Raw genomic sequence first — 51368 nt, forward strand, 5'->3', positions numbered from 1 at the left:
CTGGCTGATCCCAGATCAGCCCAGATTCACGACGGAGGTGTTTGACGTACCTCGAATCTTCGGGGAGCATTCTGATGTGGCTAATGACCCAGCGGTAAGTCATCCCCGACCCTGACCGCCAAAAATCCCTGAGATCGGCTCCGTGATAGAACTGGCAGAAATCTGCCTCGACCATTTCACAGAGCCGATCATCAGAGAGGATATGGGCTAGCCAGGCTATTCCCCCGAGGTCGTACCCAGGGCCTTGAAAGCCTCACCGATGAACTCAATGTGGTCCTTGACCTTCGGCTTCACCGAAGCCTTGTACTCGGCAAACTGGTCCTCGCCCAGCAGGGCCTTCAGAGCGGAGATCGGCTTGTCGTTCTCGTAGTGCTCAAGCACATCGCCATCGGCCTCGTTCAAGTTCGCCGGAAGCTTGTACTTCCGACCCCGGAACTCAAAAACCACAACGGCGTCCTGCGCCTCGTTCTTCACAGCTTCCTGAGCAGACACTTGTTTTCCTTATTCAGTTAGAAGATGGGGGAGTAGTTGAAGATTCGCTTAGCTAAGCAGGTCGGTGTTGTTCGACAACAGAACGGCCGAATAGCCGTCAGGACCAGCCAGAGCGGAGAAGGTAATGCCGAGCGCAACAGCGTCACTCCGCTGGAGGGCGATTGCCTCGCGGTCGGTCATGGTGACTCGGGGCAGAATCAGTCGGTTGACGTCGCCTTCGTCATCGGTCCACTCGACAGCCAGCATTACCTCCTGAGAGGCCGGAGCGTTCTTCATCTCAAGCCGAGCGACGCCGGACGAGTTCGTAACGGTGGAGTTCAGGAAGTACAGACCCAGGGTGTCCTTGTTGTGGCTACCAAGAGCCATCGAGACCTCAAGGCCCATGCCGGTCAGCGGACGCTTGACCGGGGTGATCGCCTGCCACATATTGACGTCGTTAGTGTCAACAGACGGAGTGACGGAGACACCATCCTCGGTGACCCACCCCAGCTCCTTGAAGGCAACCCCAAAGGGGGCAGTGACATCGGCCGGCTCAGTGGTCCCCAGCGGGGCAACCAGGACTCGACCGTCCGGGGCAAGACGAACCTGCCTCGGGTCGTAAGAAGTTGCAGCCATATTCAGTTCTCCTATTTAGTTATTTGCCGTGCTCTCGAAGGTATGACGCAGCACGGTCGAGCAACTTAGGGTTGTCTCGGAATTGGCCGAGCCCTGCGTTGCAGTTCGAGCACAGGAGTTGTCTGGCCTTACCTGTGTCATGATCGTGGTCGATACATGGAGGCTTCATGGCCTCCCGGCAGATTGAGCAGAGTCCAGACTGCCCGACCAGCATTTCCTCGAACTGCTCAGTGGAAATGCCATACTTGCGCTGACGACCTGTATTGATCGTCCTGGCGATTACCCTCTCCGAATTTTCCCGGTAGTATCGCGCGCTTCGCTCGCTCGTACACGACTTGCATTGGGGCCTGGGCGCGCTCTTCCGCTTATCGAAGTAGAATCGGTCTAGTGGCTTCGACTCTTTGCATCCGGTGCATTGCTTCACGGCATGGACTCGAAGTCGGGGGTTGTTGTTAATCTGAGTGAACAAAAATATCGGGGAGACTCTTCGTGCTTGTCGTATGCCTCGACAGGCCCGACTTCCTCAATTACCCTGTGGAGGCGAATTCCCCAGCCTCGGTATTGATATTGGGCTCGGAAGATACTGGCCTCAACGATGTCCATGATGTCCGCGCATTCATTGGAGGTTGGCGCGTACACATCAATGTCAATCCGAGGCTTACTAATCTTCGGCCACACTCTCAGGCCACCTTCGCGGCTGACCTGAATCCATGTCTTCGTTTTGTCCCAGCCGGTCAGATCCCCAGAGATGTTGTCGATGCTGTAGGGAGCCAGCTCGGGAGTTTGGTTGGTAAGTATGTCTATGACGCCTGCCACGGGATCTCCGTGACGGATGAAGGCTGGCATTACTGAAGCCTCTCTTCCGCTTCAAGCCGGTCGAGAGCCGTTCTCATTGGGGCGTACTTCAGAATGGCAACCTTGCCTCCTGCGTGTGCCCCCCACTCAACCCACTGAGCGCCAGGGTCACGGTTGACCAGGCGGTAGTTCATGCCGTATTTGCGGATGACGAACACCTCTACGTACTTCGGGGGAGAGGTATTCGATTTGCGCCAAGGGCCTCCCACTTCACGGTCGTGGTAGATCTCGATGGCAATCTCTCTCAGGCGTCTCAACTGCCCCTTGGCGTACTTCTCGTACTTGCCGGTGGTGTTGATGATCTGAACCATTTTTCGGCCATCGATCTTCGGGGTGCCTACTCGCCAGGCCATTTAGCCTCCCCGGATTCGACAGACGTACGCGATGTGATCCAGGTTCTCTTCGAGGTCCAACCATTCGGCGGCGTACCCGAACAGCTCGTATTCTCGACCTCGATACTCAACGCGGTCGGTAGGCTCAGGAACAACAGAGTCAGCGGAGGCATACACGCGGATGCTCGACCTCGCAAACTCCCTATTGTCGTTCACCTCGTAGTTGAGCTTTTCAGCTAGGGGAAAGGCTTGCACTGAGCAGCCAGGGATTGTGAACCTCTCAGCGTTCGCCCAGTCCCTAATGAACTGCCCCGAGCGAGCATCCTTAACAAGCGGAGCCCGCTTGAGAACGATCGTGGCGTTCCCGGGGTTGCCTACAGACGCCATGTCCTCGCCACCCCCTGATAGGAGCGGAGGACTTCCAGCCCGAAGGCATCGAAGTCAGCCTCGGAGACGCGCCACTTGTAGGTGATGTCGCCTACGGTCTTCTCTTCGAGATCCCCTGGAGTACGGCCGTTGACCTTGCCCAGTACGGCATCCATAGCAACGCCCTTGATGTCCTGGGGAACCTCATCGAGGTCGTAGCCGTAGGTGTAGGTGACATCAACAACCTCGTAGGGAGCCAGCCCCTCGATGTCACTGAGGCCATCCCAGACTGCCGGCATCCAATACCAGCCGTCATAGCGGTAGGTGTAGTTGGACTGAATCAGGGGAGCGATGTTGGCAACCTCAACAACAGGGCCAACCAGCTCAACTATGCCGTGGCCATCGGCTCGATAGCGAACGGTCTCGTTCGTGTGCAGAGTGAAGGCAACCCCGGTGACAGTCTCGATGTACGCGGTAACCTGATCGATCAGGTATTGGTAGTAGGGTTCCTCGGCAGGAAGAATCGACCTCCGAAGTGGGATTTCGAGGTCTGCGATAGTGAACAACTGTTACCTCACGGAGAGATAGTCATAAAGCTCAGCCAGTCCAGCGGACTGAAGAATGTCGAACATCAACCCAAGCTCTTCAAGCTCAGACTGACTCTGCTTCCAGAGGAATTCTGAGCGAGCCTTGACCTGGGGACCGTAGTGCGAATATGTCAGTGCCTCATGAAGGCACTCATTCCACATGTCGTAGTCGCCGTATTCACAGTATTGAACTGAGTCGTCCAAAGCCTCTACGAGGCCAGGGGTGTCGGTGCACACCGAGGGGATTCCAGAGGCAGCAGCCTCTACAGCGACTCGTCCAAAGGACTCATACTTGCTTGGTACAAGCAACACTCTGGTGCGCTTGTACACCTCGCGGATGTCCTCCTGGTGGGGCATGTACGTGACGTTCGGCAGGTCTAGGTGAGCCTGCTCACCGTAGGCACCGTGCACCCCTAGAAAGGGGACGTCAGGGTTCCTCTTGGCCAGCTCGAAGAACGTCTGCCAGCCCTTGTCGTACATCCCGTCTCCACCCTTGGAGAGGTTGATGAGCGTGACGCACTCACCGAGGTTGTCGACGCGGTAGCGCTCAGGCTCGACCGAGGGGTGAAGTACCAGGCCAGGGGTGTACACCCCTTCAGCCTCGAAGGACTTTCGTACCCAGTGGGTGTTGTACAGCCCGATCGAGGCGTACTGCCCCAGGGTCTTCAGGGTTGACCTGTGGTCGTTGTGGGCGTAGTGGATCACTGGCTTCTTGAACATCTGTGCAACCAGCGACCCTCGGTACGAGCATTTCAGTTGGGTCACGATGACGTCGGCCCACGGGAAGGCGCTAAGCGGAGCTGCCTTCGCCTCAGCCTCGGTCTGCACGGTTCGTACCTGCACGCCGTCTATCTCGTACGACGGGACCTGTGTCGGCTCTCCTACCAGTGCCACTACTTCGTGACCTTGACGCACTAGGTACCGCAATGCATCATGTAGCGAGGTTTCGCCGCCAGCCTGATGCCTCATAGGACCGGGGTAAGCGTGGGTGTAAGCTAGCACGCGCACTGGGAAGAAATTCCTTTTCGCTGGGGGCTTTACTGGCAGAGAGAAGTGCCGGTCGTTTGGCGACGGTGCCGGCACGATCCTCGGGAGAGGGGCGGGTATTCCCGCCCCTCTCTTTAGGTTTCTGGCGACGATTGACAGAAGAACTGTCAATCTGTCACTTAGCTAGAGAAGTCAGCGTCCGGACGCAGCACCGAGAACGGGTACTCGCCACCCAGCCGCTTCAGCGGGTTAATGACGTTCGCCGCAACCCGGAAGGTCGCACGAAGAACCTTCGCATCCTGCTGGAAGGTGTTCAGAACGAGCTGACCAGCCTGGTTGAAAATCGGAGCCGAATCGGTCACCGCAAACTCGATGTCCTGGCGGATACCAATCTTCAGGGTGTCCCACTGACCGGCGATCAGAAGAGCGTCATCCTTGTGGGTGTTCCAGATACCCGACCGAACCTCAGCAAGCGTCTGGCCGTAGATACCCTGGCCAGTCGGAGAACTGGTCAGAGCGCCATCGAAGATGGGGTTCTTGTTGGCGTCACGCAGCCGAACGAGCTGCCACTTGAAACCGGGGAAGGTCACAAAACCGCTCGGGTCATAACCGTCCTCAGCCATCGTCTGAGACAGCGCCGCAATAGCGTCCGCCAGGTCAACAAACTGACCAGGACCAGTACCGATGTTTGCAGCGTTCACGGAGTTGCCGTTGGCAATAGCGTCCGGCAGAATGCCGTGGAAACCGTTCGCGGCCCAGGTCGACGGAATCTCCTCACCGAAGAGGATCGCAGCGTCCAGCTTCTTGCTCATCGCCTCAACGAGGTAGGGCTTAATCTCCTCGAAGTTGACGTCCGAGTCAGCGGCCCAGGTGTCCGGCAGCGGCACCAGGACGGCCATCTCCTCTGCCTCCATACGCTTCTGGGTCCACGTCATGCTCGTGGTCTGCTTCATCGCAAGGTCCTTGGCCTCACGAGAACCATCGGTCTGAGTGGAACCCGGACCGAACGAGGGCTTGTCGCTCGCAGCAGTACCCTTGATCCAGTAGGCGTCCGGAAGAGTCTCGGTAAGAGTGAAGATCTTCTCTCGCCGGGTCATCCGGGAAACCGAACCGAGCTGAAGAGCAGCCGAGCCGGTAATGACGTCATCGAGAATGCCAGAGGCAACCTCGGCGGGAAGCTCCCGGACCCGGTTGCCGACACTCTGAATCGACGGGTCCTGCTCGTGACGGTAAAGACCCTTGGTGGTCTGAATAGCCATATTTAGTTGTCCTTTTTAAGTTAGAGAGACTTAGCGGCCGTTGCCCCAGATGAGCTGCGCCATGTAGGCGTTAGCTACGTCATTGGGGTTCTTCGGGCCTTCGTTGGTTGCAGTCCCACGAGTACCGGCGAAAACGTCGGTGGTGTTCGTCGTGGTGTTGGTCTGCCCGGCCTTCACTCGGCCGGCAAGCTTCTCGGCGGAAGCCTTCATGTCCTCCGGAGTCTCACCACTGATGAACTCAACGTCATCCATCGTCAGACCAGCCCCGAGGGCGATAGAGGTCTTCAGCAGACTGAGGTTGTCCTGCTTCAGGGTCGCGTTCTCTTCCTGAGCACGCTCAAGCTCGGTCTTCTGCGAATCCTTCCAAGCCCGGAACTCCTCAAGCTCCTTGTCCTTGAGCTGCTTTGCAGTGCGGTGTGACGCGTTCTCCTTGCGCAGGGTCTTGACGTAATCGATCAGCTCCTCAGGGGTAAGCTGCTCAAGCGTCTTCTTCTGCTCAACGACCTCGGTCTCAGTACCCTCGGTCGTAGTGGTGGTCTCGGTCGCCTCCGGGGCGTTCTCTCCGGACATATTCAGTTATTCCTTATCCCTCTAGGATTGCTTGTTGGTTGGCTGACCACCGGGACCAGCCTTCGCCTTAGCGCCCTCCTTGGTGAGGGCCATGGCGTTCTCGTGCTGTGCCTTCATTTGCTGGTCTTCGCGTGCCTGCTGCTGTGCCTGCCATTCCTCGGCATCGGCAACCAGCCGGTCAATCTGGTCAGGATCGAGGTCCATCATTTCTGCGATAACAGGAACCATGAACGGAGGAGCCTGAGCGAACGCTTGAGCAAACTTGACTGCGGCATCAGCCTTTTCAGCGAGGCTGCGTATCTCCGCATCGCCCCAGATGACCTCGGCATCAAGTTCCTTGGCCTTTTCGAGGTTCCCCTTGTACTTGAAGACCAGGCGCATCGCCTTTTCGAGAGCCCATCCCACAGACCGCTGGCGGGCCTGAGTCCTAAGCTTGTGCCCCGACTCAGCCTGGGTAAGGGTGTCTCCAGAGATGTTCGCCATTCGACCCATGAGGTAGTGCGCAGGAAGCTGCGTAATACCAGCGAAGTCAAGGACGTCATCTCGTACGGAATTCAAGATCTGGGTAATGTCGACCTGATCGAAGTCTCCGAACTTCGCATCAGGAGCGGGAACGTGCCAGAGGGTGTCTGCGCCAGGGTCAAAGGGAGGCTTGGCGTCTACACCCTTCTTCCCCTTCTTCGCCTGAGCGATCTGGCCACCAGTCATCCAGCGCTGGCGGTAAGCCTGGCTCTTGGAGATGATGAGCCGATTGAGGATCGTCAGGTTGATTCGGTCCTGGACCTCGAAGGCATCCTCAGCCTCAGCCTTGCCATCAGGACGCCACTGGCACCGAACGAGAGGTACTTCGTTGATCTCGTTCTGCTGGACCTTGAGCTGAGTGAAGCTGCCATTGATGAACGCCACAGAGGCAGCGATAGTCTCACTGTTCTTCGGGCCTACGTAGGCGATCACTCGACCGTCAGCCAGGTAGACAACCGCTACCATCTGACCAAGGTAGACGTCCTTCCACACCCTGATGCCAGCCAAAGCCCTGGTGGGCTTTACGGGATCGGTGAAGACATGGCAGAGCTTCGGATGCTCCACGGTGATCGTGGGCTCCTCGGTCTCAGGGTCCTCAGGACCCACCAGGAGGTAGCCTTCACCGAAGGTTGCGCAGTAGGTCAAGAAGGTGTCCATCTGGAAGTCCATGTCATTGGCCATCCAGACAAGTCGAGCGTCCCTGTCGGCAAGTCCACGACTGCCTTCAGCAGTACCTTCAGAACGGGCCATTTGAGGCCCCTGAGAGCCATTCTGAGGCGAGTTCCCACCCTGAGGGGTACTAGGAGTGGGGGAGGGCTTAGGACGCTCGGGAGAACCGAATCTAAAGCCCTTTACCCGCATACGCGGAATCATCGCGTTCGTAGCTAGAGCTACGTAGTTCGTAAGGGCCTTCTCTTGGAAATCTCGGAGGGCCTTGACGTACCTCCGGTCACCATTCGGAAGGGGGTGATGCCCAGAGACGTAAGCCTCACGAACGCTGTGAGCGGTTTGCTTCCCCTCGATGGCAAGCATTCCATTGAATAGCCACCACTCAGGAGAGCCGGGAGGGAAATTGGTGGCAGCGCCGTTGAAGATCGACGGATTCCATGAGTACGGCAGTCCTGCTGCCTGATTACCCGGTGGAACCGTGACTTCTGCGGTGTAAGTCCCCAAGCGCCCTCACCTCCTTATTTAGTTGTCTGGCGTGCTCACCAGGCGTACATCGTGCGATCCACCTCCGGGGCGAGAGCGCCGTCTTCAATTGCTTGCATACACGCCGCATGAGCTAGCACCGCTGCTTGTGCAGCGGCGATATACCGCTTACTGTCTGCGGTCTCCTTGCGAAGGATGTCCCCCTGGGGAGTCTCTAGAATGTGGCAAGCGAGAATGTGTCGCTCCAAGTCAGGTTGGTCGTTCCAGACGACTCGCTCTGCTCGGACACCACTCTCAAAGCCCTCGATGGCCTTGGCGTACTTAGCCTTCGAGGTAAGCCAGAACTCCTCAATACCACAGTCTTCGTAGTCAGCGGCCCACTTGCCGATGATGTCCTGGAACTGGTGTGGGTCAGCGAACACGCTGTAGACGTTCCGCTTCTCCAGTTGCTTCCGGACGTACTGGTCGACCTCGTAGTAGGGGACTTCCCAGGACCGATCAGCGTTCTCGGGCTTCTCCCACATCTTCAGGAGCCAGACTGACTGATCGGTTAGCCGCACCGCTACCACAGCAGCGGCACCATTACGCATCGCCCCCTTGAAGCCAAGGGCGATCTTGTCGGTCTTCTTGAGAGGTTTAACGCTGTCCTTCCGAGCCTTCTCGACATCGCCCTTCTTGAGCCACCCGGACTCACCAATGACGATCTCGTTGAAGTAGAACTTCCTCGCTGAACTCTCTCGGGTGTTGCTGTCGCAGATCTCCTCGAAGATACGGTTGATGTTCACCCAAGGAGAGTTGCGATAAATCCAAGCAAGCGCAGGAAGGGCTTGCTCAGGGTCTTTGACGTCCTCGACATGAATACTCTCGGAGTCGAAAAGAACGCCTCCGAGGTGACCGTCAGCGGCTAGCCGGCTGAACTCCCGGTGGGAGGCTTCGGCTACCGAATTCTCGCCTGGGAGAGGAGCGTTCGTAACCTCGACGGATCGACCGTCGAGCTTTCCGAGGTTCCGTCGCAGCACTTCAGCGAACTCAGGGCCTCTTTCCGCAGGTACCCAGTTGTGTGTTTCCTCAAGAACGACGAATGTCGGTCGAGCACCCTCACGGCTTCGTGGACTTGCGGTAACCTTCTCAAGTTTTCCACCATTAGGGACGTAGATCCGGCTCAGAGCGATGTCCAAGCCATATTCGGACTCAGCAGCGCCGTTGGCGAGCATTGAGTTGATCAGGACCATCGTCTGATCGGCTTGAGACTCAGAAACGGCTGCGAGCTGAACTAGGGGGTTTGGATGAGGACGGCCAACGGGATTGCCATAGGCATCCCAGCCGTCGAATTGAACCGGAGCTAGAAGCTCCGTACAAGCCATAGCGCCGACCATCGGGGTCTTACCGACACCCTTGGCGCGCTCTCTATAGGCTCGCCGGAAGAGCCAGCCACCTTGGCTGAACTTGCCAGCGTGGGAATCCCACTTCGTATCGGGGTGGAGGGCATAGAACCAAAGGGTGAACCGAGCCTGGTCATCTGTGTACTGCCAAGTCGTCCCTTTGTTGATACCGTCAGGCTGAGCCAGGTAGGTGGAGGCCCAGTCAAGCAACTCCCAACCAAGCGTCTGGAAGCCATGATCTTCCGGGAGCCCAGGTGGGAGGCCGCCTTGGGCCATGACACCCTCCTGGGGTTTGGATATTGAGTTTTATGCAAGCTGTGTGGTAACGTTCAGGGAACGTCGCCAAACGTGAAGGAGCTAGCCATGAAGGTGCTAGTCGCCATCCAGATCGAGGTAGATCCGGAGAAGTGGAGCCAGAGCAACAACGGGCCTTGGCCCGAGGATGACAAGCGAGCCTTGAGCACCGCCGTTCGGCAGGACGTCAAGAGCTACATTCAGAACCTTCTTGACGGCGCGTACAACTTCGAGTTGACGGATGCGAAGGTGGCTGTTCGATGAACGACTCAAGTCTCCTCAATGACCCGATCAACCCGGACTATGAGCCCCCGAAGGTCGTCTACAGGTACGAGGTGGAAGCTCGGGTTGAAGGGGGCAACTGGACCTCGGTTGACTTCGGAGACCACGGGAAGTCTGCTGGCAAGCTCCTGGACGCGACGGATGTCCGAGACATCCTTGAGGCCCAGGGCTACAAGACCCGGCTCTTCCGGATTGAAACTCTGCGCACGCAGATCGACCCCAAGTAAGAGGCGAAGAAGTGATTCACTTCGAGGGCGGGAACCTCATTCACCTCGTGGAGGAGATCGAGCAGAAGGTTGACTATCTCCTGCGGAGATGCTGGATGCCCTCCTTCAACAACCAGTGGGCAGCGACACAGCTCAGCCTCTACCTTGTGCTCTTGGAAAAGAGCGGCTACGACACTCAGCCTGTCTACGATCTCTGGAAGGAGCGCTACGAGGCTTACAAGGCTCAGGGTGGTCGAGCCCACTGGGTGAGCCTCGGTCACTAATGGACATCAACCCCATCGGGGGTTGGCCTAATCGCCAACCCCCACCCTCCTACGGGGAAACCGTAGGCTGTCTCATAGCCGTCGCCATTACCGTCGCCATCATTTGTCTTTGCTGTGGAGTGTTCGTATGACCGCGCGCCTGAGCAACGTAGGAAGCCACTGGAACAGCGATGACCGCAGTTCCCCTCATCGAGGATGTGACGCACATCCGGAGCCAGCGAGGCCGGCTCTACGACCGAGTAGAAGCGATCATCACAAGGGCTGAGGATCTTCGCCTGTTAGCCGCTTCCGGTAGTCAACCCCCGAGCGAGTAGCCTTCTCGGCTTCCTTGACTACATCAGCACCAGAAGTTTGAATACGCATCCCCAGGGAGCCACGGTCTTTGATCGTGGCTCCCATCTTTTCTAGGCGAATACGAATTTCACCGGCTAGAGACTTGGCGTCCTTCGGGTCACAGGGAACGTCGATAAATCCGCCGCTCTCCTTGTCCACGATCATGTGCCAACCCCACAGGAGATTGTGAAGGAAGGCAGTCTCAAGCATGAACTCCCAGTCGGTGTCAGTCATGAGCATCGCCTGAGGCGACTCCTGCCAGGTCTTCCACCACTTCTTCGTTCGATTGCACCACTTGATATCAGGCTCTTCGTCCTCAAGCTCAGGACCCCGGCGTTCGCCATCCCACTGGAGGGCGCCGATGTTGTGAACGACCGGATTTCGGTTTACCCGAGCGTCATCGGTCTTCTTCTCAGTCATCGGCATCGCCAAGCAAGTTGTATTCCAGCTTCGTCTTGGCGTACTGAGCGAGCCCAAGGCCCCGGTGCGAAGGGATCGACCCGTCTGGAAAAATCAGGGAGTAGGCAGTCTCGGGATTTCCTTCGTCATCCCAGCCGTTATAGCAGGCGACCACTAGGTAGTCAGTGATGATTTTCGGGTCAGGACCGTAGTATGCCTCATCGACAGCCCGAATGGCGTTAGCCAGGTTGTCATCGGCGGCCTTCTGCTCAGCGGTCTTCATCGCTCCTCCACCGAGATAACAGCCGGCTTCGTCGGAGAGATCATGGAATTGATCTGAATGGAGGCGAGCATCTTGCTCGGGCAGCCATCAAGGATGTAGAGGGTGTCACCCTCGCAATACCGCTCACCATCCAGCCGGCTGGAAGCCGTCCGGACCTTCACTCGGTCGTCCAGACCAAATCGGTTGTTCTTGAGGAAGTCCTGAGCCCGAGACTCACTGGGAGCGAACACGAAGTTCATCAGGCACCAGCCTTCTTCGGCGCTGCCTTCTTCGCGGGAGCACGCTTAGCAGGAGCCTTCCTAGGAGCCGGCGTAAGCAGCCCGCTAAGGGCCTTCAGATCATCGCTAAGGCGAGTTTCCTTGTATGTGGTGTACTTCTCTGAATCGGGGCTAACGAGGTCTCTGGTAAGCCTGTAGGTAGCGTCCTCTCGAGACTTCCCCACCGAGCGGTGAAGGTGCTCGATGATGACGTCATCCCGGTAGACGAGCTTGTCAATTCCTCGACCCCAGTCAAGCCACACGAGATCGATGCACATGTGGTCAAGCTCCGAAGGAGCCATATAGCCAAGGGCCTTCGGGATGTCAGAGGTCATCACCACGGCGGTAGCCATAGCCTCGAACTGAAGCAGGTCATTGGGATAGGCGATACCAGTCTTCAGGGCCTTCAGCTCCCCGAGAAGGGCCTCATCCCAGCCACGAGTCTTGGGGAGGTGGTCATCACCCATGAAGCCCACAGCGAGCCCCAGAGAGCCCTTCAGGGCCTCAAAACCAGCATTCAGGGGTGCTACCACCCCCGGCTTGTCGACAGACACCGTGATGGCTCGACCATCGGCCTGGGTAAGGTGCCAATAGTAGAGGTCATGGTCCGGGTCATCGGCTGAGATTACGAAGACCAGCTCCGTATCAGCCGTACAGGTCTCCCGGAATGCCTTCAGGAGCCTCAGCGAGTTGCCGATGCGGCCTCGGGTAGGCACGAGAACGGTTAGATCGGCCATATTCAGTTATTCCTCCTGGGAAGTGGCCTTGGATGGCCATGAAAAAGGCCCCCGAGAGGGGGCCTTGGGAAGTGCGTAAGTCAGAAAGTTATTTCACCGTTGATGACTGCGAGGGTTAAGCCTAGCGCTACCAGTGCCATCGGCAGATAAGCCATCGTGAGGCCCTTTCTGGCCTCGCTGTAGCCAGGTTCGCCGGTACGCCGGATCGTCCTGAGGGCTGAGTGCCCGAAACCGATGGCGATCAGGTTGGGGATGAACAGTGAGCACCACCCAACGATCAGCCCGATTAGGCCCAAGTAGTAGGCAGCCTTGGCGTTCGAGTTGGTCTGAGGGTGCATCGCTGCTCCAAGAGGTCTGAGTTGGGGGCTGGGAGTATCTGGAGAGCACCACCCCGCCATGAGAAGTCTCCCAGCCCCTCCATTGCTCACGATAACTGCGATCCCCGAGAAAGTCTAGTCGTACGCTCGATGAGGTTCTTCGGCAGATAAAAGGCGTACTGGATGTTGTCGGATACTCCGAGGCTTACCGCCTCGTCGTAGCGCTCAGGTCGCTCAAAGCGACCGACAGACACCCAGGGTCCATCGGCAACAGCAGCTTCGATGCGGACTCCTGAGTCCAGGAGAAGCCTCCTACGCCCCTGGGCGTCGCTAGCCTCCCAGATCTCCCTGTAGGTGCTTCCCGTTCCCCGGTACTCAGTCCTACTGGGAGTCTCGGGAAGGGCGCTCAGTTGGTCAATCAGGGCCTCTAGAGAGGCAATCTGGCTGTCATAGATGGCCTTAACAGCCTCAGACTTCCCAGCAGACCTCTCAAGGAGGTCCACAAGGCCATCTTGGGCCTCCTGAAGCTCTTCTTTGTGGGATTCCCCGGGAATGAAGACCTCTTCGAGGACTTCCAGGTCTCCAATGTGGCTCAAAAGCTGCTCTTCGGTGATCTGCGTAAGGATTTTAGCGTTCACTGAAGTCGCTTCGCAGCCCAGTTTCTTAACCTTCCCCCTACACCTGTAGTAGACCCCCCATTTGGGGTCGCCACCACCAAAGATGTAGTGTGGGTGACCAGACTTCAGGCAGAAACTAATCTGCAAAAGAGGTGCAGTGGAGCGAGTTCGAGGCTTCTTGACCGAGTTATCGTCAAGTTTCTGCTGTAGGGCTTCCCAGACGTGCCGCTTCACGATTGGAGTGGACTGCATCACCGGCAGTCCGTTAGGACCCCTGAACACTTTGCCATTGTGAATCTGATATCCCAGCAGCGCTTTGTTCCGCAGAATCCTCCCGAGAACGGTGCTCGACCACCGTTCTCCGTTGGTGGGCTTGCCCTTCTGCTTGCGCTGCTGGTCTCGTGGTGCAAGAGCCTTGTTTCTGTTGAGGTCTTCGGCTATGGCGTTCAGGGAGTCTCCGCTGAGAATCCTCTCGATGGCCTTTCCGACAATCTCAGACGCCTCAGGGTCAGGCTCTAGCTTCCAGCCCTCACCCATTGGTTGTTTGACCGGGCGATAGCCGTAGGGAACAGGACCCCCGTGGTAACGGCCGTCCTCGCGAGCTTTCCTCTGAGAGCCCTGATTCCGATCCTTGATCGCGGCAAGCTCAATTTCTCCGGCGAACGCGAAGAATGTGACCATGAGCTGACTGATTGGGTCCAGAGGTCCTTTCCGGAAGTCCAGATCCATCCGAGGGGAGTTGCCTGGCCCCTTGTGGAAGATGATTACCTTCCGATGCTCAATGGCCCACTTGGACAGCTCGTACATGTCCATCATGCTGCGAATAGCTCGGTCCGCTCTGGCGAAGATCAGACCGTCATACTCGCTGGTACGCTTCGTGAGCCAGGGACCTAGCTTGGGTCGCTGGAAGGGGTTGAACTTCCCAGCCGAGATGTCAAGGTCCCTGGCCCAGTCGACGATGTTCTCCCCACCTGGCTCCACCGCTGGGTCGGCCAGGATGTCTGCCTCCTGGCGCTCAGGGGAGGTAGTCTCGTCGGTCTCCTTGCTGAGCCGGATGCCGGCTAGCAACCTCAGTGAGTTGGTCATCCATCGACTGTAACTCTAGAGCGCTCGAAGGCTCCAGTACGCCACAGTTACAGAGTGTCTGAGCTGGGGCTAGCTGACCGGAAGCGGCTGTTCAATGGGGTTGCCGTGCTCAGGAGGCAACGGCAGGTTCTTCGGAGTTCCCCGGGCGAGCAAGGCCAGGATGGCGACGGTGAGGGTGACTAGCAGGGCGACGGCGATCCTCTTCTCCACGGTCAGGATGCTACGCGATTACGCCTGCATCCTCTTGGCAGCGTCATCGTTGACAGCCTTGGCCAGGCCAGCCAGGAAGGCCGGGTCCTGAAGCAGAGCCGCAAGCTGATCCTTATCGATGGTCACCGGCTGAAGGACCGTCTTCGAGGTCGCACCCTCGAAGGTCTTGTTGAGGACATTCAGGGTCGACAGCCCGGCGGGGATACCACCACCCTCATACTGCCAGGGAAGCCGACGAAGCTCCTTGGCGACATCGGGGTCCTTCAGGGCGTTCTTGAAAAAATCGTTGAATTCAGCCTGGGTGGTCACTAGATCCTCCTCGGGGAACCACGGCTTAGTGCTGTTCTCGTGGGAATCACGAGTACTGAAGTGAACGTGCTTGTCATGGGGGTTCTTGCCAGAGTAGGTACGCCAAACTCCTAGGCCCCAGGACCGAGAGGTAATCCGGCGGTTGTAGATGACGTACTGGATTGCCTCGTGCTTCAGAGCAGCCGCGATAACTGCCTGGACGTCCACTCCATCGACGTCCATATCCCAGGCATCCACCGAGCCGTCAGGATCGGGGTTATGGTCGCTATCCGTCGCCTGGTGAGCGAGGTCTCCCACAGTTCCATCCGAGGTCTTATCCCGATCGGGCCACCTGGCATTCACCTCCTTTCGGAAGTTCGTCAGAGCCGGGTTGAGGTACCAACCGCCCATTACGACGGCTCCACGGGTGACTCTTCATCAGGAATGCACCTGGCGACTGACGCCGCCCGACGCTCCGCATACAGCTCGTACTTCAGGATCAGGAAGTTGACGAGATCCTGAAATACCTCAGGAGGCGTAGGGTCCTCCGGGAAAGGCCCAGGGGTGATCTGGGGCTCCAAGATGATCGTTGAGTTGCCCAGGCTGAGGGAGACTCGGTACGTCTCAAGGTCACCGGAGATTACGGGGGGGTCATAAGGCATCTTCGCAGCTCCTTGCGTGGTTGACAAAGCCCAGAGAATGTGCTTCCCTTGGCTCTCTATATGCGATCTTGAGGGGTTACTGATGGCGTGCAACAGCCGCGTTGGCGTACATGCACACCTCATCCAGCTTTGTCAAGGCCAAGCTGAGTTCCCGGGATTCGGGACAGTGCTCAAGGAGCACTTCGGCAAGCACCCCGCACTCGAAGCGAATCAGCTCATGCTTCGTCCGGATGTCCTCAGTGGACGGCTGGTGATAGCTGAACCTCGATGCGACCTCAGTCGGGTCAATCTTCACAGTGAAGTCCTTCGATGAAGCCACCGTATAATCCCTGGTCAGGACTGTATATCAGTGGAGACTTATACTCAGAGTTGTCAATGTGCCGATGGGTAAGCCCGAGCGGAGCGAGGGCTAGTCAGCGATCGGCTTCAATGTGGACGGTCATCGATAGTGATGATCGTAAATCATTCAAAACGGTGAATATTGAGACATCGGCATGTCCAAATTCTTCCCATATTTTGGGAATCGGACAAACTCTCCAAACCGTACAGCGGGGCGTACTAGGAGCGAGACGATGCCCAGCCATCGACGATCTTGGGTATCCCCCCGGGTGCATAAACATACATCGAACAAGCGTGCTAAGTCACGCTTGGCTACGGTGACAAGCATCAATCATCGATGAGCATGAGCATGCAAGAACATCAAACAAGCAGCTTGAGCAGCATAAACATGCTTCTGACACACTCTGAACTAAGCTGTGATGTAAGCACGTCTGTCTATGGCTACGGGGTGATACATGCACCAGGCCGCATACGGTGCATGGTTATGCAATCAGCATGCATGGATATGGAAGATCATATATGAGCGTTCTATAGTGGACAGACAGCAGTGACAGCCGTCTATGGGAGATCTCCTACCCGGCCGATAGGCGATGTAGGCTCGGGACAGAGACGCGCATCTATAGCGAGACCCATCGATAGTGAAGCCCTTGAATGGAAGCAAGCTTCGATAGAGACAGGCTTCGATGGGATGTCTACAGTGGAGAGAGCAGCCCGTCTAGGGGAGTGCATAAGTATGCGCTATGCCGGATGGCACTATCTGAAACTACCCGGGAATGTTACTTGTGAGTAACAGCTTTCATATCCTCTTTTATGCAAGCTGGCAGTGTAGGATTACGTCATGACTCAGCCGCTCGCCTCGCACGCCGCGCGCCCCGTGCGCGCGGGGGTGGCTGCTGTGTCTGGGGTGACTCACGGAATGGCCTGTACGCAGGCTCGCCGCATCCCTGTTCTTTGACAAGCGCGCACGCGCCCATAGCCCTAGGCAAACCTCTGGCACGCTAATGCGTGCGCAGTGCCGTGAGGAGAACCTAGGCAGTGCGGATGAGCCCTTTAGTAGACCTGTATGGGGGCACACGTTGTGTGCCTCTTTACCGTCGCCTAAAGGAGCATGAGCAATGGGAAGATACGACGACCTAACTGTCTACACTGACCCAGCTAGTCTGGAACGCCTCAAGGGCCTGCATGGATACGAAATCGGCGACATCAAAGATGGAATCGCCACACTGACATTCCCCAACATCGGACGTGCTGCCGGGTGGAAGAACATGGTAATTGAACCCGTGACACTGATTAGCGAGGTGAAGGGATTCACTCACGAAGTAGTGGTGATGGTTGAGCTGACACCCCACCACACGGATCTCTGCAACAACTGCGGAGGATGCCAGCGGAACGCCTGCGAAACTCACCGGCTCTGTTGGTGTGGCTGACAGCCTCACAGCCTCGCTAAGCCTCTATCAAGCCTTTCCCTAGTAGTGAGTAGGGGAAGGCTTGCTTAGTCGCTTAGACAGGACTAGCCCGTTACCGTCGCCTAGCAGTAAGGAATCGAGATGCGCCGCACAATCGCTACCCTGGCCATGCTGGTCACGCTCTCAGCCTGCCAGCCCGCCAACAGCAACAGCACCACTGAGACCTCAGCCAGCGAGCCGACCACGGTTGCCACCCTGGCAGCTACCCTCCCAGACTGTGAGGACGTGGAAGGCGTGACGCCGTGCTACACCTTCGATGAAGGTGAATGGCGGGTAGTCGAGAGCTACAGCCCTTACCGGGCTATCACCCTTCCGGAGTGTGCCACTGAGGATAGCGACAACTGCTACTGGGACGCCGCTAGCCAGGGAAACGGTAAGGGGCGAAACTTCATCACTGTGAACGGGCAAACTACCTATCTGTGAGCGCTTTAAGGGTGGCCAGGCTTAGCGGTCTGGCCGCCCGTATGGCACGGCAGAAAGGGATGAGGGGATGCAAACCATTCGGCCTATCGCGGAACGGATTGACGTTCCGTTTGAAGACATCAAACGCCAGGCTGCCAGGGACTACGGCGTGAGCATCGATAACCTGGCAATCACTGTGCACGAAGGTCACGGGGTACACACTCACGACAAAGACTGTCGCCTCATCGCGGGTAAGTGTTACAGCCACCATGACGATTCGGATTGGATTGTCTTTGTGATCTATGACGGGTTCCACCGCGCAGACTACGGCGTGATTGACGGCAGCTTTTCACTCTGGGCTGACTAACAGAAAGGAAACCGGGAATGTTTCGTATAGAGTTGAGGAATGGCAAGGGGTGGACAGAGCACGTCACCCTAGCCACCACTGAGGCTACCGAGAAAGTCATGACTGACCGGGGGCGCAAAAAGGGAACGCATTACAGGTTTGTTGACCTGAACAAGTCAGCAACCGTGAAGCGTGCCAGGAAGGCCACTGAGGCCACCACTGCCCCCGCTTTCAAGAGTGCTGAGGAGACAGCAGAGTGAGCATTACGCGATTTCAGGCCCTAGTGAGTCGTGAAAGCCTCGCTGAGGTTTACCCGAACATAGGGACTTACAAGGGAATGGCGTTCCATGTCGTAAGCATCCTGCCGCTAGCCGGTAGTGACCGGCTGATGATCGGGGTGGAGGGTAACGGGGTATCGACGGAATACACGCTTTATCAGCTCGACCCATCGCGTCACCTCCTGGAACTGATCGAACGGGGTACGTATCGGGAAGACATAATGACATGGCATGATCCCGAGTATGGGCCACTGCCGCTGTCCTACTAACGGCCAATCGGCTAGGCTCAGCTTCACAGCTGAGCCTAGCCATAGGCAATTAGGGAGGAATGACAATGGTTAGGTGGGCACGAAAGATTCCCACTAAGGGTGGAACATCAACGGTTCATGCCGTAGCAGAACGGAACGGAATCGCTACGGCACTATGTCAGCCGACCATGATGGTAAGCGACACTCAGCAATGGGTCGCAAAACAGGTCGGCGAAATTGCATACCTAACTAAGTGCTCACGTTGCGATCGTCGCCTAGCGGGCAACTAAGCCATGCCAGGTAAGCGTCACATGCGCTATGACCTCTGCCGCAAGTGTGGGGGCTGCTCTGCCGGTAAACTACGGTGCTCACACGGGCACCTATGGTGTTGGTGCGTAAAGGTGGTCCCGCTGTTGCGGGTACCGGAGTAGGGGAGAGGCAATGGACGTTTATTTCGATCACACCCATGAACAATGGGTGGGGGAGTACGAAACCCGTAGCGCTGACGGGGAAGTGCATCGTCAGACGGAATGGTTTAATGAAAAAGCTGACGCTGTGCGCTTTGCTCGCACTGGCGAAATGCCAAAGGGTGAGGATAAGTAATGGATCTAAGCCACTTTGACGCAATGGCGCGGAGAGGGGACTACATGGATGAGCAGCGAGACTACGCGGAAGAGGATTACACCCGCGCCGCAATGGAGCGTGAGGCTCGGGAAGAATTCGAGTACGAAGCAATTCGTACTCGAAGGGAAATTCCTAGCGTCACCTGTTGGGCTTGCCAGTGTTGCACGCTCGTTATAGCTAACGGGGAATGCTGCGACAGTGACCAGCACGGCGGGGATGGTAAAGAACCTCTGTCAGAGATCCCTAACGGTGCACACGCCACCCTGGGGATGTTCTGGCACAACCACGATGAACAGTGCCCCAATTACCAGCCCGAGGATGCCACTGAATACCGGGGGCAAGTCGCCGAGTGTAACTGCGAGCGGCGGGAATTCTCCTGGTCTAGCTGCGACGCTTGTGGCTCAAACCTGGGAGGCTCACGGCACGCTTTCGTAATCTGGTCACCGGCTGAGAGCGTCACAGAAGCATCAAACGGCTAGCCCGGTAGGGTGATGGGGTCTCAGCTCACTAGGGCGGCTACGGCCGTTCTAGCGGGCTGGATGTCCTATCAGACTCAAGGGGAGAGACATGGCAGACAGAATCCTCGCCAGAGACGTTCAGGAGATCTTCACGAATTTCTGCCAGGCAGCTAGCCGGGCTGGATTCAACACAATCGGATGGACCTTGCTTGCGCCAGAGATGAAGGGGAACGTCTGGCGTCTGCAAGAAAAGGAGGAATGGAGGGTCAACGGGAAGCTTACTGACCGCAAGTTTCACGACACCCCGTTTCCCTCTCACCTAGACGCGACTAACCGCGAAGTCTACTACCGGATTCAGGCGTGGATGCAATGCTTGACCGCTATCCGCAGCAACCGCGCTGATGTTGAGACTGGGAGCCAAATCGGATGAACGAAACTCGCATGATCTACCGGCCGGAAGGCTACCCCGTTTCTTTTGAATGGCACGGGCGCGCGTACATCGACGTTTATTCGATGGAAGACAGCACTCCGGACAGCAAGAGCAGTGAGGGTGTATTTCAGCGCGCTAGCGCTGAGGGGGCACCGTTCGCCGCTATCGGAGTGTGGGACTACGGCAAGGGTAAGCCTTCCATCCCCGTCACTCGGGAAGCTTTTGAGGCTGAGTGTGATGAGTGGATTAAAGAGAACCGTGAAGACTACGCACTCTGATCTCTAGTACGCAATCCGGAGGGATCGCTAGGCCCTTTAGTGTGGACGCTAGCGTCGCGCTAATGCACAACGAACCTGTAATGGATCTGTTTTTGGAGGGGTAATGACTGACGAAGAAATTAAGGCCCTTGAGTCGTGGTCTACCGTCGAGATTGACGGTAAGACTCACAAAATCGGAACGATCACCTATGACATCTCCGAGGAAACCGGAGTAATCAGTCAGGCCAGTTTCTACTCCCTGACGGAAAACCGCTGGGTCAAGCTTCGCTAGCTGTGTCCCCTTAGATTTCCCTAGGTGCCAGGTAATACCGCCTCACGTACGGATAACCGGCCGTAGGGGTGCCGTAGGCACCTAGGGATTTCTATCCGGACAACACTAGGGAGGCTTGAATGCCAGAGTCACGAGTAACCACGTGGGCAGACAGTTTCGGCGTATGGCACGCTCGTGTGCCTCGCAATGCCGTTTCCCCGTTGATTGCTGCTAGGCGAGCGCTACGCGATGAGTTGACCGCTAGGGAGGCTGACGTCGCTAGGGACGTTTGGATGCACCCGGTACGGGTGCCAGACATGGACAACGCAGAGACGATTGTTTACCGGGAAGGTGAGGCTGAGTAATGGCACGCGAGTACGTAACTGAGGATGGGCACCGTTACAAGTCGCTAAGTGATTTGATGGAGTTCGATCACGTTATCCAAGTGCGCGAGGATGGCACGATCAGTGACAACCTACCGAACATTCGTGAACTTTGGGCACCCGAGGTTACGTGGTCGGACGGTACGCACCATGTAGACGGGGAAGGCTGGTCACTCCTGAACGGTTACAGCGGGCAGTATGGTTACAGCGGTCCCGTGATGCACCCTAGTGAGCTCATCGGGGGCAGGATGGAACAGGACATCATTTCTCAGCCTGGTTACTACGTCGCGGTTGTGGTTTCAGACGTCGATGAGTGCCAAGCGCATTGCCCTGAGGATTGCGACGGAAACCACGATGATGCCGGGTGGGCAGTGGCCTACCGGGAAGGAATCTGAACATGATCCCTAATGCCGGGCCGGTAGAACTGCAAGAGAAAGCTACCGGCCGAATCGTTGGGCACCTAGCGGAGCCCCAGCTAGTAAAGACTCTCAGTGTAGGGGATGTCGTTTGGGACTTTATGAACGATGAACCCTGCACATTCCGGGGATGGGACTCTTTTACTAATTGCTATGTGTTCGCGTGGTCTACCGGCGGTGACTTTTGCGGTTGGGATGAAGGTGGCGACAAGCAACCTGTCTACTGGCGTAAGGTAGTGATGCACTAACGGGATTGGCACGGGGGTACGGCTACGGCCGTACCCCCCTCTGTCCTATTAGCGCTAGGGAAGGAATGGGAATGGGTTTCAGGGTTGGGCAACGCGTAGAGTCCCACCCGGCTACGGACGCATGGATTGCAGGCGACCGTTATGGCTGGGTGGAGAAGATTGGCCGCGAGTATGTCCATGTCAAAATAAACCGTAGCGGAAAGGTGCGCAAGTTCTCTCCAGAGAACATCCTCCCCGTTGATGGGGTAGCAGACCGACAGACCAGCTAGCCCAGTGGGAACGCTAGCTGTTCTTATCGGGTGCCCCGTGTTTTTGCTTCTCTGTCTAGCTGCGGTTGTCGCCATATACGGCGGGGAACTACTGCCAGACCTCCGAAGACGACATAGCCGGGCGGTGTTCATAGCTAGACACTCATGCGCAGAAAGGAGAGCCCTAGACGAACTAGATGGAGGCGAATAGGGAAGGGGCGAGGCATTCAAGCCTCGCCCCTTCATCGCTTTCTCAGCCGGGCTAGCCACCCCTGCGAGCCCGTTAGCAAGATCATCAGCTCTTGTCAATCATCCGGACGGTCGAATTTTGGTAACGATCTAGGACGGCCTTTTGGATCTTTCCTCCACTGGCAGTGACCGGGCGACTTCGATAAAGTTTCTCGTACGTCCGGTCCGGTACGTCCGGTCCCTTTGCGTCCGGTCGTGTCCGGTCGTGTCCGGTCCGGTCCCCACAGTCCGGTCCGGTTGGTTGCATAACTTGTCGTATGCAAGTCCCACGAGTACACTCGGAGAGGTCCGGTCGCACCCAGCGTCCGGTGCTACTACCTACTTACCGTCGCCAACATCGAAAAACCCGGGAGTCGACCTCGAATCCTTAGTCTTTTCGTACCGAGCCTCGATGATCGCCAACGCTCGAACGAGTCGGCGGATGGAGCTGAGAGGCATGGTCGCCGTAACAGGTCGGTCAGGGTCCTCAAGGATCGTCATCGGAAACTCCACGTGCTGTGCTACTAGGTCTGGTGGACCAGAGAAAACTGCGGACCACTTCTCCTTGGTGCGAGCCATGCTAGATCCATTCTCGTGAATGCGGGGAAGCTTTGCTTTCCAAGCTAGCATATCACCGAGTATGGAAGTTAGGTACCGTCAATAACTTGTGAGCACGCTCACACTGTCGGAAGGTTGACAGCGCATGAAACCCCCTCGTGATACCGGAGTCGTCCGGTGGTTTGTGTACATCCCAGGGCAAGGGACCTGGCGTGTCCCCCAGGGGGTGTCAGACCGGGAGGGGTATGCCCGGGAAATCGGGGCCACGGTGCTTCGTCGGGAAAACGACGTCGTATGGCGTCGGGAGTCCGGTGAGTCCGGTCGGGGCCACCTGGCGGTGGTCCGGTGATGCGAGACCCCTGGGAGGACATCGATGAAGACGTCCAGTTCGTTGCGGACCACATCTACTCCGGGTCGCATGAGGTCATCTCAGATCTCGTGCTGATGCACGAAGTACTCGTGGACTTCGAGGTGTGGGTAGGCGACTTCAGGGCGCAAGACGTCCTGCATGGCCCCATCCCCGCCTCTCAGTGGGAGCGACACTCGCCCTTCAGCGAATCGAAATCTATTGAGCTATCAAACATGGAGGTTCGACCGTGAACAGTCAGCTAGGCGACACTAGCAGCAGCGCACCTGAAGTCAAGATCGGGGGTGCGGAAGACTGGCGGTGGGTTGAGCACGAACCCAGGTGGGTGCCAGCCCTCCTTCCCGTGAGCGCACAGGGCGGCACGGCGAACGGGTTCATCTGTGTTCACGAGCTGGAGAATGGCACTGGTCAGTGCGGAGGGAACGTCTTCCGGACTGAGGACGCGATCGGCAAGCACGCCTGCATCGTCTACAACTGAATAAGAGAGGGTCTTATGACCACCTCAACCGTCGCCAACGAGACTTCCGAGGATGACGAACTTCTCCGAATCCTTACCGAACAGCCGTACCTCGTCTACACGTACTTTCCCGGCACGTACGCCCCGATGAAATATTCGCTTGGCGAGCCATGCGGAGAGTGCTGGATGACGCATCAGGTCGTAAACCCCAGGGGGATGTACGGCTGCGATCACCACTAGCTAGGAGTACCCACAATTGAATAACGGTACGCACGACGAGTTTGCTCACCTCCATGTCCACGACGACAAGTCTCTTCTGGACGGACAGGGGAAGCCACGGTCGTACGCTGAGAGGGCTGCCCTTCTGGGGCAGCCCGCCTTGGCTGTCACCAATCACGGCAACCTGCACACCGCAATGGAGCACTGGAAGTCCTGTAACTCTGTCGGTGTCAAGCCAATCATTGGATGTGAGTTCTATGTGGCTCCTGGGGAAGCCGAGAACAAAACCCGTGCCGATTGGGGACCTGGAGACCCGGATCGAGTCGCAGAGGACGGAGACAATCCTGGTATCGGTGGCCGAGGAGCTTACACACACCTCACAGTGCTTGCGCAGAATAGCGCGGGGCTCCGAAACCTATACCGTCTACAAGCGGGAGCTTATGATCGGGGATTCTATAGCAAACCTCGAATCGATGATTCAGCACTTGCAGAACACTCTGAGGGGCTAATCGTCCTCAGTGGTTGCGCTGGCTCCGCTATCTCCACTCGGTTGCGTCTGGGGCAGCAGCACCAGGCGTCCGTCCTCGCGGACCACTACAAGCAGGTGTTCGGTGAGCGATTCCTTATAGAGGTCATGCACCACGGCATACCTTTCGAGGATGCTCTCAATCGAGACCTGCTCGGGCTCGCTAGCCGTCACTCCCTCAAGGTCGTCGCTACCAACGACTCGCACTACTGTGACCCTCACGATTCGTTCGTCCATAGTGCTCTCCTTTGTGTTCAGACACAGAGCACGCTTGCTAAGCCGGTGTTCCAGTTCTCGGGGAGTGGCTACCACATCGCTTCCCGAGCGGAAATGGAGGCGAAGCCTCTGCCGGTGGAGGCGTTGGACAACACCCTCATGATTGTCGAGATGGTGGAGTCCTACGACAGTGTGTTTGAGCGGAAGCTTCGGTTTCCTGCCGTAGAGCTGCCTGACGGCTGGGATGAGGCTGAGGCGTTGTGGGCTCTCATCGAAGAGGGACTTGAGAGTCGACTTGGAGAGGTTCCCTCTGACTACTGGGATCAGGGTCGCTACGAACACAAAGTCATCTGCGACATGGGGTACGCCCCCTACTTCATTCCACTCCACTACATCATCAAGGAGGCGAAGAAGCGTGGCATCCCGATTGGGCCTGGGCGTGGTTCTGCGGGCGGTAGCCTCGTGGCTTACGCCCTGGGGATCACAGACCTTGACCCGATCGTTCACCGACTCATCTTCGAGCGCTTTCTCAATCCGGAGCGGAAGAGCCTCCCGGACATCGACATCGATGTTGACGAGTCTCGGCGAGACGAGTTCATCCAGATGGTCCGAGAGATGTACGGCGATGAGTTCGTTGCCCAGATCTGCACCTACGGGACCATCGGGGCCAAGAACGCGTTGAAGGATGCCAACCGGGTCCTGGGTGGCACCAATGAAAAGGGCCTCTGGTACAGCTCTCAGTTGCCTCCTGCGAAGTTCGGAAGGTCTCCGAGCCTGAAGGAGTACACCGGACCGAAGGATGAGGTCTACGAGCTTGCTACGGGGCTTGAAGGCACCACCAGAAACGAAGGCATCCATGCTGCTGCGGTAGTGATGTCTCCGGTGCCCCTGAGGGATCTGCTACCGCTCCGTCGCCCTGGTGGCGACAGCTCGGAGCCTTGGGTCACCGGGTTTGATATGCACGAGGTTGAGAGCTTGGGCCTCGTGAAGATGGACTTCCTTGGACTACGAAACCTAGGGATTATCGATGAGTGCCTGCGAGTGCTGACAGTTCGGGGCGGGGAACAACTGCTATTGCCCTGCCTCCCGGACGAATGCAACGACCGAGCCACCTACGAACTCCTCAGCTCCGGATTCACCCTCGGAGTCTTCCAGTTGGACTCTCCGGGGATGCGTGGACTGCTTCGTCAGCTCAAGCCTTCCCGCTTTGATGACATCTCGGCTGTGCTCGCACTCTACAGGCCAGGGCCTATGGGAGCTAACGCTCACACTGAGTACGCCCGACGAAAGGGCTCGAATGCCGGTTGGAAGTCGGAGTGGGCAATTCACGCTGAGTTGGAAGAAGCTCTAAAGCCTGCCCTCGCTCAGTCGTACGGTCTGATCGTATGGCAGGAACAGGTTCTTGAAGTCCTGAAGATCGTGTGCGGCTGGAGCTACGCCGAGGCCGCACTGTTGTTCGACGCGATGAGGAAGAAGAATCATGCGAAGATGGAGGCGACTAAGCCGGAGTATTTTGCATCGGGAAAGAGTCAGGGTTATTCAGAGGAAGCGCTTGGCGAACTCTGGGGAGTGCTTGTTCCTTTCGCCGACTACTCTTTTAACCGTGCTCATTCCGCCGGGTACGGTCTGGTTGCCTACTGGACTGCGTATCTCAAGGCGAACTATCCAGTCGAATACATGTCCGCCGTCCTATCCTCTGTGGCGGAAGACCCGGATAAGCTGCCTGGATACCTCGAAGAGGTAAACCGGATGGGAATCCCCCTGCTGCCTCCGGACATCAACCACAGTGGCGTGGGATTCTCACCGGGGCCAAAGGGAATTCACTACGGCATCTCTGCCATCAAGGGTGTCGGAGAGGCGGTCTTCAACGCAGTCGCCTCGAAGAGGCCCTTCAGCGACCTGGACGACTTCTTCCGCAGAGCGCCGGCTAAGGCACTCAACACTGGGTCTCTAGGGGCTCTGATTGCCTCTGGGACGCTCGATGGGCTCACGCCCTATCGAGAGGAGCTGTGGTTTGCCAGAGAGGCCCTGAGCGGTCGAGCAACACGCGACAGACAGGAACGGAGGAATGGTCAGAAGCCGCTCTACCGAATCGCCTACGGCGTCGGGAACAGCAACCTCAAGTCTACTGAGCAGCGTCAGGAGTGGGAGCGTACGTACCTGTCGACTGTGCTTACTCGCAGCCGAGTGGATCTCATTCCTACGAGAGCGCTAACCGAGGACGAGCTGTACTGGCTTCGGGATCTTCTACTGAGGAACCCTGGGGATCATGAAATCCAGCTCGTGATCGGTCGAGTGCGGCTCGACCTGCCGTCTGCCAACTGGCCTGTCGTCCAGCAGGCTGTAGCAAACCTTGGAGTGTTCCAGTGATCTAGGGCCACCTTCGGGTGGCCCTTTTTCATGCCCTGAAAGCTTGCATATCGAGCGGTATGCAAGTAGCCTGAGCGCAACCAGTCAGTCACTCTAGGAGGGTGGGCACGATGGCTAGCAGGAGAGACGAGAAGCCGGACCAGGGCAAGGCAACCAGTCAGTGTGGTGCCTGCGGAGGAGCGGGAGGCAAGAACGTCTCCCGGAAGGCGTACGACTCCAAGGGCAAGGTCAACGGCTGGGTGACCACCTGGGAAACCTGCAAGTCGTGTGGTGGCAGAGGCACGAAGTAGTAGTACTCTCGCTACATGGCGTCACTCTGTCGCAAGTGCGGAGGCGAGGGGCATGTCTCTCGTGAGGTGCTAGTAGTCGGTCCGGTACGACCGTCGCCAGGAATGATCTTCCGGGTCGGTGCGGTCCGGACGAACTTCGTTCCACCGAGCAAGTCTGGAAGTATGTACTGTCACTACCCGTGTCACCGCTGCGGTGGATCAGGAAGACGCTCGAACTAACCAGGGGGCTCCCAAACGGGAGCCCCCTTTTTCTATGCCCAAGTCCAGATGATGTCCTTACGCATTCCGCCTCCTTTTTCGACCGGCTTGTTTCTCGGCCTCCGTTTTGGCCTTGTGGCAGGAGCGACAAATCCAGCCGAGGTTTTCTTTGCGGTTGGTACCGCCTGAGGCTCGATTGAGTTTGTGGTCGACTGCCCCGGCGGTATCGATGCATCGGCAGAGATAGCAACGCTTCTCATCGAAGCCCTCAGCGTCCTTGCGGATCGTCTTCCAGTTGGATGGCAGTGCAACCATTCCGCTGGAGGGCTTCCAGACTTGGTGAGTCTTGCAGGGCTTAAAGTTCCGGCACCCAACCTGGGGGCACCGTTGTTTAGCTCTGGGCATCCACGAGGAGCCAGTCTTCGGCAAGAAGATCAGACTGGCTGGCAACCCACGGCACCAGATCGCCGTCTACCGGGGAGATGTAGATGTACGGGCGACGCATCTTCGAGTGCTCGTCCGGGACCTGAAGGGCAAGGAACTGGCGCTTGCCGTTCCAACCAGAACGAGTAACGGTCTTGCCCTGGCGAAGCTCATCGAGAGCCTGTCCGAAGTCCATTGCTTCTCCTATTCAGTTGTGAGAGGTTTCCTCTCCAGCTCTGGCGCTCATTAGTGGTTTCGCCGGCTGAGGAAGAAGTTGAATCGGGGAAGGGGAGCTGCCATGAGTGGTAGCGGCCTCTGGCGCTCTAGAAACCCTCCCCCGACGACTAGCGAGCTACCTGCTCGACATGCACTCCGCAATACCCAAAGTTTTCTAGCCCGCTGTTGCGGCCATAGGTCTCCGAGTAGTAGACGGTGACGATTCCACTCTGAATAATCATTTTCGAGCATTCATAACAGGGCTCATGGGTGCAGTACATGTATGCGCCCTCGGTGCTAATTCCCCGGCGAGCAGCCCAGAGGATTGCATTGGCCTCAGCATGAACGGCTAAGCGACAGGGTTCATCTCTGGTGACGTGATTGCAATGTGCCTCTCCGGAAAGCGCACCATTGTATCCCGAGGAGAGTATTACTCCTCGATGGTCAGCGATCACCGCTCCAACGTGAAGCCGCGAACAGGTGGAGCGCTTAGCAAACTCGTAGGCAACGCCAATCAGCGTTTGGTGGATCGTTGGCCTAGAAGTATTCAACATCGGCTCCGAGATTTTCAACGGCCGTTAGTAAGTCCCTAGTAGAAGCGAGTTCGTATTCAGTCAACGAACTCGCGACTTTAACTTCGGCTCGATGTTTTCCATCGAGCCTACTAAAGAGAACCAGCCCCTTGGCTGGTTCTCGACTACTATCACCAAATCCCATACGGATTTGGTTGAGGTATAGGAACTTCTTCTTTACCGTTCCCCCTCCGGGGAACGTCACTATGGCTAGGATCTTGTATTTCATCGACAAAGCCGATTTCGCTCCTGATGGCAGCTCCTTCGAGGGCTGCCATTCTTCCCTAAGCAGGGTTGCCCAATTGCAACCCTGCACTTAGGGCAACTCACAGAGTTGCGAACCCTATCTCTCCAGGCTTCTCTCTGGAGGAGAAGCCTTTCACCCTCTTCTAGGGAAGCTTCGTAGAAGCTCATAGTTAACTCCCAGGGGTTAAAAGGGGGTTGTAAACCCCCTTAATTACTGAGGGTTTAACTAAACCCCTTAAAGAGTCTAGCCTCGATGTCCCCTGGGACACTGGCAACAGCCGAAGAAGTTTTCGGTGAACTTGCTCCTCACTAAGAACCGTGCATGTCCCAGCTCGGACCTCCGGGACAGCCAGACCCCCTCATGTGACCGACGTCACATGGAAGATGCCTTCAAACCCGGTCAACTTGGACTCGCATAACGCCGGTTATGCAAGTACCGTTGGGTTCACGCCAACCGGCGACGAAGGGAGCGAGATGATCGAGATTGCCTTGTACTGGAGTGCTGAGGCTGACCCTCCGTCCTACCTCAGGGACACACTTCCTGAGTCGGTCAACGCTCCAGCTCTTCCCCCCGAGGGCACGCTGATTGACCTGTTCTCAGGCGACGAGACGGGGGCCTGGATCTTCAGCGTCGAGGTGGACTACCTCGTTCTCGACGCTGCCTCTGATCCTGCCAACCCGAGATACAAGGCGTTCGTGGATCACGCCTAACAACCTCACAGGAAAAACAACTGAATATGTTCATCGTAGATGCCGGCTACACCCTGGAAGAGGCTGTGGGGGAGTTAAAGCCCCACTCCTATACGCCGGATAGCGAGGTCAAGAAGGCCATTCGTGGCACTCTCCCTGGCTACTCGGTTCTCGGAGATCATGGCCCGGAATACGCCCCGAAGAAGGAGCGTCCAGTTGAAGCCGAAGCAATCCTAGATTGCGGTCATCGACTGCAATTCACCGTCGCCCCAGTAACAGGAGAAACACTCTATTGCCCCCATTGTGAGACATGGGAAAAGTGCACCGTCCCTGGGGGCTATCTCGTTAAGTGCGAGACCTGCAAATCGGATGTGGAATCGCACTTTGGCCATAACTCCACCCTGGCGCTAGCCAGGGCGAGAACGCACGCGTTCGGCAAGGGCAACAGGAAACGAGCAATCTCCCACGATGTACTCGTGGGTCGGTACACCGAAACTGGAATCGTCTGGAACAGGTACGAGAAGGGGATGGGACAGTAATGTTCAAGTTCAGTGTTGATGAGGCTCTTCGGCAGTGGCCCACCGATAACACCCAGGCCGACTACCAGCCCGCTGGGAACGCGATGGCAAAGGCTCTTCGGGCGCTAGGGATCACTGAGGATGCCCACGGTGCCTCCAGTAACGTTTCGATTCGCACCCAGCCTTCGGACGGCTACAACGTCTCGGTGAACGCCGATGATGCTGAGCGGTACGCCCGAGAGCTGTGGAAGGACACTCGGGTCATCGAGGTTAAGATCGACGGCACTCCCTTCGCGAAGCCCATCAAGAAGACCGTTGAGGACGTCGAGAAGGAGCTTGCCGACTTCAAGAAGAAGGTTGTCGCGGTCGCCCTTCGGACGAAGCGGGAAGAGGAGTGGTGCGACTCCGGCTTCGAGCGGGCGATGAAGGAGCTGGGACTGGAGATCCCCTCCACGAAGGTTCGGATCACCCTGGACCTGGACTTGGCCGACTACGACACGGACCTCACTGCGGATTCTCCGCTTGAGCAGTTTAAGAACTTCCTCCACTGGGACATCGAGTCCTCTGAGATCGGGGATGCTGTCAAGTCCGTCGAGCCCATCAAGGGCTGAAAATCGTGGAACCTCTGGAGAAATTTTGGCGATTGATAACGCATAAGCGTTGGGCTCTGGTTCGTATCGGCCGTACGGGAAAGAAGAAGATCGTCGGCTGGTACCGGAGTCGTCAGACCGCGCAAGACGTTTCCTCGGAGATGAACGAGTTCGAGATGTTCGCCGGCAACCGACAGCCCGACTACAAGGTGGAGTGGATCTGATGTTCCAAAGGACCGGCGAGACGTACGCCGAACTTCCCCACGGCAAGCGCATCCTCTTCCTCGGGCACGAAGGCACGGTATTCAAAGCCGATGGGTACGCCAGGCATGTTTCTCCCGCTCACGTAGCAGTGGTGCTGCACGCTACCCCTGGCATTATTCACCACGTTCACCAGGACACCATCGAGGTCTGGGAGGAGCCCAAGCCCGAACCTCCGACGCCTCAGTACACCGAGACGGAGTACTACCAGTGCACCATCACAGGAGCGGTCTACAAGCGTCAGTTCAATGGCTTTGAGTGGCATCTGATCTGCATCGGTTCAATCCGTCCGTCCATCAAGGTGACCTCCTGCGACTCGTCCAACCCTGAGGGCTTTAAGCGTCTCTACAAGGAGGTCTGAGGGTGCAACAGATCGTTCTCAGTCGGGTGATGTGGTCTCCGAACTACTCTCAGGTGCTCACCGGGTACGACGTCTCCGGGGAGTTCGTTCACACCGAGCGGGTTTTCGTGACCTGCAAGGAGGACATCTACATCGATCCCGAGCGGTCGATTGAGTATGTCGTTCAGAGCTGGGCTCCGGATGGCCGAGGGTACGTGGATGGAAAGAAGGAGCAGTGAAGGTCTGGGAGACGGTCAAGCCGACTGTCACTGACCCTCGGTATGTACTCTTCCAACTGGCCTACTGGTCTGCGTGGTTCCTCTACCACGGACTCACAGAATGGACGGTCCTGTGATCTGCAAGGGCGAGTACACCTGGGGATTCTTCCACGACTGGAGCAAATGGCAGACGTCCGCTCAGGAAGTCAGGAGTGAGTTCATCACCGGTGCGACGGCTACCGCTCCGGTAGCTAGCTCCAAGATGGTTAGCACTGAGTTCTTCCAGTTCCGGTCGTGCTCCCGGTGCGGCAAGCGCAAGGGCGGGAAGGTGAAGTAATGGGGCGTGGCGGAAGCACACTTGTCCTCACCCTCGGTGAGGTGGCCCTGATGATGGCGATCGTCGGGAACCTAGACCCGAAGAACTACAAGTACGACTCGGCGAAGGCCCTGATCCACAAATGCAAGGCTCAACTTGCCGAGCCGCCTGGTCACATCCGAATACTCCCGAACTAACCGAACACCACAATTGAATAACGAAGGGGGGCTCCTTCAGGGGCCTTCTTTTCGTGGAAGGACAACTGAATATGGGCAACTTCGAGGAGACCTTCAAGGGTCTGCTGGCTCGGTACCTGACGAAGTATCACGATGATGCGATCGAGGTTATCGACTACGAGCAGGACACTGAGGCTGGAGGCTACTGCGAGACCTGCTACTACGAGGACACCGTTGTTCGCATCAAGTACATCAGCGCTGCCTCTGGCGACCGACGGCAGTTCACCTACTACGGAGACATGGGTGAACTGATTCGGTGCCTCACCTCTTTCGAGGAGGAGGACCAGGCCAAGTGACCAAGCTGGAAGAGCTTGTGGCCGGACTCCGAGAGTTGGAGCGGGATCTTGATGGGGTCTGCGACGAGATGACCTTCAGCGAGATTGACAATCACTCTCAGGCTGCGTACTGCCTGGCACTGGCAGAGGAGATTCTTCGTGAAGATCCTCGTTGAGATCCCTGATCGCTACTGGGTGGCCCGAAGGATCTACTCAGGAGTGAAGCTCGACATTAGGGGTGTAATCGATGAAAGCGTGTGGCCGGAGTACGGAGATGCGTACCTCATCGGAGAAGTCCTTGAGGTGGTGAGGGATGAAGATCCTCGCTGAAGACCTTCAGCGTCTCTGCTATAACGCCATCCAGTTCAGCCACAAGGACAGCTCCCTTGGTGGCGTGGTGATGTTTCAGGATCACGGAATGCACTTCGGGGTGTACGCCTCGGACGATTACGTAGCGATGTGGGACCGAGCGTCGATCGATCAGCCCGAGAACTACGGACTTGACTTCCACCTGGGCCTGAAGGAGGTCAAGGAGCTTGAGAAGGCTCTCCGAACCGTGGAGGGTGAGGTAGAGGTCTACGTATCGGGAGACGAGCTTCTAGGACCCTGGGAGCAGACCCTTCAGATCGTCTCTGAGCCTCCGGATTTCTCGGGGGTAGTAGAGGTAGTGCACCGAGAGCTGAACGGGCTCGCAGAGGACTACTACCCGGCTTCTCGGGAGCCTTTTGCGATCCGTGCTGAACGGTTCACGAAGTTCCGGCTCCTGAAGACTCCGGAGTCTCCGAGTTGCAAGGACGGATACCCGGTGGACTTCCTCTGGGATGGCTCGATTCTCCGGTGGAAGTGTGGTCCGTTCCTCCGGGGTGTCGTGGGTCCGCTGACCCGGTACAGCTACGACGACATCACCGGCATCAAGGAGTTGTACGCAGCAGAAGAGGGGGTGTTGTGGTGAACCATCACAAGGTCATCATTAACTCGTTCACTGGTGAGTACAGCTTTCTGTCGAACTTCTACCAGCGATCGTTCGTTCTCTGGGGGATTGAGTTCCCTACGGCTGAGCACGCCTTTCAGGCGGGGAAGACGCTCGACATGGATGAGCGCCGGCTGATTGCTGCTGTATTGACTCCTGGGTTCGCCAAGAGCATGGGGCGGCAGGTTCTTCTTCGGCCGTACTGGAACGAGTTCTATCGCTACGAGGTGATGGAGGAAGTTCTCCAGGCGAAGTTCTCGGACCCTGACCTTCTGGCAAGACTCGAAGCTACGGCTCCTAGTCTCCTCATTGAAGGGAACACCTGGGGTGACCAGACCTGGGGTGTTTCCAGGGGGCAGGGTCACAACCTGCTTGGCTGGATGCTCATGAGAATTCGTGACGACGTTGCCACGGGGTAAGCCGGCTAGCCGGCTAGAATAGTTTCGTAAGGCAAAACAACTGAATAGCCGGGAGAGCCCAGGCTATCTGCCTGGGCTCTCTTTCGGCACTGGGGGAGTGATGTCTGAAGAAGAGTGGAGAGAGATTCCGGGGTTCGAGCGGTATGAGGTCAGCAATCTCGGCCAAGTTCGGAGCTGGCGAACTCGGGGTCACGGGGGATATCGAGCGAAGCACCCGAGAATTTTGACGCAGAGACTAACTGGTGTTAAAGGGCACGAGCGGTGGGCTGTCCGCCTGGAAAATCGGGTCACCACCGTACACCGTCTGGTTCTTCTCGCCTTTGTAGGTTCCCCACCTGGGGGTCAGGTCGGCTGCCATAACGACGGCAACCGAGACAACAATGCACTAGACAATTTGCGCTGGGATACCCAGCGGGCTAATGCAGCAGATCAGGTGGCGCATGGTACAGCGCCCATTGGCGAGCAAAATCCGGCAGCGAGACTGACCGAGGAGGATGTTACTGCCATTCGGAAGGCTCCCTATCACCGAGGTCTTGCCAAGGAGCTTTCTCAGCAGTATGGCGTTACCCACTGGCATATACGAGCAATCCGCAGAGGGAGGTGCTGGAATGTCGGAGGCTAGACGGTACACGAGATCCTTTAGCCAGCTTTCTCAGTACGCGAAGTGCTCGGAAGAATTCCGCCTCAATCGGATGGTTCGCCCCCGGCTTCCCAGCCGACCTGCTAGTTGGCTTGCCGGTGGAATTGCCATCCAGTCAGCCGCAGACGATTGGGAGCGTACAGGTCGCAAGTATGACCTGGCGGGAATGTTCGAGGAGTATTACTGGCGAGAGATTGACAGGCTCAAGGAAGAGCAGCCCGACCTTTCCTACTGGATGAAGCCACCTCGCACGAAGACGGTAGAGAAGGATATCGAAAACCGCCTCAACCGGGGGCTGGAGTCCTGGGTAGGCAACTACCTTCGGTACGCGGAAGAGGGCGAATGGGAGATCTGGAATGACCCTTTCGGAGATCCTGCTATCGAGGTCGAATGCACCTGGACATTCCCCTCAGGGGTGTCGATCAATATGGCCATCGACAGAATTCTGTACTGGCCCAAGGCGGATATTTGCACCATCGAAGATCTGAAGTCCGGGAATAGGGTTGATGACCCCCGGCAACTAGGACTGTATTTGTTCGTTGCCAATCGACTCTTCGAGGATCACCTTCCTGCACCCATCCAGCACGCCCGTTTCTGGTACTTCAAGGATGGCGTAGCTGGGGAGTGGGAGACCGATCATCGATGGACTGAGGAGTACTTGGATGCCGAGTATTCAGCACTCGACCGAGGAATTCAGAACCGAGTGTTTATCGCCAGTCCGAGCAGTGACAACTGTGGCCTTTGCGGCGTCAAGGAATGGTGTCGACTCAAGGGTTACCTCCGAGAAGACGAAGACCTCAAGTAGTCCGACAACTGAATAGGACAACTGAATATGAGCTACTACGGCTTTGAGTTCACTCCGGTTGACACTGACATCCCCGGCTATGAGGTAATCGCCGAGTTCGGGGAGTGGGACTACTCGTGGTCCACGATGCGAATCTACAAGCGGGACAGCCGGCTCTTCTACATCACTGACTCTGGCTGCTCCTGCTACTCCTGGGAAGACAACCCGAAGACTGAGGGTGACCTGAGGGAACTGCCGGATTTGAACTCCGCTCGAAATGCCATCAAGGATCTCATGGGCTACGACTTCGAGCGTGAGCAAGACACCTACTTGAACGCCATCGAGAAGTTCCGAGAGTTGGGTCTCCGCTAATGGCCTGGTGGAACAGTCCCTCTAATCCCAAGAGCCCTCCTCCGAACCAGCCCCCTGGGGCTCCAATCAAGAGCCCTCCTCCGAAGAAGTCCATTCCCCCGAAGAAGGGGAAGTGAGTGAAGCCTGTCCCTCTGGCAGACCTCATTGGTGCTGCCCTTCGAGCCAGGATCGCAGCAGGCAAGGGTTCCTTCCATTCGCCTGGGGTCTTCAAGAAGCGAGTCAGCAAGCGGGAGAAGACTCGCCAGTATTTCAAGAACAACCCTGATGTAAAGCCGTGGCCGTTGCGCCCTCGGTTGGCCAACAAGCTCGAATTCAAGCGGAGGGGCAAGTAATGGACGATAAGGATGTGTCCGTTTTCCTGGATGCACTCCAGGACAAGGACGGCTCGGTTGAGAACGAGGTCCGGATGAAGCTCGAACTCGCTGAAAAGGCAATGCGGGAGATGTTCGAGGACCCGGACTTCTCGATGGGTGAGGCCGCGTTGGCGTTCTCGATGGCTCTCCCGGCCGAGCACTTGGCCTGGTACGTCACGGTTCTTCTTCGGGATCGGATTGAGTTCGGTGTCTGACGCTCAGCTTTCCATGCCCATTCTTGGCCTTAGTCCTTTCGTTCTCGTGGAGATGACTGACGCCAAGCTAGACGGTGACAACGTTGATATCTCGCTGAATGTCGAGATTGGTGGCGGACTCGACCTGGGAACAGGTATCGAGCTGCTGAAGATGGCAGTCGAGGAATTGGAGAACCGAATTGGCTGACGACTACAAGATTCAAATCAACAGTTCGATCAACGGGGACCTTGTGAACATGCGAGGCACCTCCGGTGAGGAACTGAAGGACGTGATCGCCGGGTTTGCTGAGCACGCGGGCGACATCTTCAAGGAGCTGGGGAGCGTCAAGCAGGCTGCACTTGCGAACGGGGTGTTCTCCGGGAACGCAGCCAGCTCAGCTCCGAGCGCTACGGCTGCCCCTCGGGCTGCTGCGAACACCGCTCCTGATAAGCAGCCTGAGTGCCCGACGCACGGCAAGACCAAGGACATGCGCGGTAAGCGGAACGCCAAGGGTGAGGCGTACAAGTTCCGTTACTACTGCTCGAAGTTCGGTTGCCAGGACTTCAAGGGCGCGGGGGAGTGGATCGAGTAATGCAGCTCGCGAGTAGCTACACCGAGCGGACGATTTCAATCGACCTGAGTGAGAAGGAGGCTGGCAAGCTCATGTACCTGCTTCTCTTCCACCCCGATTGGGAGACGGATCTCCATGGCGGGTTCGCTCGGGATCTTCACGACGAGCTTGAAGAGCTGGGCGTAGATCCGTTCGTAGACGAGGAGTAAGCCCTGAATAGCCTTTCTCTGGCTATGCGGGCTAAGGGGAGGGTGGGGGAACCACTCCCCACCCCCTTCTCCCAGCTCGCTGCCCTAAGAGCGTTCGCCAGGCGAGGCCAGATGGGTTTGACTGCTGCTGCGAGTGGTGGTGGCAAGACTGCCTTCTGGTGTCACTGGGTCATGAACGGTCGGTACGACGACATCTATCCAATTCCGACGCTGTATTTCTCGTCCGACTCTGATACGGCAACGGTTGGAGTTCGGACGGCTCAGGGGGTATTTGGTTGCACTCAGGATGAGGCAGAGAAAAGGCTAGCGGAGCCGGGGGGCTGGGAAGCATTCCACGAGGCCACAGAGCATGTGTGGTGGGATTTCCAGGTGGCTCCGACGCTAGAGCACATGAACGAGGAGATCGAGGCGTACGCCATTGCCAACGGGGAGTATCCACACCTGATTGTGGTCGACAACCTCATGGATGTCGACTCGGGCTACGGAGCGGACGAAGGCAGCAATCAGCGTGAGGCTCTTCTCTGGGGGGCGAGCAAAGCTCGTGAGACAGGGGCTCATGTGCATTTCCTTCATCACGTAACCGGAGAAAATGTCAACGGGGATAGACCGATCGGCAAGCGTGACATCCTAAACAAAGTCGACAAGCGCCCCCGAATTATTTATACGGCATGGCAGGACCCTGAGATGCCAGGATACCTGCAATTGTCAGTCATCAAGAATTCAAACGGTAGTGCGAAGAGCGATGGGAGTCTCTACGTATCTATCCCCTGGCTTCCGGAGCGCGCTTGGATGGGCTAAAGAGATGTAGTCGATGCAAAGTCGAGAAGTCGCTAGATGAATTCTCGCCAGATCGTAGGCACAGTACGGGAAAACAGAGTCACTGTAGGCCCTGCAAGCGTGAGGGTATGCGGGAATGGCGAAAGAACAATCCCGAACGAGCACGGGAGACTCAACGTCGCAAGCACCTCAAGATGAAGTATGGCTTGACCCTTGAGGAGTATGAGCAGATGGCAGATGAGCAGGATGGCAAGTGTTATCTGTGTGGCACCTCTGAGCCAGGAGGTTGGGTGAAGTGCGACATGCGGATTGATCATTGCCACAGATCCGGGAAGGTGCGGAAACTTCTGTGTAACCGCTGCAATCTCGTGCTGGGGCTTTGTGATGACGATATAGAGCTTTTTCGTGCGATGGCTGATTACGTGGAGGTCTTCAGTGGCTAAACCTGACCAACGTGAACTGAAATTCCTGGCAGACAGGTTCATTGAGAAGGTTTGGCAGGGCGACGAGGGAAAACGTGGGCTGGCTACCCAGGTCGCGGGGGTTGCTTTGGCTGCCATTCAGGACTTCACGGAGACGCTGTACATGGAGACTGCCGACGAGTTCACGGGGGCTGAACTCCGGCGCAGATGGTTGGAGAGCAATGGGCACCTGGGGGAGTGATCCTGACGTAGCGCTGTTCGTCGGTGGTCCGAAGGACGGTCTGATCGAGAGCATCAAGGGCAACCGGAGTCAGCGGTATGTGATCCGGCAAGATTTTCAGGTCTGGTCTTTTACTGATCCTGGTCCGATCGGCCGGGCCAATTACCGCTACGGCCACTACGAACCGGCTAAGACATGGTGTGACGGCAAGGTCTACACGGTCATGGCGGACAAGCAGAGGATCACTCTTCAGGAGATCTCTGATCGGGTAGTCCGCGAGGTTGCCCAGCAACATTGGACTCTCGGCATCACTACCGCTCAGCAACAGCGGGCAGCTTGGGGCTTGACTGTCGATGACCTGAAGAAGTTCATGGACGATCTCTTCCCGCCTCCGGATACCCGGAACGACGAAGAAAAGCTCTCCTGGCTGACAGAGAAGACCCCTGGGAAGAGGGAGTTCTTGTGAACGACTGGATCGGACTCAAGGGCTACTGGCTGGCTGACAACGAGTATTGCGAGATCGTAGGCGTCATTGATGAGTTCAGGGGGCTCTACGAGTTTGAGTCTCTTGAAGAGGAGTCAATTACGGATGGCCGCACTGCTGTCTGGATCGGTTGCATTGACGAATTCTCTCCGGAGTGCTGAATGGACAAGCTGACCGTTGATGAGGTTGAGGCTCTTCTTCTGGAGCACCGATTCGAGTGGCAGGAGGAGTGCGACGAGGAGACCGGCTGGTACGACTGGGATGAAGAGGCCGGCTCCGAGAAGAAGCCGAACACCTTCGAGGTTGTTGGCCTTGGTGAGGTGAAGGTCTGGAACTACGACTTCCACGGCATCGACACCAACGAGGCGTGGCTGATGTTCGAGGTTGATGGCCGCACCTTCCGCCAGACGGGTCAGTGGGTGAGCTTCGCGGGAATGTACTGGGACGGAGATTTCACTGAGGTGAAGCCGGTCCAGAAGGTCTACGTGGACTACGAGGAGATGTAGGCAATGCGGATCGTCATTGGCTCGACGGCAATCAAACACCACTTCGAGGATTTTCCCCGAGAGCCTAAGGACTACGACGTCTTCTCGGATGAGCCTGCACTGTCCGGCTCAGACTCCTTCTGGCACCCAAAGATGGAGGATTACGCCTGGGCCGATTCGGTTGTAGCTACCCCCGATGAGCTTTACACGATCAAGCTCAGCCACGCTTTCTGGGAGCTGCCCAACGGTAGTTGGAATAAGCACATGGCAGATCTGATGTTCCTCAGGCACAAGGGCTGCCAGGTCATCGAGCCGCTTTACAAGCTCCTCTACGAGATCTGGACCGAGAAGCACGGCTCCAAAAAGATGGACCTCACCAAGGAGGCTGAGGACTTCTTCAAGGATGCAGTGAAGCGGAAGTACGACCACGATTCGCTGCACTACTCCGTGGCGTACACGCCTGGTAAGCCTTGGTACGAGGTGTTCCTGAAGCCTGGTCATTCCGTCGACATGGATATGAAGCTGGTATGGGAGGCACCTTTCGAGGTTCAGGTAGCACTATTCCGCGAAGAGGTGTACGCAACCGCTCTTGAGCGGATTGTGATTCCTCGGAACTACAACGTCAGTCCTGGGTTTGCGTACCACTGGGCTCTTCGTCGGACCATCACCAGTCTCACCAGGGGGAGAAGTGCTCGTTTCATTGCTGAGAATTACGCCCTATTTCACCGACCCGACCACGATTACGTGGCTCATCATCTTGCTAACCGAGCTTTTCTGATCCCGCTGGAGGACGAGAAGTGAACTGCCCGACGTGCAACCAGGATGTTTCCGACCTCGCTACCCGCCTCAACAATGCTGCTGAGTGGTGGCTAGCCGAAGATCTTCGGGTGGGTCAGACCCTTTGGGTCGCCGCTCTTGAGGACTTCATTGAGATGGTGGCCCGTCCGAAGGAGGGTGAGTACGACTCCTACGGGGAGGGTGTTGCCGAGGACGTCTTCATGGTGGTCAAGCTCGGTGACAAGCACTTCCGCAAGAACGGCTGGCGCTCGTCCTACGGCGGTACCGATTGGGATGGTGAGTGCCGCGAGGTGAAGCCTCAGCCTCGGACCATCACGGTTTACGACTACGCCTGACCCGAAAGGACAACTGAATATGGGTACCCTGAAGAACTGCCCGTACTGCGATTCCGAGGTTTGGCCCGACAACCCGGTCTTTGTTGCGACGCTCCTTGAGAGGGAGCTGGACCGACAGTGGGGTAAGGCTGAGTCGGAGAGCGACTACTACGGCTGGCCCGTTGGCAAGCGAATCGACCTCAAGGATGGTCTGACCGCTGAGGTTGTCGACAAGAAGATCAAGGTTGACCTCTCCGAGTTGGCCGATGGCACCTACTACGGCGATGGCCAACTCACCCAGGGAACGACTTTCCAGGTGTACGTAATCCTGAAGGTCGGGGAGAACTTCTACAAGAAGACTGGCGAGGGTGACTCGTACTCCGATATCACCTGGGCTGGCCCGGTGGTTCCCGTGAAGCCTCGGGAAGAGGTCCGGACTATCTACGTTTTTGAATAAGCGTTGCATCAAATGTAGTGCTGACAAACCCCTCACAGAATTCAAGAAGCGTTCCAGCTCCAAGGATGGCCTTCACTACTACTGTAGGGCATGCCACAAAGGGGTTAACGCCGGAGAGTGCGAAGTCTGTGGCAGTCCAACAAGTACTAAGAAAACTCGCAAGTGCCGAGAGTGCTATAGAGAGGGCTCGCGTGGCTACATTAATCAGGATGGCTACCGAGTCGTCTACAGGAAGGGCCATCCGAATGCCCGTGAAAACGGGCAGGGCCTAGAGCACACGTTCGTTATGTCGGACCATCTTGGGAGGCCCCTTTTGCCGCACGAGAACGTTCACCATAAGAACGGCGTGCGAGACGACAACCAGATCGAAAACCTCGAACTCTGGTCTACGTCCCAACCGGCTGGCCAACGGGTAGTTGACAAGGTCGCTTGGGCGAGAGAGATCCTTCGCCTTTATGAGTCCGAGCTAGACCGACTGAGGTGACGAGGAGAGGGGACCATCCCAGCGTCGTCGACCTTGGGATGGTCCCCTCTATCTGACCGCACACATCGCGTGGGTTTACGGTCTCACGCACCCTATCACAACTTCATAAGGAGTACAGCGTGTCGTACACGGTTGCCGACGTTGACCGCGTAATGGAGGGGGACTTCGAGGCTCCCAGTCCTTCCGGTGCCTACACCATGACTCAGGATGACGGTTCGCTTTGGAGCCTCTTCAAGTATGAGGAGGTCAACAACGTCCCCACCGAGCTGGGTGTCATCAGTTACGTCGCTGACTATGGCGGCGAGGGCCAGGGCGAGCAGTACTGGGTTGTCGTGAAGGTCAAGGCCCACGACGGCACCGAGCGGTACTTCCGTCGTGATGGCTGGTACCAGTCCTACTCCGGTGGCGAGCTGGATGGTCCGACTGTTGAGGTAAAGCCGACCCAGAAGACTGTGACGGTCTACGAGTAAGTGGCTGACTGCGTAACGTGCGGTGGCCTCCTGGTTGGCAGGCAGAAGAAGTATTGCAGCGATCCTGAATGCAAGAAGCTTGCCCCCCGGGAGGCCCACCTCCTAAAGACATACGGCATCTCCCTTGAAGACTGGGATGTCATCTGGGAATACCAGGGCAGGAAATGTGCGATCTGCGGTCGAGAACCCAAGATTAAGCCGGATGGCACCGAAGAGGTATTCCATCTCGACCACGAGCACGCCAAGGGCCAATCGGGGCCGATCAGAGGGATCGTCTGCCCCTATGACAACACCCGGACTATCGGCCGGCTGAAAAGCCACGAGAGGGCTCAGAGGCTTGCCGACTACCTCAGGGAGCCTCCGGCTACGAAAGCCCTGGGAAGGACCGTCATAGCCCCTGGAAGGCCCCCGAAGAAGCGGACACCGAGGAAGAGGAAGAAATGATCCCGATGCGGTTCTACCCAGATAGAACGCTCCGAATTGAGGTTCTTGACCTAAGCCCGGCATGGACGGAGCTGGGAATGTCGGAGTACTGCATTCGCCTGGTAAGCGGAGTCATCGAGATCAAGCACTTTGACGACATCGAGTGGGAGAAGGACGAATGACTTGGAGATGCACTGGCGACTACCTTGGGTGTGGCCGACAGTTCACCGAAGAGGAGTTTGCTGGCTGGGACGTCCTTACTCAGAAAGAGTGCGAGATCTCTGGTCTGTGCGCCACGTGCCAAGACGTTGTTTTCGCTGACCCGGACGAGGAGTATGAGGACGAAGTTCCTTGTGACTGCCTGGGGCTGGTTCATCGGAACGACTGCCCGAACTGGGAACTGCCTTTCTAGGAGGTGCCTTGGGGAGGTATAACGCCTCCAAAACGCATTGCAAGCGAGGCCACCCCCTCTCTGGTGACAACCTCTATCTTCAGCCCAACGGCAATCGTCGGTGCGTTGCTTGCGCCCGGCGGGGACAGAAAGAGGCCCGTGAGAAACGCAAGGTGATTCGCCCGTGCGATATTTGCGGCGTTACACCAGAGAAGAGATCTCTCTGCCAAGACCATGACCACCGATGTTGCGAAGGCATCAAGGGTTGCGACGAATGCAAGAGGGGCTGGCTCTGCGGGAAATGCAATATGGCGCTGGGCCTGCTGCAAGACGACATAGCGATTTTGGAGGCGGCGATTGCCTATCTCCGAGGATATGGACTGGACTGAGGTAACTCTAGCGCTCTTCGAGCGGTGGGGATTCGATCCGATCCCAGACAAGCTTGGGTGGTTCAGCATCAAGTGCCATTGGCACGGGGATAGGACTGCTTCGGGTCGAATCAACCTCGCCCTTGGGGCGTACAAGTGCCTCGCGTGCGACAGGCACGGGGACCTATTCAAACTCACAATGGAGGAGGAGAAGCTTGACTTCCCTGGTGCCCAGCGATTCATTGAGGAGCGAGCTGGGGGACGCTATAAGCCAGTATCAAAGCAACCTCCTGGCCCCCGAGGGAAAGGAGGTCCTCGAATACCTAACGGAGGAAAGGCATCTTTCGAGAGAGGCCGTGGATCACTTCAAGCTCGGGTACACAGGAGACTCCCCCCGACTGGGTGACCCTGCCAAGAGGATTTCGATTCCATACCTGAGCTGGTCTGGACCCACCCAGATTCGATTCAGGAGTCTCGACCCTAACCCGGGGATGTACAAGTACCTGGGCTCGAAGGGCCACGGCACGAGGCTGTATAACACGATCGCCCTTCGTAGCGATTCCCAGAGGGTGTACGTCACCGAAGGGGAAATTGACTGCATTACGGCGTGGATGGCAGGGCTTCCTTGTGTAGCCGTACCTGGGGCTGAGAACTGGAAGAAGAGCTATTGGCGACTCTTCCGCTACCGGGAAGTCGTCGTTCTTGCTGACTCTGGGGAAGCCGGCAAGAAGCTAGCTGTTGCCATCAGTTCTGATGTTGAGATGGCTAAGATTGTAACGATGCCGGATGACGATGTGAACGACTTCTATTGTCGTTACGGCAGAGATGCACTACGCGAGTTCGTGGGGGCAGACAATTGAATAATGAGCCGTGGTGGGTTGAGTATGATCGCAGGGCCAAGGAAGAGGCAGACTGGACCTCTCCTCAGTTCGAAGTCAAATCCTCTGGCCAGAGGGTATTCGCCTCTGGTGCGATGCGGGACTCCAACCCGGACAAGCCTCGGTACGACCTGATCGATCCTGGGTTCCTTCTTCGGCTCGCTGAGCATATGCGCAAGGGTGCTGAGCACTATGGCGAGCACAACTGGGTGAAGGGCATTCCCAGCTCGAACTACATGGCGAGCCTTCTCCGTCACGTAGAGGCGTACCGCCGGGGCGAGATGGATGAAGACCACCTTGCAGCAGCGGTCTTCAACATCATGGGGCTGATGCGGAATGAGGGGACTGAGTTTCATGACCTCTTCGAGTGGTAAGCCGTGGAGTACGGCTTGGGTTCTGGATGAGGTCTCCTATGAGCGCCGCCGCCAGGACGCCAAGTGGGGCCGACCCTCACTCCCGGATGGCACTGGCCCGCATGTGAATACCGGCGGGACGAGACACTTCGCCTACGAAGCTCGCTCTGCCCAGTTGGCTTGCGATGAAGCAGAAGCCGCCGGACGAAAGACTTGGCGGCACGTTCTTCTCGAAGAGGTCTTCGAGGCTCTTGCTGAGTCAGATCCGATCCGGCTTCGAGAGGAACTTATCCAAGTCGCTGCGGTAGCTGTTCAGTGGGTTGAGGACATTGACCGGAGGGCCGATAACTGAAGACGCTCTTAATGGACATCGAGACTAGCCCACACCTGGCGTACGTATGGTCGCTCTGGAAGCAGAACATTCCCCTTCCGATGCTTGCTCAGTCGGGGCAGACGCTTTGCTTCGCGGCGAAGTGGTATCGAGAGCCCGAGGTGTTCTGGCACTCTCTTCCCGATGGGGACATGCTTGAGCAGGCGTGGAAGTACCTTGACCAGGCTGACGCAGTAGTCACCTACTACGGAACTGCCTTCGATATCCCGACCCTGAATGGCGAGTTCTTCCGCGAGGGAATGCCTCCACCTTCACCGGCTAAGCAAATCGACCTCAAGAAGGTAGTCAGCAAGAAGTTCCGCCTCCCGAGCAACAAGCTCCAGTACGTCTCTAACAACCTCCTGAACCTCGGAGGCAAGGAAGAGACCGGAGGGTTCTCCACCTGGCTTGGGTGCATGAACAACGATCCCGAAGCCTGGGCTCGAATGGAGGAGTACAACCGCCGGGACGTTGTTGTCATGGAGCCGATCTACGATCAGTTGCTTCCGTGGATCGACAACCACCCGAACCGGAACCTGTACCGGGAAGAGCAGGGGTGTCCGAACTGCGCGAGCACCGACCTTCGCAAGGAGGGGCACGCTTACACGCTTCAGGGATCTTTCCAGCGCTATCAGTGTCGCGGGTGTGGTCGGTGGTCCCGAGGGACTAAGAGGGTCGCTGCGGTCGATTACGTGGGGGAGAAGTAGGCAGGATGCCTAAGTACGAGATCTATGTGGAACGGGTCGTTCGATACGAGAAGGTCTACGAGGCCGAGCACCGAGGCGACGCCTGGAAGCAGTTCTACGACGAACGTCGTGCGGGCACCATCGAGCCGTATGACGAGGATGAGACCTACAGCCACATCATTGAGGTGGAGCAGGATGCCTAAGTTCAGTTTCGCGGCCTTCGAGCACATCGCCTACGAGGACACCGTAGAGGCTGACTCCCTTGAGGAAGCCAAGCAGATCATCCGAGATGACATCGCTTGGTTCGATGGCGTTGAGCGTGACGTCGAGATCGACTGGATTGTGGAGGTGGAGGACTGATGGGCAAGGGGCCTTACGGGGACATCCCCGAAGAGAACATCATCTTCAACTACGCCAGTTCTCATAACATCACATTCCACGGCTCGGACGACTCTGGCATCACCATTGAAGAGTGGCGCGACATGACGCCAGAGCAGCAGAACGAGGCGATCCTTGAATGGATGTGGAGTAGCGATCTCATCGATTTGTGGGCAACCGAGGAGACTGAGTGAAGGAACTCTCCACCCTCGAAGCCTTCGATGACGTCGTAGCGAAGATCAGTCATTCCGTCGCCAGAGACTCCCCGTGTGTCGACTCGGAGGACATCTCTCAGCACCTCTACCTGACGATCCTCCAGAACCGGGAGCACTTCAAGAACCCGGATGCAGCCGGCGTCACGAACGCTCTGTGGAGGATTGCCAAGCAGTACGCCACCCAGCTCCGAGCGGAAGCACTCCACCTCAGTCCTCAGTACGCGTACTGCACTGAGGATGTCAGGAAGATCCTTGAGCACACCTTCGATCAGTCGGAGTGGTACGACACTCGCGTCCCTGAGGACGCTAGGTCCATCAAGGATTCGGCGGACGAGCTGGATCTTCAGTCTGACATCAAGTGGGGCTGGAGCCAGTTGCACACTGAGGATCAACGGCTGGTCTTCCGGCGGTACGCACTTAAGGAGGACTTCGGAGATTCCGAGCGACGGAAGTTCAACCGGGCTATCGAGAAGTTGGTTGACGTCGTGAACACCTATCCTCGCCCTGGCTTTCCTCGGAGAGCTATGACGAACACTCGTGCACAGCATGTTATTGGGAGTGGCTATGAGTGAGCTGCCGAAGGTAACCATTATCGGCAACACGGAGTTTTGGCCGCGAGTCTTTTTGGGTGAAGACGAGCTTCCTTCCGTCGTGCGGAGCGTGGAGCATGAGGTCGAAAACTATCGGCATTACGTGGTGCTACGCATTCCGGTGAGCGACGTGAGGTTCGTAGTTGATTGATCCCTCAGCTCTGAGGGAGTTGGTAGAAGCGGTAGAGATCCCTGATCCTTATCGCAGTCGGGTGGAGAGCTACGGGGGGAATGCCGCCCGTAGCCTCCTCCTTCTTTACGATTCCCTCAAGGAGATAATTGAATATGGAGATGTCGGAGAGGCTAAGTAGCCTCCACGGCTACGTATCCTTTCTGGCTCGCCAGTACGCCAAGCAGGACGACCACCTTCAGCAGGACTTCTACCAGGACGCCATGGAGGGTATGTGGCGAGAGCTGCTGAAGGCCCAGGAGGAGGGGAGGAGTCTTAATGACTCCTTCCTCCTTCAGAAGGCTCGCTGGGTCATGGTCGACAAGATCCGCAAGGGTAAGTGGGAGTCGGCTGTTGACCCCCAGCAGGACGAGCACCTTCTAGACCGTCCTGTCACCGAGGACCCTCAGGTCTACCAGGACGAGATCAAGCAGGCGGTAGCGAGCCTGGGAAGCAGGCAGCGGGAGTACGTCTACCTCCGGTTCTGGAAGGGCTACAACACCGCTGAGCTGCGGAAGCTCGGGTTTGGCAACAGCCTTTGGTACGGAAGCCAGAGGACCCCAGGGGTTCGGACCCTCCTGGGGTGTGACCTAGCTCACTTGGCACCGTCAGTCTGAGCTTGCATAATCGGAGATATGCAAGTGACCGTGGGGCAGGTGCTCTGGTGGCTAGGCGTCCTAACTATGTACGCCTGGTACTGCGTCTGCATCCGTCTCTTCTTTGAAAGGTGGCCTTGGCCGTGGCCGATATTGGCGAAGTCGTCAGGGAGTTCGAGGTGGTTCCGCTGGAGGTTCCCGTGGAGACTCCGGGACACGGGGAGCCATCTCGTACTGGAGAGGAAGCGCCGGTCCCAGCTCGCGAGCTACAGCCGGCTGGGAGCTAGTGTGAACGGCTGCGGAAACTGCGAGGGCTGCGACCTCGGATTGGACTGCGACTTTACCGCGTATTACTCAAAGCTCGGTGGCGTTGTCCAGCGTTACTACATTGACCCCTACACCGATGAGGTTGTTTTCATAGATGACCTCCCCATTGAAACTCCCGAGGAGCTAGAGCGCCGACGGGCCAAGGAGTACCAGAAGCACATCGCCTCTCTGGACAAGCTCCACGGTGCTATCCGGATGTTCCGAACCTGGCGTCTGATGCCTGATGGCACTCTTCGGGCGATGACCCAGGAGCACACCTGGGAGCCCGGTGAGAACGTCACTCTGGCCTCCGGGCCGAACGCCGGGGAGGACTCTGGCTTCTACGGCTTCAGCACTCTCGATGAGCTGAAGAAGCAGGAGAAGGACTGGTGGGAGAAGAGCCAGTCAGGGCAGCCTCGCTCAAAGGCCATCAGGATTCCTCGTGGAGGTACCGGCTTCGTGAACGAGTACTGGTACGTCTGCGGGACAATGCTGTGCTACGGCCATTGCAAGATGTCTGCCAAGGGTGGTCGAGTCCAGAAGGCAATTCCGGAGTACATCATCGAGCCGGATGGCTCCGACCCGGACTTCGGGATGCTCGTGGTGAACGCAGCCGAGAAGTACGGGGTGCGAATCGTTTCGGTTGAGCAGGCAGAGAACTTGGAGAACGGTGTTATCGAGTGGTGGAGGGGCCGGAAGATCTGATGAGATACATGATCGAACGCGGCGCAGAGCGGGCGGAGGTGGAGCTTCCCGAGGGCTGGACGTTCACCTCAATTCCGTGCCCCGCGAAGGCCCCCGAGGGGGAGGCGACACTGTACCGCCTGGAGTTCTTTGACGGGGAGGGGAAGTCCGGGGCGGTGTTCACCAACGTGGCAGCCTTCTACCCGACCTCCTTCATTCCTCCGAAGGATCAGTTCGCTAACATCCCCAACGATCTGGGCTGGTTGAAGCCGGCTGCCTGAGAAAGCAGGACAACTGAATATGGGTAGCGGAATGCAGGTTCTTACCGTCGCCAGTACGCACATAAACTACGGGACTCTTCGAGAGACTGGGTACATTCCCCACTGCGATTACCTTGAGGACTCTGAGCCCTTCTTGGACTGGAGCAAAATCCACCCGGATGAGGTTCTTGAGGCCCACGAGCGGGAGTATGACGCCTGGTTGGATCAGGCCTATCCCAAGCCGATCGATGAACTCCACGAGGCTTGTGGTCGGGGTTGCTACATCTCGAACAACCGCCCCAACCCGGCTACGAACACCAATCAGAGCTACCTCGGGCACATCATCGAGGTTGACCACCTGAGCGTCCTGGGTCATGGGCACGTCACCCTGTACGTCTCCGGGGTCTCTCGGGCTCTGCTTCTGGAGCTTGAGCGGCACCAGCAGCGCTACAGCATCAACTTCTCGGTGCTCTCTCAGCGGTATGTCAACCACGGCGTTGACAGCGACATTGAGGTGGTTCATCCGCCGATCTTCGATGACCTGCTGAATGCCGAACTTGACGACTGGTTCTTGAACGCTCAGGCCCGCTACGACACGGCGTACACCCGACTTCGAGAGCAGGGTTACTCCGTCAAGGAATCTCGTGGAGCGGCACGAGCATTCCTCCCCGAGAACACCGAGACTCGGTTTTTCGTCACCGGCTCCATTCGGGCCTGGCGGAACATCATCGAGCAGCGCCTTTCGCCGGCTGCTGATGCAGAGATCCGAGAGTTCGCACGGCTGGTTCTTGCCGAGCTGGAAAAGATCGCACCGAACAGCATGCAGGACGTCAAGATCGAGGGAGACAAGTGAATAAGGTTCTCGCAGGGTTGATCGTGGTCCTTGGTGTCGCTCTGGCTGTCATCGGCATCATCGGCCTTGAAGCCTGGCTTGTGATGCTGTTCCTGGGGGTTCTGCATCTCCACCTAACCGCAGCCATCCCCGCCCTCAGCTTCGTTCAGACGTTCCTCGCGGTCATCGTCGTCAACAGCATCGCTGCCTGGCTTCGCAGCATCTTCCAGCCCAAGAAGGAGACCTCCAAGTGAAGACCATCTTTGGTAAGGCCGCTGATCTGATTCGGGAGAACGGCTGGACGACCGGGACCCCCCAGAACGAGGATGGCTGCCTCTGCGCTGGCGGTGCTATCGCAATGGCCATCACGGGCGACCCCGATGACATGCACTCTGAGGAGAAGCCGGCTAAGCTGGACGAGGCTCTTCACAAGTTCGGGGATCACATCAACTTCCCCCGGACTTGGTATGACGACCTCGATGAGGTGGCAGTCCCGTACGACTCCGAGGAGCGGGTTTTCAACTGGAACGACCAGCTCAAGTGGGACTCAACGGTTGAGGACCCGAAGGCAGTCGTCCTGAAGACCCTGGACGAGCTTGACAAGCTGGAGGCTGCGAAGTGACTGAGAACTGGAAGCAGAAGGCGTACGACAAGCTTCAGCGAGATGGCTGGAGTAAGGGTACGGCTGGCAGCCCCGGCGGGCCCTGCTGTGCTGGCGGTGCTATCGCAATGGCCATCACCGGCTGCCCGCGTGACATGTACTCCGACAGCGATGGGTACACGGACGAGATCGATTCCGCACTTCGAGAGTTCGCCGGGTTCGTTGGCAATCCGGTTGAAGCGGACTATGACCCGGACATCGCGGTGTTCTTCTGGAACGATCGCCTCTTCCGGACTGAGGAACAGGTGCTAGACGCCTTCAGGCGGTTTGCAGAGATCGAGGGTACCGAGTAGTACCCCGCAACGAAGAAAAGCCCCCTACGAAGCTTTCAGGGCTTCGTAGGGGGCTTCTCGTTTTAGACTAGGATCACCTCCTAAGCCTGGGGCTCCTGGGGCTTGTTACGGGCCTTGTAGACGCCGTAGACAGTCAAGCCAGCAAGCACCAGAGCGGAGGAGACCTGCTCAGTCTCGGAGGCGTCAAACACGTTGTCAGCGACCACGGGGCCAAGCGCAACGCAGAGACCACCAACGGCTGTGACTACAGCCTTGGCGTAAGGGCTAAGCTTCATACGCACCTCCTATCGGCCTCCCTTTGGAGGCTCGATTACGATTACGTTCGCGGTCCTTAGGGCTTCGATGGTCTTTTCAAGAGCCTCGATGCGTTCCTTCAGCCGCGAGTTTTCTTCGGTAGCCGACGCCAGTTCCGATTTCAGCCAGGCAATATGCTGAGTGAGGTCGTCAATGATGGCGTCATAATGGGCTCTGGCTCTGTCGTAAGCCTGAGCCTCTACCTGTTGCTTTTGCAGTTCTCGATTCTCTTTGGCGACTTTGCGGCGATCGAAGAACGACCAACCTCCACCAAGAGTGGTAATTACTGCAACAGCGATGGCGACGGTTCCGGGGTCCAAAAGAAAATCCTAGAAAAACGTGGTGACGATCACGACACCCTTAGAGCCAGCCCCACCGGCACGGCTAGTGCCTCCAGCCATAGCATTGCCACCACCGGCACCAGCGCCAGAGGCCGGGTCACCATTGACGGAGTTGGAAACAGCAGCAGCACCACCAGAGCCGAATGGCGAGCCTCCACCTCGGGCGTAGAAGGTGGACTTTCCACCGATGACCTGGCCCACCATGCCGTTTTCGCCCTGGACGTTGATGATGTTGCCGCCAGTGGCAGTACCACCACTCCCGGCGGAAGCCGTTTGATCGACGGCGGTATTAGGCCCAAGGCCACCGCCACCGCCACCAGCACACGTGATAAGCCCTCCAAAGGTGGCCTGACCTCCGGTGCCACCAGAACCGCCAACGGTTCCGGTGCCTGCGTTCCCCACGGTGATGATGACTGTGGGGGGAAGGGCAGCAGCGTCGTACCAGCTTTCGGCGTACCCACCGGCACCACCAGAACCGCCGACAGCATTACCGCCACCTCCCACGGCACCGCCACCGCCACCTCCGGAGCCTTGGACACGCACCCAAACGGACCGTGCCCCGGCTGGCTTCAGCCAGGTGCCATCGGCGCTGAAGAGGCTCGTCTGTGGTGCTCTGGCGTACGAATACGGCGTCCACTGACCGAGGTCAGCCTTGAATACGAACAGTGCGTGAGAGTCCGTTAGAAATGCGTGCTGCCCATCTACGGGCGCGGGGATTGCTAGGTCTCGTGCTGAGGC

General features: G+C 57.3%; 87 protein-coding genes and 1 pseudogene (1 of these 88 running past the window's edge). 60 read left to right on the forward strand and 28 right to left on the reverse strand.

Annotation, left to right across the window (positions count from 1 at the left end):
- Positions 1-216 precede the first annotated feature (216 nt).
- The 12 genes from A6A27_RS26920 to A6A27_RS43455 all read right to left on the reverse strand — a co-directional run bounded on the left by A6A27_RS26920 (position 217) and on the right by A6A27_RS43455 (position 9395).
- Positions 217-492: a hypothetical protein gene (locus A6A27_RS26920; RefSeq protein ID WP_143194177.1), complete on the reverse strand. Its 276-nt coding sequence runs from the start codon at positions 490-492 to the stop codon at positions 217-219.
- A 48-nt stretch (positions 493-540) separates the two neighbouring features.
- Positions 541-1107, reverse strand: a complete 567-nt coding sequence (locus A6A27_RS26925; protein WP_073837443.1) for a phage tail tube protein — start codon at positions 1105-1107, stop codon at positions 541-543.
- Between the two features lie 19 nt (positions 1108-1126).
- Entirely contained in the window at positions 1127-1531 is a 405-nt protein-coding gene (locus tag A6A27_RS46885; protein ID WP_073837444.1) for an endonuclease VII domain-containing protein, read from the reverse strand.
- The gene (locus A6A27_RS43445) at positions 1528-1923 is read right to left on the reverse strand and encodes a hypothetical protein (protein WP_143194178.1); all 396 of its coding nucleotides are present in this window, start codon (positions 1921-1923) and stop codon (positions 1528-1530) included. Before A6A27_RS43445 ends, A6A27_RS46885 begins: the two co-directional genes overlap by 4 nt.
- A 29-nt stretch (positions 1924-1952) precedes the next feature.
- A complete protein-coding gene (locus A6A27_RS26935; protein ID WP_143194179.1) occupies positions 1953-2315 on the reverse strand; it encodes a hypothetical protein in 363 nt (120 codons plus the stop codon).
- Entirely contained in the window at positions 2316-2681 is a 366-nt protein-coding gene (locus A6A27_RS43450) for a hypothetical protein (RefSeq protein WP_143194180.1), read from the reverse strand.
- Positions 2669-3226 (reverse strand): hypothetical protein, encoded by a 558-nt coding sequence (locus A6A27_RS26940; RefSeq protein WP_073837446.1) that lies wholly within the window; start codon positions 3224-3226, stop codon positions 2669-2671. Before A6A27_RS26940 ends, A6A27_RS43450 begins: the two co-directional genes overlap by 13 nt.
- Positions 3227-3229: 3 nt before the next feature.
- Positions 3230-4141: a glycosyltransferase family 4 protein gene (locus A6A27_RS26945; RefSeq protein WP_158074062.1), complete on the reverse strand. Its 912-nt coding sequence runs from the start codon at positions 4139-4141 to the stop codon at positions 3230-3232.
- Positions 4142-4413: 272 nt separating this feature from the next.
- Positions 4414-5493, reverse strand: coding sequence for a phage major capsid protein (locus A6A27_RS26950; RefSeq protein WP_073837448.1), 1080 nt, complete (start codon positions 5491-5493; stop codon positions 4414-4416).
- A gap of 30 nt (positions 5494-5523) precedes the next feature.
- Positions 5524-6063 (reverse strand): hypothetical protein, encoded by a 540-nt coding sequence (locus A6A27_RS26955; protein ID WP_073837449.1) that lies wholly within the window; start codon positions 6061-6063, stop codon positions 5524-5526.
- A gap of 21 nt (positions 6064-6084) precedes the next feature.
- Complete coding sequence (locus tag A6A27_RS26960) at positions 6085-7266, reverse strand: phage portal protein (RefSeq protein ID WP_073837450.1); 1182 nt, start codon at positions 7264-7266, stop codon at positions 6085-6087.
- A gap of 527 nt (positions 7267-7793) precedes the next feature.
- The gene (locus A6A27_RS43455) at positions 7794-9395 is read right to left on the reverse strand and encodes a hypothetical protein (protein ID WP_143194183.1); all 1602 of its coding nucleotides are present in this window, start codon (positions 9393-9395) and stop codon (positions 7794-7796) included.
- A gap of 87 nt (positions 9396-9482) precedes the next feature.
- Between A6A27_RS43455 and A6A27_RS26970 the strand changes: the two genes are divergently transcribed.
- The 3 genes from A6A27_RS26970 to A6A27_RS26980 are packed head-to-tail and all read left to right on the forward strand — an operon-like array spanning position 9483 to position 10185.
- Complete coding sequence (locus A6A27_RS26970) at positions 9483-9677, forward strand: hypothetical protein (protein ID WP_073837452.1); 195 nt, start codon at positions 9483-9485, stop codon at positions 9675-9677.
- Positions 9674-9922, forward strand: a complete 249-nt coding sequence (locus A6A27_RS26975; protein ID WP_073837453.1) for a hypothetical protein — start codon at positions 9674-9676, stop codon at positions 9920-9922. Before A6A27_RS26970 ends, A6A27_RS26975 begins: the two co-directional genes overlap by 4 nt.
- Before the next feature lie 11 nt (positions 9923-9933).
- Entirely contained in the window at positions 9934-10185 is a 252-nt protein-coding gene (locus tag A6A27_RS26980) for a hypothetical protein (RefSeq protein ID WP_073837454.1), read from the forward strand.
- A gap of 252 nt (positions 10186-10437) precedes the next feature.
- On the opposite strand, the gene A6A27_RS43460 is transcribed toward A6A27_RS26980, so the two are convergent.
- The 9 genes from A6A27_RS43460 to A6A27_RS27025 form a co-directional block, all read right to left on the reverse strand.
- On the reverse strand, positions 10438-10938 hold the full coding sequence (locus tag A6A27_RS43460; protein WP_143194184.1) for a phage terminase small subunit: 501 nt from the start codon (positions 10936-10938) through the stop codon (positions 10438-10440).
- Positions 10931-11200, reverse strand: a complete 270-nt coding sequence (locus A6A27_RS26990; protein WP_073837456.1) for a hypothetical protein — start codon at positions 11198-11200, stop codon at positions 10931-10933. The genes A6A27_RS43460 and A6A27_RS26990 overlap by 8 nt, the downstream gene beginning before the upstream one ends.
- Positions 11197-11439, reverse strand: coding sequence for a hypothetical protein (locus A6A27_RS26995; RefSeq protein WP_073837457.1), 243 nt, complete (start codon positions 11437-11439; stop codon positions 11197-11199). Before A6A27_RS26995 ends, A6A27_RS26990 begins: the two co-directional genes overlap by 4 nt.
- A complete protein-coding gene (locus A6A27_RS27000; RefSeq protein WP_073837458.1) occupies positions 11439-12194 on the reverse strand; it encodes a hypothetical protein in 756 nt (251 codons plus the stop codon). The genes A6A27_RS26995 and A6A27_RS27000 overlap by 1 nt, the downstream gene beginning before the upstream one ends.
- An 80-nt stretch (positions 12195-12274) precedes the next feature.
- Positions 12275-12532: a DUF4190 domain-containing protein gene (locus A6A27_RS27005; RefSeq protein ID WP_073837459.1), complete on the reverse strand. Its 258-nt coding sequence runs from the start codon at positions 12530-12532 to the stop codon at positions 12275-12277.
- 86 nt (positions 12533-12618) lie between these two features.
- A complete protein-coding gene (locus tag A6A27_RS27010; RefSeq protein WP_073837460.1) occupies positions 12619-14214 on the reverse strand; it encodes a recombinase family protein in 1596 nt (531 codons plus the stop codon).
- Positions 14215-14283: 69 nt separating this feature from the next.
- Positions 14284-14424 carry a hypothetical protein gene (locus tag A6A27_RS44460; RefSeq protein WP_158074063.1) on the reverse strand — a complete coding sequence of 47 codons (141 nt, stop codon included), beginning with the start codon at positions 14422-14424 and terminating at the stop codon, positions 14284-14286.
- A gap of 18 nt (positions 14425-14442) precedes the next feature.
- The gene (locus A6A27_RS27015) at positions 14443-15123 is read right to left on the reverse strand and encodes a hypothetical protein (RefSeq protein ID WP_143194185.1); all 681 of its coding nucleotides are present in this window, start codon (positions 15121-15123) and stop codon (positions 14443-14445) included.
- 327 nt (positions 15124-15450) lie between these two features.
- On the reverse strand, positions 15451-15693 hold the full coding sequence (locus tag A6A27_RS27025; RefSeq protein ID WP_143194186.1) for an Acb2/Tad1 domain-containing protein: 243 nt from the start codon (positions 15691-15693) through the stop codon (positions 15451-15453).
- A 1135-nt stretch (positions 15694-16828) separates the two neighbouring features.
- Between A6A27_RS27025 and A6A27_RS43465 the strand changes: the two genes are divergently transcribed.
- From A6A27_RS43465 to A6A27_RS43485, 11 genes are all read left to right on the forward strand, one after another.
- The gene (locus A6A27_RS43465) at positions 16829-17140 is read left to right on the forward strand and encodes a hypothetical protein (protein ID WP_143194187.1); all 312 of its coding nucleotides are present in this window, start codon (positions 16829-16831) and stop codon (positions 17138-17140) included.
- Between the two features lie 120 nt (positions 17141-17260).
- Positions 17261-17602: a hypothetical protein gene (locus A6A27_RS27030; protein WP_073837463.1), complete on the forward strand. Its 342-nt coding sequence runs from the start codon at positions 17261-17263 to the stop codon at positions 17600-17602.
- Positions 17603-17669: 67 nt separating this feature from the next.
- Entirely contained in the window at positions 17670-17948 is a 279-nt protein-coding gene (locus A6A27_RS27035; RefSeq protein WP_073837464.1) for a hypothetical protein, read from the forward strand.
- A 946-nt stretch (positions 17949-18894) separates the two neighbouring features.
- Positions 18895-19056, forward strand: coding sequence for a hypothetical protein (locus A6A27_RS44465; protein ID WP_158074064.1), 162 nt, complete (start codon positions 18895-18897; stop codon positions 19054-19056).
- Between the two features lie 588 nt (positions 19057-19644).
- Positions 19645-19965 (forward strand): hypothetical protein, encoded by a 321-nt coding sequence (locus tag A6A27_RS43470; protein WP_143194188.1) that lies wholly within the window; start codon positions 19645-19647, stop codon positions 19963-19965.
- The gene (locus A6A27_RS43475; protein WP_143194189.1) at positions 19962-20243 is read left to right on the forward strand and encodes a hypothetical protein; all 282 of its coding nucleotides are present in this window, start codon (positions 19962-19964) and stop codon (positions 20241-20243) included. The genes A6A27_RS43470 and A6A27_RS43475 overlap by 4 nt, the downstream gene beginning before the upstream one ends.
- Positions 20244-20346: 103 nt before the next feature.
- Positions 20347-20514, forward strand: a complete 168-nt coding sequence (locus A6A27_RS44470; protein ID WP_158074065.1) for a hypothetical protein — start codon at positions 20347-20349, stop codon at positions 20512-20514.
- A gap of 343 nt (positions 20515-20857) precedes the next feature.
- On the forward strand, positions 20858-21271 hold the full coding sequence (locus tag A6A27_RS43480; RefSeq protein ID WP_143194190.1) for a hypothetical protein: 414 nt from the start codon (positions 20858-20860) through the stop codon (positions 21269-21271).
- Between the two features lie 1651 nt (positions 21272-22922).
- Positions 22923-23174, forward strand: a complete 252-nt coding sequence (locus A6A27_RS27050; protein ID WP_143194191.1) for a hypothetical protein — start codon at positions 22923-22925, stop codon at positions 23172-23174.
- 480 nt (positions 23175-23654) lie between these two features.
- On the forward strand, positions 23655-26729 hold the full coding sequence (dnaE, locus tag A6A27_RS27060; protein ID WP_073837469.1) for a DNA polymerase III subunit alpha: 3075 nt from the start codon (positions 23655-23657) through the stop codon (positions 26727-26729).
- 110 nt (positions 26730-26839) lie between these two features.
- Positions 26840-27019 (forward strand): hypothetical protein, encoded by a 180-nt coding sequence (locus A6A27_RS43485; RefSeq protein ID WP_143194192.1) that lies wholly within the window; start codon positions 26840-26842, stop codon positions 27017-27019.
- Positions 27020-27295: 276 nt separating this feature from the next.
- Here the strand turns inward: A6A27_RS43485 and A6A27_RS47670 are convergent, their stop codons facing one another.
- The 5 genes from A6A27_RS47670 to A6A27_RS47680 all read right to left on the reverse strand — a co-directional run bounded on the left by A6A27_RS47670 (position 27296) and on the right by A6A27_RS47680 (position 28842).
- Positions 27296-27622, reverse strand: coding sequence for an HNH endonuclease signature motif containing protein (locus A6A27_RS47670; RefSeq protein ID WP_083672910.1), 327 nt, complete (start codon positions 27620-27622; stop codon positions 27296-27298).
- On the reverse strand, positions 27609-27836 hold the full coding sequence (locus A6A27_RS27070) for a DUF2829 domain-containing protein (RefSeq protein ID WP_073837471.1): 228 nt from the start codon (positions 27834-27836) through the stop codon (positions 27609-27611). Before A6A27_RS27070 ends, A6A27_RS47670 begins: the two co-directional genes overlap by 14 nt.
- Before the next feature lie 148 nt (positions 27837-27984).
- A complete protein-coding gene (locus tag A6A27_RS47675) occupies positions 27985-28410 on the reverse strand; it encodes a dCMP deaminase family protein (RefSeq protein ID WP_073837472.1) in 426 nt (141 codons plus the stop codon).
- Positions 28394-28657 (reverse strand): hypothetical protein, encoded by a 264-nt coding sequence (locus A6A27_RS43490; RefSeq protein WP_143194193.1) that lies wholly within the window; start codon positions 28655-28657, stop codon positions 28394-28396. The genes A6A27_RS47675 and A6A27_RS43490 overlap by 17 nt, the downstream gene beginning before the upstream one ends.
- On the reverse strand, positions 28654-28842 hold the full coding sequence (locus A6A27_RS47680) for a zinc finger domain-containing protein (RefSeq protein WP_443190008.1): 189 nt from the start codon (positions 28840-28842) through the stop codon (positions 28654-28656). Before A6A27_RS47680 ends, A6A27_RS43490 begins: the two co-directional genes overlap by 4 nt.
- Before the next feature lie 195 nt (positions 28843-29037).
- Here A6A27_RS47680 and A6A27_RS27080 point away from each other — a divergent pair, with 195 nt between their 5' ends.
- The 46 genes and pseudogenes from A6A27_RS27080 (at position 29038) to A6A27_RS27285 (ending at position 49995) form a co-directional block, all read left to right on the forward strand.
- On the forward strand, positions 29038-29385 hold the full coding sequence (locus A6A27_RS27080) for a hypothetical protein (RefSeq protein ID WP_143194194.1): 348 nt from the start codon (positions 29038-29040) through the stop codon (positions 29383-29385).
- Between the two features lie 517 nt (positions 29386-29902).
- On the forward strand, positions 29903-30493 hold the full coding sequence (locus tag A6A27_RS27085; RefSeq protein WP_073837474.1) for a hypothetical protein: 591 nt from the start codon (positions 29903-29905) through the stop codon (positions 30491-30493).
- A 5-nt stretch (positions 30494-30498) separates the two neighbouring features.
- Complete coding sequence (locus A6A27_RS43495; RefSeq protein WP_143194195.1) at positions 30499-30696, forward strand: hypothetical protein; 198 nt, start codon at positions 30499-30501, stop codon at positions 30694-30696.
- Entirely contained in the window at positions 30687-31094 is a 408-nt protein-coding gene (locus tag A6A27_RS27090) for a hypothetical protein (RefSeq protein ID WP_143194196.1), read from the forward strand. Before A6A27_RS43495 ends, A6A27_RS27090 begins: the two co-directional genes overlap by 10 nt.
- A gap of 2 nt (positions 31095-31096) precedes the next feature.
- Complete coding sequence (locus A6A27_RS27095) at positions 31097-31312, forward strand: hypothetical protein (protein ID WP_073837476.1); 216 nt, start codon at positions 31097-31099, stop codon at positions 31310-31312.
- 563 nt (positions 31313-31875) lie between these two features.
- Entirely contained in the window at positions 31876-32139 is a 264-nt protein-coding gene (locus A6A27_RS27105) for a hypothetical protein (protein WP_073837478.1), read from the forward strand.
- Positions 32136-32294, forward strand: a complete 159-nt coding sequence (locus A6A27_RS44475) for a hypothetical protein (RefSeq protein ID WP_158074066.1) — start codon at positions 32136-32138, stop codon at positions 32292-32294. Before A6A27_RS27105 ends, A6A27_RS44475 begins: the two co-directional genes overlap by 4 nt.
- Complete coding sequence (locus A6A27_RS44480; protein WP_158074067.1) at positions 32278-32448, forward strand: hypothetical protein; 171 nt, start codon at positions 32278-32280, stop codon at positions 32446-32448. Before A6A27_RS44475 ends, A6A27_RS44480 begins: the two co-directional genes overlap by 17 nt.
- On the forward strand, positions 32432-33070 hold the full coding sequence (locus A6A27_RS44485) for a hypothetical protein (protein WP_073837479.1): 639 nt from the start codon (positions 32432-32434) through the stop codon (positions 33068-33070). Before A6A27_RS44480 ends, A6A27_RS44485 begins: the two co-directional genes overlap by 17 nt.
- A complete protein-coding gene (locus A6A27_RS27115) occupies positions 33067-33507 on the forward strand; it encodes an NADAR family protein (protein ID WP_073837515.1) in 441 nt (146 codons plus the stop codon). Before A6A27_RS44485 ends, A6A27_RS27115 begins: the two co-directional genes overlap by 4 nt.
- A gap of 100 nt (positions 33508-33607) precedes the next feature.
- Positions 33608-34129, forward strand: a complete 522-nt coding sequence (locus A6A27_RS47685; RefSeq protein WP_073837480.1) for an NUMOD4 motif-containing HNH endonuclease — start codon at positions 33608-33610, stop codon at positions 34127-34129.
- Positions 34116-34952, forward strand: a complete 837-nt coding sequence (locus A6A27_RS27125) for a PD-(D/E)XK nuclease family protein (RefSeq protein ID WP_073837481.1) — start codon at positions 34116-34118, stop codon at positions 34950-34952. The genes A6A27_RS47685 and A6A27_RS27125 overlap by 14 nt, the downstream gene beginning before the upstream one ends.
- A 27-nt stretch (positions 34953-34979) precedes the next feature.
- The gene (locus A6A27_RS27130; RefSeq protein WP_073837482.1) at positions 34980-35303 is read left to right on the forward strand and encodes a DUF7574 domain-containing protein; all 324 of its coding nucleotides are present in this window, start codon (positions 34980-34982) and stop codon (positions 35301-35303) included.
- A 331-nt stretch (positions 35304-35634) separates the two neighbouring features.
- Positions 35635-35871 carry a hypothetical protein gene (locus A6A27_RS27135; RefSeq protein WP_073837483.1) on the forward strand — a complete coding sequence of 79 codons (237 nt, stop codon included), beginning with the start codon at positions 35635-35637 and terminating at the stop codon, positions 35869-35871.
- The gene (locus A6A27_RS27140; RefSeq protein WP_073837484.1) at positions 35864-36058 is read left to right on the forward strand and encodes a hypothetical protein; all 195 of its coding nucleotides are present in this window, start codon (positions 35864-35866) and stop codon (positions 36056-36058) included. The genes A6A27_RS27135 and A6A27_RS27140 overlap by 8 nt, the downstream gene beginning before the upstream one ends.
- A complete protein-coding gene (locus tag A6A27_RS27145; protein ID WP_073837485.1) occupies positions 36051-36443 on the forward strand; it encodes a hypothetical protein in 393 nt (130 codons plus the stop codon). The genes A6A27_RS27140 and A6A27_RS27145 overlap by 8 nt, the downstream gene beginning before the upstream one ends.
- Positions 36443-36631: a hypothetical protein gene (locus A6A27_RS27150; RefSeq protein ID WP_073837486.1), complete on the forward strand. Its 189-nt coding sequence runs from the start codon at positions 36443-36445 to the stop codon at positions 36629-36631. The genes A6A27_RS27145 and A6A27_RS27150 overlap by 1 nt, the downstream gene beginning before the upstream one ends.
- Before the next feature lie 24 nt (positions 36632-36655).
- Positions 36656-37429 (forward strand): AAA family ATPase, encoded by a 774-nt coding sequence (locus tag A6A27_RS27155; RefSeq protein WP_073837487.1) that lies wholly within the window; start codon positions 36656-36658, stop codon positions 37427-37429.
- A 173-nt stretch (positions 37430-37602) separates the two neighbouring features.
- Entirely contained in the window at positions 37603-37851 is a 249-nt protein-coding gene (locus A6A27_RS47690) for an endonuclease VII domain-containing protein (protein ID WP_073837488.1), read from the forward strand.
- Positions 37844-38071, forward strand: coding sequence for a hypothetical protein (locus A6A27_RS27165; protein ID WP_073837489.1), 228 nt, complete (start codon positions 37844-37846; stop codon positions 38069-38071). The genes A6A27_RS47690 and A6A27_RS27165 overlap by 8 nt, the downstream gene beginning before the upstream one ends.
- Entirely contained in the window at positions 38052-38516 is a 465-nt protein-coding gene (locus A6A27_RS27170) for a hypothetical protein (RefSeq protein ID WP_073837490.1), read from the forward strand. Before A6A27_RS27165 ends, A6A27_RS27170 begins: the two co-directional genes overlap by 20 nt.
- Positions 38513-38695, forward strand: coding sequence for a hypothetical protein (locus A6A27_RS27175; protein ID WP_073837491.1), 183 nt, complete (start codon positions 38513-38515; stop codon positions 38693-38695). Before A6A27_RS27170 ends, A6A27_RS27175 begins: the two co-directional genes overlap by 4 nt.
- Positions 38696-39040, forward strand: coding sequence for a hypothetical protein (locus A6A27_RS27180; RefSeq protein ID WP_073837492.1), 345 nt, complete (start codon positions 38696-38698; stop codon positions 39038-39040).
- A 3-nt stretch (positions 39041-39043) separates the two neighbouring features.
- Positions 39044-39820, forward strand: a complete 777-nt coding sequence (locus tag A6A27_RS27185) for a DUF7275 domain-containing protein (RefSeq protein ID WP_073837493.1) — start codon at positions 39044-39046, stop codon at positions 39818-39820.
- Positions 39817-40152, forward strand: a complete 336-nt coding sequence (locus A6A27_RS27190) for a hypothetical protein (protein ID WP_073837494.1) — start codon at positions 39817-39819, stop codon at positions 40150-40152. Before A6A27_RS27185 ends, A6A27_RS27190 begins: the two co-directional genes overlap by 4 nt.
- Positions 40153-40171: 19 nt before the next feature.
- Entirely contained in the window at positions 40172-40588 is a 417-nt protein-coding gene (locus A6A27_RS27195; protein ID WP_073837495.1) for a hypothetical protein, read from the forward strand.
- Between the two features lie 286 nt (positions 40589-40874).
- On the forward strand, positions 40875-41072 hold the full coding sequence (locus A6A27_RS47695; RefSeq protein ID WP_073837496.1) for an HNH endonuclease: 198 nt from the start codon (positions 40875-40877) through the stop codon (positions 41070-41072).
- Between the two features lie 119 nt (positions 41073-41191).
- Positions 41192-41542 carry a hypothetical protein gene (locus A6A27_RS27205; protein WP_073837497.1) on the forward strand — a complete coding sequence of 117 codons (351 nt, stop codon included), beginning with the start codon at positions 41192-41194 and terminating at the stop codon, positions 41540-41542.
- Positions 41543-41986 carry an endonuclease domain-containing protein gene (locus A6A27_RS27210; RefSeq protein ID WP_073837498.1) on the forward strand — a complete coding sequence of 148 codons (444 nt, stop codon included), beginning with the start codon at positions 41543-41545 and terminating at the stop codon, positions 41984-41986.
- Positions 41987-42529: 543 nt separating this feature from the next.
- Positions 42530-42745: an endonuclease domain-containing protein gene (locus tag A6A27_RS47700; protein WP_073837499.1), complete on the forward strand. Its 216-nt coding sequence runs from the start codon at positions 42530-42532 to the stop codon at positions 42743-42745.
- Positions 42732-42920, forward strand: a pseudogene (locus A6A27_RS47705) (hypothetical protein); the annotation flags it as partial. The gene A6A27_RS47700 and the pseudogene A6A27_RS47705, both read left to right, overlap by 14 nt.
- Before the next feature lie 19 nt (positions 42921-42939).
- Complete coding sequence (locus A6A27_RS46290; protein WP_241825488.1) at positions 42940-43584, forward strand: toprim domain-containing protein; 645 nt, start codon at positions 42940-42942, stop codon at positions 43582-43584.
- Positions 43581-43976, forward strand: coding sequence for a dATP/dGTP diphosphohydrolase domain-containing protein (locus tag A6A27_RS27230; RefSeq protein WP_198940471.1), 396 nt, complete (start codon positions 43581-43583; stop codon positions 43974-43976). The genes A6A27_RS46290 and A6A27_RS27230 overlap by 4 nt, the downstream gene beginning before the upstream one ends.
- Positions 43977-44318: 342 nt before the next feature.
- Positions 44319-45032 (forward strand): ribonuclease H-like domain-containing protein, encoded by a 714-nt coding sequence (locus A6A27_RS27240; RefSeq protein WP_073837503.1) that lies wholly within the window; start codon positions 44319-44321, stop codon positions 45030-45032.
- 5 nt (positions 45033-45037) lie between these two features.
- Positions 45038-45214: a hypothetical protein gene (locus tag A6A27_RS44490; protein WP_158074071.1), complete on the forward strand. Its 177-nt coding sequence runs from the start codon at positions 45038-45040 to the stop codon at positions 45212-45214.
- The gene (locus A6A27_RS44495; RefSeq protein ID WP_158074072.1) at positions 45207-45371 is read left to right on the forward strand and encodes a hypothetical protein; all 165 of its coding nucleotides are present in this window, start codon (positions 45207-45209) and stop codon (positions 45369-45371) included. The genes A6A27_RS44490 and A6A27_RS44495 overlap by 8 nt, the downstream gene beginning before the upstream one ends.
- Entirely contained in the window at positions 45371-45583 is a 213-nt protein-coding gene (locus A6A27_RS27245) for a hypothetical protein (protein WP_073837504.1), read from the forward strand. The genes A6A27_RS44495 and A6A27_RS27245 overlap by 1 nt, the downstream gene beginning before the upstream one ends.
- Positions 45580-46176 carry a hypothetical protein gene (locus A6A27_RS27250; RefSeq protein ID WP_073837505.1) on the forward strand — a complete coding sequence of 199 codons (597 nt, stop codon included), beginning with the start codon at positions 45580-45582 and terminating at the stop codon, positions 46174-46176. The genes A6A27_RS27245 and A6A27_RS27250 overlap by 4 nt, the downstream gene beginning before the upstream one ends.
- Positions 46169-46345, forward strand: a complete 177-nt coding sequence (locus tag A6A27_RS44500; protein ID WP_158074073.1) for a hypothetical protein — start codon at positions 46169-46171, stop codon at positions 46343-46345. The genes A6A27_RS27250 and A6A27_RS44500 overlap by 8 nt, the downstream gene beginning before the upstream one ends.
- A 134-nt stretch (positions 46346-46479) precedes the next feature.
- Complete coding sequence (locus tag A6A27_RS27255; protein WP_073837506.1) at positions 46480-46980, forward strand: sigma-70 family RNA polymerase sigma factor; 501 nt, start codon at positions 46480-46482, stop codon at positions 46978-46980.
- 18 nt (positions 46981-46998) lie between these two features.
- Positions 46999-47970: a hypothetical protein gene (locus A6A27_RS27260; RefSeq protein WP_073837507.1), complete on the forward strand. Its 972-nt coding sequence runs from the start codon at positions 46999-47001 to the stop codon at positions 47968-47970.
- Positions 47970-48230, forward strand: coding sequence for a hypothetical protein (locus tag A6A27_RS27265; protein ID WP_143194198.1), 261 nt, complete (start codon positions 47970-47972; stop codon positions 48228-48230). The genes A6A27_RS27260 and A6A27_RS27265 overlap by 1 nt, the downstream gene beginning before the upstream one ends.
- Positions 48231-48261: 31 nt before the next feature.
- Positions 48262-49062 (forward strand): FAD-dependent thymidylate synthase, encoded by an 801-nt coding sequence (thyX, locus tag A6A27_RS27270; RefSeq protein ID WP_158074074.1) that lies wholly within the window; start codon positions 48262-48264, stop codon positions 49060-49062.
- Positions 49059-49295: a hypothetical protein gene (locus A6A27_RS27275; RefSeq protein ID WP_073837509.1), complete on the forward strand. Its 237-nt coding sequence runs from the start codon at positions 49059-49061 to the stop codon at positions 49293-49295. The genes thyX and A6A27_RS27275 overlap by 4 nt, the downstream gene beginning before the upstream one ends.
- Positions 49292-49663 (forward strand): DUF6197 family protein, encoded by a 372-nt coding sequence (locus A6A27_RS27280; protein ID WP_073837510.1) that lies wholly within the window; start codon positions 49292-49294, stop codon positions 49661-49663. The genes A6A27_RS27275 and A6A27_RS27280 overlap by 4 nt, the downstream gene beginning before the upstream one ends.
- Complete coding sequence (locus tag A6A27_RS27285) at positions 49660-49995, forward strand: DUF6197 family protein (RefSeq protein WP_143194199.1); 336 nt, start codon at positions 49660-49662, stop codon at positions 49993-49995. The genes A6A27_RS27280 and A6A27_RS27285 overlap by 4 nt, the downstream gene beginning before the upstream one ends.
- A gap of 284 nt (positions 49996-50279) precedes the next feature.
- On the opposite strand, the gene A6A27_RS47710 is transcribed toward A6A27_RS27285, so the two are convergent.
- On the reverse strand, positions 50280-50609 hold the full coding sequence (locus tag A6A27_RS47710) for a hypothetical protein (RefSeq protein WP_443190009.1): 330 nt from the start codon (positions 50607-50609) through the stop codon (positions 50280-50282).
- Between the two features lie 9 nt (positions 50610-50618).
- On the reverse strand, positions 50619-51368 hold the 3' portion of the coding sequence (locus tag A6A27_RS47715) for a glycine-rich domain-containing protein (protein ID WP_443190010.1). It continues 126 nt past the right edge of the window; the window shows 750 of its 876 coding nt (coding positions 127-876); its start codon lies beyond the right edge, outside the window; the stop codon is at positions 50619-50621.

The organism is Micromonospora sp. CB01531 (assembly GCF_001905095.1).
In the GTDB taxonomy this organism is placed as follows: domain Bacteria; phylum Actinomycetota; class Actinomycetes; order Mycobacteriales; family Micromonosporaceae; genus Micromonospora.

What these genes read in the sequence shown, in the direction of transcription:
- A6A27_RS26925 (WP_073837443.1), bottom strand. Translation starts at nt 1,107, where the DNA reads ATGGCTGCAACTTCTTACGACCCGAGGCAGGTTCGTCTTGCCCCGGAC.
- A6A27_RS26935 (WP_143194179.1), bottom strand. Translation starts at nt 2,315, where the DNA reads ATGGCCTGGCGAGTAGGCACCCCGAAGATCGATGGCCGAAAAATGGTT.
- A6A27_RS43450 (WP_143194180.1), bottom strand. Translation starts at nt 2,681, where the DNA reads ATGGCGTCTGTAGGCAACCCCGGGAACGCCACGATCGTTCTCAAGCGG.
- A6A27_RS26950 (WP_073837448.1), bottom strand. Translation starts at nt 5,493, where the DNA reads ATGGCTATTCAGACCACCAAGGGTCTTTACCGTCACGAGCAGGACCCG.
- A6A27_RS26955 (WP_073837449.1), bottom strand. Translation starts at nt 6,063, where the DNA reads ATGTCCGGAGAGAACGCCCCGGAGGCGACCGAGACCACCACTACGACC.
- A6A27_RS26960 (WP_073837450.1), bottom strand. Translation starts at nt 7,266, where the DNA reads ATGGCCAATGACATGGACTTCCAGATGGACACCTTCTTGACCTACTGC.
- A6A27_RS43455 (WP_143194183.1), bottom strand. Translation starts at nt 9,395, where the DNA reads ATGGCCCAAGGCGGCCTCCCACCTGGGCTCCCGGAAGATCATGGCTTC.
- A6A27_RS26970 (WP_073837452.1), top strand. Translation starts at nt 9,483, where the DNA reads ATGAAGGTGCTAGTCGCCATCCAGATCGAGGTAGATCCGGAGAAGTGG.
- A6A27_RS26975 (WP_073837453.1), top strand. Translation starts at nt 9,674, where the DNA reads ATGAACGACTCAAGTCTCCTCAATGACCCGATCAACCCGGACTATGAG.
- A6A27_RS43460 (WP_143194184.1), bottom strand. Translation starts at nt 10,938, where the DNA reads ATGACTGAGAAGAAGACCGATGACGCTCGGGTAAACCGAAATCCGGTC.
- A6A27_RS26990 (WP_073837456.1), bottom strand. Translation starts at nt 11,200, where the DNA reads ATGAAGACCGCTGAGCAGAAGGCCGCCGATGACAACCTGGCTAACGCC.
- A6A27_RS26995 (WP_073837457.1), bottom strand. Translation starts at nt 11,439, where the DNA reads ATGAACTTCGTGTTCGCTCCCAGTGAGTCTCGGGCTCAGGACTTCCTC.
- A6A27_RS27000 (WP_073837458.1), bottom strand. Translation starts at nt 12,194, where the DNA reads ATGGCCGATCTAACCGTTCTCGTGCCTACCCGAGGCCGCATCGGCAAC.
- A6A27_RS27005 (WP_073837459.1), bottom strand. Translation starts at nt 12,532, where the DNA reads ATGCACCCTCAGACCAACTCGAACGCCAAGGCTGCCTACTACTTGGGC.
- A6A27_RS27010 (WP_073837460.1), bottom strand. Translation starts at nt 14,214, where the DNA reads ATGACCAACTCACTGAGGTTGCTAGCCGGCATCCGGCTCAGCAAGGAG.
- A6A27_RS27015 (WP_143194185.1), bottom strand. Translation starts at nt 15,123, where the DNA reads ATGGGCGGTTGGTACCTCAACCCGGCTCTGACGAACTTCCGAAAGGAG.
- A6A27_RS43465 (WP_143194187.1), top strand. Translation starts at nt 16,829, where the DNA reads ATGGGAAGATACGACGACCTAACTGTCTACACTGACCCAGCTAGTCTG.
- A6A27_RS27030 (WP_073837463.1), top strand. Translation starts at nt 17,261, where the DNA reads ATGCGCCGCACAATCGCTACCCTGGCCATGCTGGTCACGCTCTCAGCC.
- A6A27_RS27035 (WP_073837464.1), top strand. Translation starts at nt 17,670, where the DNA reads ATGCAAACCATTCGGCCTATCGCGGAACGGATTGACGTTCCGTTTGAA.
- A6A27_RS44465 (WP_158074064.1), top strand. Translation starts at nt 18,895, where the DNA reads ATGGACGTTTATTTCGATCACACCCATGAACAATGGGTGGGGGAGTAC.
- A6A27_RS43470 (WP_143194188.1), top strand. Translation starts at nt 19,645, where the DNA reads ATGGCAGACAGAATCCTCGCCAGAGACGTTCAGGAGATCTTCACGAAT.
- A6A27_RS43475 (WP_143194189.1), top strand. Translation starts at nt 19,962, where the DNA reads ATGAACGAAACTCGCATGATCTACCGGCCGGAAGGCTACCCCGTTTCT.
- A6A27_RS44470 (WP_158074065.1), top strand. Translation starts at nt 20,347, where the DNA reads ATGACTGACGAAGAAATTAAGGCCCTTGAGTCGTGGTCTACCGTCGAG.
- A6A27_RS43480 (WP_143194190.1), top strand. Translation starts at nt 20,858, where the DNA reads ATGGCACGCGAGTACGTAACTGAGGATGGGCACCGTTACAAGTCGCTA.
- A6A27_RS27050 (WP_143194191.1), top strand. Translation starts at nt 22,923, where the DNA reads ATGCGAGACCCCTGGGAGGACATCGATGAAGACGTCCAGTTCGTTGCG.
- A6A27_RS43485 (WP_143194192.1), top strand. Translation starts at nt 26,840, where the DNA reads ATGGCTAGCAGGAGAGACGAGAAGCCGGACCAGGGCAAGGCAACCAGT.
- A6A27_RS47670 (WP_083672910.1), bottom strand. Translation starts at nt 27,622, where the DNA reads ATGCCCAGAGCTAAACAACGGTGCCCCCAGGTTGGGTGCCGGAACTTT.
- A6A27_RS27070 (WP_073837471.1), bottom strand. Translation starts at nt 27,836, where the DNA reads ATGGACTTCGGACAGGCTCTCGATGAGCTTCGCCAGGGCAAGACCGTT.
- A6A27_RS47675 (WP_073837472.1), bottom strand. Translation starts at nt 28,410, where the DNA reads ATGTTGAATACTTCTAGGCCAACGATCCACCAAACGCTGATTGGCGTT.
- A6A27_RS43490 (WP_143194193.1), bottom strand. Translation starts at nt 28,657, where the DNA reads ATGAAATACAAGATCCTAGCCATAGTGACGTTCCCCGGAGGGGGAACG.
- A6A27_RS47680 (WP_443190008.1), bottom strand. Translation starts at nt 28,842, where the DNA reads ATGAGCTTCTACGAAGCTTCCCTAGAAGAGGGTGAAAGGCTTCTCCTC.
- A6A27_RS27085 (WP_073837474.1), top strand. Translation starts at nt 29,903, where the DNA reads ATGTTCAAGTTCAGTGTTGATGAGGCTCTTCGGCAGTGGCCCACCGAT.
- A6A27_RS27105 (WP_073837478.1), top strand. Translation starts at nt 31,876, where the DNA reads ATGGGCAACTTCGAGGAGACCTTCAAGGGTCTGCTGGCTCGGTACCTG.
- A6A27_RS44485 (WP_073837479.1), top strand. Translation starts at nt 32,432, where the DNA reads ATGAAGATCCTCGCTGAAGACCTTCAGCGTCTCTGCTATAACGCCATC.
- A6A27_RS47685 (WP_073837480.1), top strand. Translation starts at nt 33,608, where the DNA reads ATGTCTGAAGAAGAGTGGAGAGAGATTCCGGGGTTCGAGCGGTATGAG.
- A6A27_RS27125 (WP_073837481.1), top strand. Translation starts at nt 34,116, where the DNA reads ATGTCGGAGGCTAGACGGTACACGAGATCCTTTAGCCAGCTTTCTCAG.
- A6A27_RS27130 (WP_073837482.1), top strand. Translation starts at nt 34,980, where the DNA reads ATGAGCTACTACGGCTTTGAGTTCACTCCGGTTGACACTGACATCCCC.
- A6A27_RS27135 (WP_073837483.1), top strand. Translation starts at nt 35,635, where the DNA reads ATGGACGATAAGGATGTGTCCGTTTTCCTGGATGCACTCCAGGACAAG.
- A6A27_RS27150 (WP_073837486.1), top strand. Translation starts at nt 36,443, where the DNA reads ATGCAGCTCGCGAGTAGCTACACCGAGCGGACGATTTCAATCGACCTG.
- A6A27_RS27155 (WP_073837487.1), top strand. Translation starts at nt 36,656, where the DNA reads ATGCGGGCTAAGGGGAGGGTGGGGGAACCACTCCCCACCCCCTTCTCC.
- A6A27_RS47690 (WP_073837488.1), top strand. Translation starts at nt 37,603, where the DNA reads ATGAAGTATGGCTTGACCCTTGAGGAGTATGAGCAGATGGCAGATGAG.
- A6A27_RS27170 (WP_073837490.1), top strand. Translation starts at nt 38,052, where the DNA reads ATGGGCACCTGGGGGAGTGATCCTGACGTAGCGCTGTTCGTCGGTGGT.
- A6A27_RS27180 (WP_073837492.1), top strand. Translation starts at nt 38,696, where the DNA reads ATGGACAAGCTGACCGTTGATGAGGTTGAGGCTCTTCTTCTGGAGCAC.
- A6A27_RS27185 (WP_073837493.1), top strand. Translation starts at nt 39,044, where the DNA reads ATGCGGATCGTCATTGGCTCGACGGCAATCAAACACCACTTCGAGGAT.
- A6A27_RS27195 (WP_073837495.1), top strand. Translation starts at nt 40,172, where the DNA reads ATGGGTACCCTGAAGAACTGCCCGTACTGCGATTCCGAGGTTTGGCCC.
- A6A27_RS47695 (WP_073837496.1), top strand. Translation starts at nt 40,875, where the DNA reads ATGTCGGACCATCTTGGGAGGCCCCTTTTGCCGCACGAGAACGTTCAC.
- A6A27_RS27240 (WP_073837503.1), top strand. Translation starts at nt 44,319, where the DNA reads ATGGACATCGAGACTAGCCCACACCTGGCGTACGTATGGTCGCTCTGG.
- A6A27_RS44490 (WP_158074071.1), top strand. Translation starts at nt 45,038, where the DNA reads ATGCCTAAGTACGAGATCTATGTGGAACGGGTCGTTCGATACGAGAAG.
- A6A27_RS44495 (WP_158074072.1), top strand. Translation starts at nt 45,207, where the DNA reads ATGCCTAAGTTCAGTTTCGCGGCCTTCGAGCACATCGCCTACGAGGAC.
- A6A27_RS27245 (WP_073837504.1), top strand. Translation starts at nt 45,371, where the DNA reads ATGGGCAAGGGGCCTTACGGGGACATCCCCGAAGAGAACATCATCTTC.
- A6A27_RS44500 (WP_158074073.1), top strand. Translation starts at nt 46,169, where the DNA reads ATGAGTGAGCTGCCGAAGGTAACCATTATCGGCAACACGGAGTTTTGG.
- A6A27_RS27255 (WP_073837506.1), top strand. Translation starts at nt 46,480, where the DNA reads ATGGAGATGTCGGAGAGGCTAAGTAGCCTCCACGGCTACGTATCCTTT.
- A6A27_RS27260 (WP_073837507.1), top strand. Translation starts at nt 46,999, where the DNA reads ATGCAAGTGACCGTGGGGCAGGTGCTCTGGTGGCTAGGCGTCCTAACT.
- A6A27_RS27265 (WP_143194198.1), top strand. Translation starts at nt 47,970, where the DNA reads ATGAGATACATGATCGAACGCGGCGCAGAGCGGGCGGAGGTGGAGCTT.
- thyX (WP_158074074.1), top strand. Translation starts at nt 48,262, where the DNA reads ATGCAGGTTCTTACCGTCGCCAGTACGCACATAAACTACGGGACTCTT.